At 72.9% G+C, this 41,028-nt stretch carries 38 protein-coding genes, 1 tRNA gene and 1 pseudogene; 13 read left to right on the top strand and 27 right to left on the bottom strand.

Annotated features, from left to right (window positions below; translation table 11 throughout):
• Window positions 1-147: 147 nt before the first annotated feature.
• A pseudogene (locus PV341_RS07235) lies at window positions 148-273 on the top strand (cytochrome P450); the annotation flags it as partial.
• Between the two features lie 43 nt (window positions 274-316).
• Here the strand turns inward: PV341_RS07235 and PV341_RS07230 are convergent.
• Both PV341_RS07230 and PV341_RS07225 read right to left on the bottom strand, forming a co-directional pair.
• On the bottom strand, window positions 317-1,192 hold the full coding sequence (locus PV341_RS07230; RefSeq protein ID WP_500328650.1) for a MurR/RpiR family transcriptional regulator: 876 nt from the start codon (window positions 1,190-1,192) through the stop codon (window positions 317-319).
• Between the two features lie 75 nt (window positions 1,193-1,267).
• The gene (locus PV341_RS07225) at window positions 1,268-2,620 is read right to left on the bottom strand and encodes an acyl-CoA synthetase (protein WP_500328651.1); all 1,353 of its coding nucleotides are present in this window, start codon (window positions 2,618-2,620) and stop codon (window positions 1,268-1,270) included.
• An 85-nt stretch (window positions 2,621-2,705) separates the two neighbouring features.
• Here PV341_RS07225 and PV341_RS07220 point away from each other — a divergent pair, with 85 nt between their 5' ends.
• Window positions 2,706-3,152 carry a hypothetical protein gene (locus tag PV341_RS07220; protein WP_499512204.1) on the top strand — a complete coding sequence of 149 codons (447 nt, stop codon included), beginning with the start codon at window positions 2,706-2,708 and terminating at the stop codon, window positions 3,150-3,152.
• A gap of 187 nt (window positions 3,153-3,339) precedes the next feature.
• Here the strand turns inward: PV341_RS07220 and PV341_RS07215 are convergent, their stop codons facing one another.
• Window positions 3,340-4,161 (bottom strand): inositol monophosphatase family protein, encoded by an 822-nt coding sequence (locus PV341_RS07215; protein ID WP_500328652.1) that lies wholly within the window; start codon window positions 4,159-4,161, stop codon window positions 3,340-3,342.
• A gap of 367 nt (window positions 4,162-4,528) precedes the next feature.
• Window positions 4,529-5,914 (bottom strand): cystathionine beta-synthase, encoded by a 1,386-nt coding sequence (locus tag PV341_RS07210; protein ID WP_500357067.1) that lies wholly within the window; start codon window positions 5,912-5,914, stop codon window positions 4,529-4,531.
• A 201-nt stretch (window positions 5,915-6,115) separates the two neighbouring features.
• Between PV341_RS07210 and PV341_RS07205 the strand changes: the two genes are divergently transcribed.
• Together PV341_RS07205 and PV341_RS07200 are read left to right on the top strand one after the other, a co-directional pair.
• Window positions 6,116-6,952 (top strand): helix-turn-helix transcriptional regulator, encoded by an 837-nt coding sequence (locus PV341_RS07205; RefSeq protein WP_500328653.1) that lies wholly within the window; start codon window positions 6,116-6,118, stop codon window positions 6,950-6,952.
• 116 nt (window positions 6,953-7,068) lie between these two features.
• Window positions 7,069-8,094: an SGNH/GDSL hydrolase family protein gene (locus PV341_RS07200; protein WP_500357065.1), complete on the top strand. Its 1,026-nt coding sequence runs from the start codon at window positions 7,069-7,071 to the stop codon at window positions 8,092-8,094.
• Window positions 8,095-8,861: 767 nt separating this feature from the next.
• Here the strand turns inward: PV341_RS07200 and PV341_RS07195 are convergent.
• Entirely contained in the window at window positions 8,862-9,278 is a 417-nt protein-coding gene (locus PV341_RS07195; RefSeq protein WP_500328654.1) for a VOC family protein, read from the bottom strand.
• Between the two features lie 10 nt (window positions 9,279-9,288).
• Complete coding sequence (locus tag PV341_RS07190) at window positions 9,289-9,708, bottom strand: helix-turn-helix domain-containing protein (protein ID WP_500357063.1); 420 nt, start codon at window positions 9,706-9,708, stop codon at window positions 9,289-9,291.
• A 176-nt stretch (window positions 9,709-9,884) separates the two neighbouring features.
• On the opposite strand from PV341_RS07190, the gene PV341_RS07185 reads away from it, so the two are divergent.
• Window positions 9,885-11,105: an acetyl-CoA C-acetyltransferase gene (locus PV341_RS07185; protein ID WP_499512208.1), complete on the top strand. Its 1,221-nt coding sequence runs from the start codon at window positions 9,885-9,887 to the stop codon at window positions 11,103-11,105.
• 251 nt (window positions 11,106-11,356) lie between these two features.
• Window positions 11,357-12,169 (top strand): hypothetical protein, encoded by an 813-nt coding sequence (locus PV341_RS07180; protein ID WP_500328656.1) that lies wholly within the window; start codon window positions 11,357-11,359, stop codon window positions 12,167-12,169.
• 15 nt (window positions 12,170-12,184) lie between these two features.
• On the opposite strand, the gene PV341_RS07175 is transcribed toward PV341_RS07180, so the two are convergent.
• Window positions 12,185-12,508: a hypothetical protein gene (locus PV341_RS07175; RefSeq protein WP_500328657.1), complete on the bottom strand. Its 324-nt coding sequence runs from the start codon at window positions 12,506-12,508 to the stop codon at window positions 12,185-12,187.
• 106 nt (window positions 12,509-12,614) lie between these two features.
• On the opposite strand from PV341_RS07175, the gene PV341_RS07170 reads away from it, so the two are divergent.
• Window positions 12,615-12,845, top strand: coding sequence for a DUF4287 domain-containing protein (locus PV341_RS07170; protein ID WP_319161564.1), 231 nt, complete (start codon window positions 12,615-12,617; stop codon window positions 12,843-12,845).
• 85 nt (window positions 12,846-12,930) lie between these two features.
• Here PV341_RS07170 and PV341_RS07165 read toward each other — a convergent pair whose 3' ends face one another.
• The 4 genes from PV341_RS07165 to PV341_RS07150 all read right to left on the bottom strand — a co-directional run bounded on the left by PV341_RS07165 (window position 12,931) and on the right by PV341_RS07150 (window position 17,542).
• Window positions 12,931-13,794 carry a Bax inhibitor-1/YccA family protein gene (locus PV341_RS07165; RefSeq protein WP_500328658.1) on the bottom strand — a complete coding sequence of 288 codons (864 nt, stop codon included), beginning with the start codon at window positions 13,792-13,794 and terminating at the stop codon, window positions 12,931-12,933.
• Window positions 13,795-14,014: 220 nt separating this feature from the next.
• Window positions 14,015-15,310: an alkaline phosphatase gene (locus PV341_RS07160; RefSeq protein ID WP_500328659.1), complete on the bottom strand. Its 1,296-nt coding sequence runs from the start codon at window positions 15,308-15,310 to the stop codon at window positions 14,015-14,017.
• 271 nt (window positions 15,311-15,581) lie between these two features.
• The gene (locus tag PV341_RS07155; protein WP_500328660.1) at window positions 15,582-17,093 is read right to left on the bottom strand and encodes a metallophosphoesterase family protein; all 1,512 of its coding nucleotides are present in this window, start codon (window positions 17,091-17,093) and stop codon (window positions 15,582-15,584) included.
• Between the two features lie 53 nt (window positions 17,094-17,146).
• A complete protein-coding gene (locus tag PV341_RS07150; protein WP_500328661.1) occupies window positions 17,147-17,542 on the bottom strand; it encodes a VOC family protein in 396 nt (131 codons plus the stop codon).
• A 116-nt stretch (window positions 17,543-17,658) separates the two neighbouring features.
• Between PV341_RS07150 and PV341_RS07145 the strand changes: the two genes are divergently transcribed.
• Window positions 17,659-18,591 (top strand): LysR family transcriptional regulator, encoded by a 933-nt coding sequence (locus tag PV341_RS07145; protein ID WP_500328662.1) that lies wholly within the window; start codon window positions 17,659-17,661, stop codon window positions 18,589-18,591.
• 31 nt (window positions 18,592-18,622) lie between these two features.
• On the top strand, window positions 18,623-19,489 hold the full coding sequence (locus PV341_RS07140) for an AraC family transcriptional regulator (RefSeq protein ID WP_500328663.1): 867 nt from the start codon (window positions 18,623-18,625) through the stop codon (window positions 19,487-19,489).
• A gap of 37 nt (window positions 19,490-19,526) precedes the next feature.
• Here the strand turns inward: PV341_RS07140 and PV341_RS07135 are convergent.
• Window positions 19,527-19,609: transfer RNA gene (locus PV341_RS07135), tRNA-Leu, on the bottom strand.
• A gap of 363 nt (window positions 19,610-19,972) precedes the next feature.
• Between PV341_RS07135 and PV341_RS07130 the strand changes: the two genes are divergently transcribed.
• Window positions 19,973-20,743, top strand: a complete 771-nt coding sequence (locus PV341_RS07130; protein WP_500328664.1) for an ABC transporter ATP-binding protein — start codon at window positions 19,973-19,975, stop codon at window positions 20,741-20,743.
• Window positions 20,744-20,788: 45 nt separating this feature from the next.
• On the top strand, window positions 20,789-23,290 hold the full coding sequence (locus PV341_RS07125; protein ID WP_500357050.1) for an ABC transporter permease: 2,502 nt from the start codon (window positions 20,789-20,791) through the stop codon (window positions 23,288-23,290).
• A 59-nt stretch (window positions 23,291-23,349) separates the two neighbouring features.
• Here the strand turns inward: PV341_RS07125 and PV341_RS07120 are convergent, their stop codons facing one another.
• From PV341_RS07120 to PV341_RS07050, 15 genes are all read right to left on the bottom strand, one after another.
• The gene (locus tag PV341_RS07120) at window positions 23,350-24,675 is read right to left on the bottom strand and encodes a class I SAM-dependent methyltransferase (RefSeq protein WP_500328666.1); all 1,326 of its coding nucleotides are present in this window, start codon (window positions 24,673-24,675) and stop codon (window positions 23,350-23,352) included.
• Between the two features lie 197 nt (window positions 24,676-24,872).
• Window positions 24,873-26,243 (bottom strand): NAD(P)/FAD-dependent oxidoreductase, encoded by a 1,371-nt coding sequence (locus PV341_RS07115; protein WP_500328667.1) that lies wholly within the window; start codon window positions 26,241-26,243, stop codon window positions 24,873-24,875.
• Between the two features lie 364 nt (window positions 26,244-26,607).
• Window positions 26,608-27,549: a Ppx/GppA phosphatase family protein gene (locus PV341_RS07110; protein WP_500328668.1), complete on the bottom strand. Its 942-nt coding sequence runs from the start codon at window positions 27,547-27,549 to the stop codon at window positions 26,608-26,610.
• Complete coding sequence (locus PV341_RS07105; RefSeq protein WP_500328669.1) at window positions 27,546-28,094, bottom strand: DUF501 domain-containing protein; 549 nt, start codon at window positions 28,092-28,094, stop codon at window positions 27,546-27,548. The genes PV341_RS07110 and PV341_RS07105 overlap by 4 nt, the downstream gene beginning before the upstream one ends.
• A gap of 30 nt (window positions 28,095-28,124) precedes the next feature.
• A complete protein-coding gene (locus tag PV341_RS07100) occupies window positions 28,125-28,628 on the bottom strand; it encodes an FtsB family cell division protein (RefSeq protein WP_500328670.1) in 504 nt (167 codons plus the stop codon).
• Between the two features lie 83 nt (window positions 28,629-28,711).
• Complete coding sequence (gene eno / locus PV341_RS07095; protein ID WP_500328705.1) at window positions 28,712-29,992, bottom strand: phosphopyruvate hydratase; 1,281 nt, start codon at window positions 29,990-29,992, stop codon at window positions 28,712-28,714.
• A gap of 182 nt (window positions 29,993-30,174) precedes the next feature.
• A complete protein-coding gene (locus tag PV341_RS07090; RefSeq protein ID WP_500357048.1) occupies window positions 30,175-31,179 on the bottom strand; it encodes a transglycosylase family protein in 1,005 nt (334 codons plus the stop codon).
• 117 nt (window positions 31,180-31,296) lie between these two features.
• Window positions 31,297-32,562 carry a cytochrome P450 family protein gene (locus PV341_RS07085; protein WP_500328672.1) on the bottom strand — a complete coding sequence of 422 codons (1,266 nt, stop codon included), beginning with the start codon at window positions 32,560-32,562 and terminating at the stop codon, window positions 31,297-31,299.
• Complete coding sequence (locus tag PV341_RS07080; RefSeq protein WP_500357046.1) at window positions 32,555-33,256, bottom strand: endonuclease V; 702 nt, start codon at window positions 33,254-33,256, stop codon at window positions 32,555-32,557. Before PV341_RS07080 ends, PV341_RS07085 begins: the two co-directional genes overlap by 8 nt.
• A gap of 45 nt (window positions 33,257-33,301) precedes the next feature.
• Complete coding sequence (locus PV341_RS07075; RefSeq protein WP_500357044.1) at window positions 33,302-33,820, bottom strand: DUF6479 family protein; 519 nt, start codon at window positions 33,818-33,820, stop codon at window positions 33,302-33,304.
• Window positions 33,821-33,887: 67 nt separating this feature from the next.
• Window positions 33,888-34,883: a nucleoside triphosphate pyrophosphohydrolase gene (locus tag PV341_RS07070; protein ID WP_500357042.1), complete on the bottom strand. Its 996-nt coding sequence runs from the start codon at window positions 34,881-34,883 to the stop codon at window positions 33,888-33,890.
• A 74-nt stretch (window positions 34,884-34,957) separates the two neighbouring features.
• On the bottom strand, window positions 34,958-35,599 hold the full coding sequence (locus PV341_RS07065) for a SurA N-terminal domain-containing protein (protein WP_500357040.1): 642 nt from the start codon (window positions 35,597-35,599) through the stop codon (window positions 34,958-34,960).
• Between the two features lie 130 nt (window positions 35,600-35,729).
• Window positions 35,730-36,647: a GmrSD restriction endonuclease domain-containing protein gene (locus PV341_RS07060; protein WP_500328677.1), complete on the bottom strand. Its 918-nt coding sequence runs from the start codon at window positions 36,645-36,647 to the stop codon at window positions 35,730-35,732.
• A gap of 59 nt (window positions 36,648-36,706) precedes the next feature.
• Window positions 36,707-37,438 (bottom strand): DUF6585 family protein, encoded by a 732-nt coding sequence (locus PV341_RS07055; RefSeq protein WP_500328678.1) that lies wholly within the window; start codon window positions 37,436-37,438, stop codon window positions 36,707-36,709.
• A 77-nt stretch (window positions 37,439-37,515) separates the two neighbouring features.
• A complete protein-coding gene (locus PV341_RS07050; protein WP_500328679.1) occupies window positions 37,516-38,253 on the bottom strand; it encodes a hypothetical protein in 738 nt (245 codons plus the stop codon).
• Window positions 38,254-38,474: 221 nt separating this feature from the next.
• On the opposite strand from PV341_RS07050, the gene PV341_RS07045 reads away from it, so the two are divergent.
• Window positions 38,475-40,484 (top strand): N-6 DNA methylase, encoded by a 2,010-nt coding sequence (locus tag PV341_RS07045; RefSeq protein ID WP_500357038.1) that lies wholly within the window; start codon window positions 38,475-38,477, stop codon window positions 40,482-40,484.
• A 100-nt stretch (window positions 40,485-40,584) separates the two neighbouring features.
• On the top strand, window positions 40,585-41,028 hold a 444-nt coding region (locus PV341_RS07040; RefSeq protein WP_500357036.1), incomplete at its 3' end, for a hypothetical protein.

The raw sequence follows: 41,028 nt of genomic DNA, 5'->3' as shown, positions 1-41,028 counted from the left end.
AGCCCGGTGCTGCGCGGTCCCCGCCATCTGGTCGTGGAGCACGACGGGGTGGGCGCCTGACCCGGCGTCCGACCCGCCGCCCGCCCCCGTGCGTCGGGGCGGCTCACTCCACGAACAGGCCCTGCGCCGCGGCCTTGGCGTCGAACCCTCACCGCGCTGCTGCGCGACCTGGACGGCCTCCGGCCGGCGGAGGACCCGCCGCCGTACCGGCGAAGCCCGGTGCTGCGCGGTCCCCGCCATCTGGTCGTGGAGCACGACGGGGTGGGCGCCTGACCCGGCGTCCGACCCGCCGCCCGCCCCCGTGCGTCGGGGCGCCTCACTCCACGAACAGGCCCTGCGCCGCGGCCTTGGCGTCGAACTCCTCCAGCCGCGCCTGCGCGTCCGGCAGCCCGTCGCACATCGCCTCCAGAAGCACCCGCCCGAGCAGCATCGGCGCGCACGCGGTGTCGAAGGCGAGTCCCGTGCCGACGGCCGCAGGGAGCAGGACGTCGGAGTGGGCGGCGACCGGCGCGAAGGCGCTGTCGGCGACGGTGACGACGGTCAGCCCGGCGGAGCGGGCGTACTCCAGGGCCTCGACCACCTCACGGGGATGCCGGGGCAGCGCGAAGCACAGCAGGGCGCTCGCCCCGGCGCGCACGGCCGCGTCGACGCGGTCGGCGAGCATGCTGCCGCCCTCGTCGAGGAGACGGACGTCGGGGTGCACCTTGGCCGCGAAGTAGCCGAAGCCGCGGGCCTGGGCGGCCGCGGCCCGCAGTCCCAGGACGGGCAGCGGCCGGGACGCGGCGAGCAGGGCGCCCGCGCGGGCGACCGGGGCGGGGTCGGCGAGCAGCGCGGCGAGGTGCCGCAGGTTCTCGATCTCGGCCTGCACGGCCTCCTGGTACTCGTTGTACCGGTCGCCGTCCGGCTGCCCCTGGGGCGCTACGGCGGGGGCGACGTCGCGCAGGTGGCGGCGGAGCGCGGGGTAGCCGTCGAAGCCGAGCGCGACGGCGAAGCGGGTCACGGAGGGCTGGCTGACCCCGGCCAGTTCGGCGACCTCGACGCTGGACAGGAAGGGCGCGTCGGCGGCCCGCCGCACCAGGCAGTGCGCGATGCGGCGCTGGGTGGGCGTGAGCCGGTGCGCCTCGAACAGCTTCATCAGGCGCGCGGACGCGGTGTCGGTCCCGTCGGCTCCGGTGGCGTTCTCGGTGGCCATGACGCCCTCTCCGGTCGGCCATTCATGTGCCGATGACTCTGCATGATTCTATGCAGGAGGGCAAGGCGCCCCGGCTCACACGGGCGGCAGCAGCTTCTTCTGCGGCTTGCCCATCGCGTTGCGCGGCAGTTCGGTCAGGAAGCGGACCTTGCGCGGGCGCTTGTGCACCGACAGGTGACCGGCCACGAAGTCGATCAGCTCGCGCTCGCCCACCCCGTCCGCCACCACGTAGGCCACGATCTCCTGGCCGAGGTCGGTGTGCGGGGCGCCCACCACGGCCGCCTCCCGCACCGCGGGGTGGTCCAGCAGGGCGTTCTCCACCTCGCCCGCGCCGATCCGGTAGCCGCCGGACTTGATCAGGTCGGTGGAGGCCCGGCCGACGATCCGATGCATGCCGTCCGGCTCGATCGCCGCGATGTCCCCGGTGCGGAACCAGCCGTCCTCGGTGTACGAGGCCGCGGTCGCCTCCGGCCGTCCCAGGTAGCCGTCGAAGAGGGTGGGCCCGGTGAGCTGGAGCTCACCGATCTCCGCGCCCGGCTCGGCCGCGATCCGGGTGCGGATCCCCGGCAGCGGCAGCCCGACGGAGCCGGGGCGCCGCTCACCGGCCGCCCGGGTGCTGACCGTGATCAGGGTCTCCGTCATGCCGTAGCGCTCGACCGGCCGCTGCCCGGTCAGCGCCTCCAGTTCGCGGAAGACCGGCGCCGGCAGCGGCGCACTGCCGGAGACCAGCAAGCGGGCGCCGCTCAGCGCCCTGGCGGACTCCGGGTCCCCCGCGACCCGGCCCCAGACGGTCGGCACGCCGAAGTAGAGGCTGCCGCCCGCCGCCGCGTACGCCTGCGGGGTGGGGCGGCCGGTGTGGACCAGACGGCTCCCGGTGCGCAGCGCGCCGAGCACGCCGAGCACGAGGCCGTGCACGTGGAACAGCGGCAGGCCGTGGACGAGGGTGTCCTCCGGCGTCCACTCCCAGGCCCCGGCGAGGGCGTCGAGTCCGGCCGCGACCGCGCGGCGGGGGACCAGCACGCCCTTGGGCGCCCCGGTGGTGCCCGAGGTGTACAGGACGAGGGCCGCCGTGTCCGGGTCCGGCTCGGGGCCGTCCCAGGACCTGCGCTCGGTGACCACGACCGGGGGCGCCTGCACGGCCCCGGAGTCGCGCAGGATGTGGTCGCGCTCGGCCGGTCCCGCGTCGGGCGGCACCGGGACGACCGGGACGCCCGCGAGGAGGCCGCCGACGACCGCCACGACCGTCTCCAGGGACGGCGCCGCGTGCACGGCGACCGCCGGGGCACCCGCGACGCGTGCCGCGAAGGCGCCCGCGGCACCGAGCAGTTCCTCGCGCGAGCTCGGGCGCCCGTCGACGGTGACCGCGTCGGGGCGGTCGGACGGGGCGTGGTGCAGGGCGGTCAGCAGGCGCGGCGCGTGTCCGGTCACCCCACGACCCTACTGGGGCGACCCCCGGGAAGGTTCGGGGGTTTCCCCCAGTGCCACCGGGCCGACCGGTCCGTACGGTGGCGTCATGGACGCCCTTGACCCAGAGCTCAAGAAGGAATTCGCCGCCACCATCCAGGCGCGCAAGGACTTGGGGGAGGAGTACGAGTCGGCCCTCATCGACTCCTTCCTGGAGAAGATGGACCGGCGCATCGACTCCCAGGTCGAGCGGCGGGTACGCCGCGAACTGGCCGAGCACCAGACGGCGTTCGCCCGTGCCGGGCGCCGGGTCGGGCCGGAGGCGCGCGGCCATGGGGGCGGCCGTTTCGGCGCCCGCTACGGCTTCGGGGCGTTCTCCTTGATCATGGCGATCCCGCTGTCCGCCATCGCGGCCGACAAGGGCGACCTGCCCGGGCTCCTCGTCGCCTGGGTCGGCATCGTCGCCGTCAACGCCGCCCATTCGCTGGGGTGGCTGTTCAACGAGCGGGGCAGCGCGCCGCGCCGCGGCAAGGACCCGGACGCCTGGGAGGACTGACGGCCCTGAGGCGGCGGGCGGCCCCCGCGCGGGCCGGAACGCGTCCGCGGCGGGGCGCCGCACGAGTCGGGGACGCATCGCCCGACAGGCGGGTGCCCGACTCCGCGACCGCAGCCGGCGCCGCGCCGGGGAGAAGGCCCTTCGACGGCGGGCCCCGGGGGGGCCGCCGCGCCGCCGCCTTCCCGCGCTACGCCGTGAGCAGTGCCACGACGCGGCGGGCCGCGGTCTCGTCGCGTGCCGCGGCGAAGGGCAGCGGCCCGGCGGCCATGCGGAACGGCAGCCCGTCCGCGCCCAGCACCGTTCCGCCCGCCTCGGCGACCAGCAGGACGCCGGCGGAGTGGTCCCAGGGGTTGTCGTAGGCGTAGGTGGCCGCGTCGAGCCGCCCGAGCGCGACGTCGAGGTAGTCGCAGCCGGCGGAGCCGCTCGCCCAGGGCTTGACGCCGTGCGCGGCCCCCAACTCGTACAGCCTCCGGTGCTGGTCGGCGGTGAGGTGCGCGGGCCGGGCGCCGGCCACCAGGAGCACCTCGTCCGCGTCCTGGGCGCCGCCGGTGCCCAGCCGCAGCGGACGGCCGCCCAGGTGCGCGCCCTCGCCGCGCCGGGCGGTGGCGAGGACCCCGTCGACGGGCCGGTACGTCCAGGAGGCGAGCAGCTCACCGCGCGCGGCCAGGGCGACCTGGGTGACGAACGAGGAGTCGCCGCGGACGAAGTTGGAGGTGCCGTCGACCGGGTCGACGATCCAGACCGGAGCCTCGCCCAGCAGTGCCCCGAGCAGCGCGGGGTCGGCGTGCACGGCCTCCTCGCCGATGACGGCGGAGCCCGGCAGCAGGCGGGTGAGCGTACGGGTGAGGCGTTCCTCGACCCGGCGGTCGGCGACCGTGACGAGGTCCAGCGGGCCCTTCTTCTCGTCGACGTCGCCCTCGGCGAGGCGGCCGAAGCGGGCGAGCGCCTCCTCGTCGGCCACGGTGCGTATGGACTCCTCGACGGCTGCGAACGTCTGTGCGCTGATCACGGCGGCCACTCAACCAGAAGAGCGGCCCGCGCGGGGACGCGGACCGCTCTTCCACAGATTGCGCGGGAACCGCCGCACCCCCGGTCACCCGGGGGGCGGGACGACGGCGGTCCCCGCGAGGGACGTGGGCCGGATCAGGGCCGGGCCACACGTCCTGGGGTCACCATGGAGGTCCGGGAGCCGCTCCGGAGGTCCTTGGCGCCACATCCGTGGTGTCGACCGGGCGACCGGTGTGCCGTCCGCCGACATCCACCAATGTGCCGGACCCGTGTTAAGCGCGTGCTGCGGCCACGTGACGTGGGTGTACCACTTCCGCGAACCCGTGGCGGACCTCCGTGGGACGTCCCGGGGACGTCCCCGGGTGCCGTTACTTGGCCTCCTCGGCGAGGAAGGCGAGCAGGTCCTGGCGGCTGACCACACCTGTCGGCTTGCCCTCGACCAGCACGATCGCCGCGTCGGCGGAGCCCAGCACGGCCATCAGGTCGCCGACCGGCTCGCCGGAGCCCACCTGCGGCAGCGGCGCGCTCATGTGCCGCTCCAGCGGGTCGTCCAGGGTGGCGCGCTTGGTGAACAGCGCGTCGAGCAGTTCCCGCTCCACGACCGAGCCGATGACCTCGGCGGCCATGACGTCGGGGTGCCCGGCGCCCGGCTTCACGATCGGCATCTGCGAGACGCCGTACTCGCGCAGCACCTCGATGGCCTGGCCGACCGTCTCCTCGGGGTGCATGTGCACCAGCTGCGGGATGCCGCCGTCCTTGCGGTCCAGCACGTCGGAGACGCGGGCCTGGCCGGTGCCCTCCTCCAGGAAGCCGTAGTCGGCCATCCACTCGTCGTTGAAGATCTTCGAGAGGTAGCCGCGGCCGGAGTCCGGCAGCAGGACGACCACGACGTCGTCCGGGCCGAGCCGCTCGGCCACGCGCAGCGCCGCGACGACCGCCATGCCGCAGGAGCCGCCGACGAGCAGGCCCTCCTCCTTGGCGAGGCGGCGGGTCATCTGGAAGGAGTCCTTGTCCGAGACCGCGAGGATCTCGTCCGCGACGGTGCGGTCGTAGGCGGTGGGCCAGAAGTCCTCACCGACGCCCTCGACGAGGTACGGCCGGCCGGAGCCGCCGCTGTAGACGGAGCCCTCCGGGTCCGCGCCGATGACCTTCACCCTGCCGTCCGAGGCGTCCTTCAGGTAGCGGCCGGTGCCGGAGATGGTGCCGCCGGTGCCGACGCCCGCCACGAAGTGCGTGATCTTCCCCTCGGTCTGCTCCCACAGCTCCGGGCCGGTGGAGTGGTAGTGCGAGGCCGGGTTGTTGGGGTTGCTGTACTGGTCCGGCTTCCAGGCGTTCGGGGTCTCGCGCACCAGCCGGTCGGAGACGTTGTAGTACGAGTCCGGGTGCTCGGGGTCCACGGCGGTGGGGCAGACCACGACCTCGGCGCCGTAGGCCCGCATGACGTTGATCTTGTCCGCGGAGACCTTGTCGGGGCAGACGAAGATGCAGTGGTAGCCCTTCTGCTGGGCCACGATCGCCAGGCCGACGCCCGTGTTGCCCGAGGTGGGCTCCACGATCGTGCCGCCGGGCTTGAGTTCGCCGCTCTTCTCCGCGGCCTCGATCATCCGCAGCGCGATGCGGTCCTTGACCGAACCGCCGGGGTTGAAGTACTCGACCTTGGCCAGGACGGTCGCCTGGATTCCTGCCGTCACGCTGTTGAGCCTCACCAGCGGGGTGTTGCCGACGAGACTGATCATCGAGTCGTGGAACTGCACCATTGTCTCCGGGTTCTCCGTGATTGTGAGGCCAGGGTAAGCGGTTTTCCGGTGGGGGGTCGCCCACGCCGGCACCGGGCGTCGCACGCTTCACATTGGTGTTACGTACGCCCCGGAAGGTCCGGTTGTAGAGTCACACCGTGGCGCGATCACGACACGTCGCTGTTACGACACCGGGCTTATACAACCGGGGGGTGGGCAATGCCTGACCAGGAACACCCGGACACCACCGAAGCGGGCACGGGCAACGCCGACTACGCCGCCGCCCTCAGCGGCCTGGCCGCCGTGGAGTCCGGCCTCGCCTCCGTGCGGGAACGGCTCACGGCCCTCGCCGCCGTGCGCCCGTCCCGGCCGGCCGAGCCGGTGATGCCGGGCGGGATCGCCGAGGTGATCCACGGCGAGACGGAACAGCAGCACATGATCGAGCAGCTGCAGCGCGAGGCCCGCAAGGAGGTGCTGACCTTCGTGCGGCCGCCGTACGTCGCCGCGGCGGGCAACGTCGTGCAGAAGGAGCGGCTGACCGCCGGGGTCGAGTACCGCTCCCTGTACGAGACGACGGCCCTGGTGTACCCCGGGGCGGCCGACATGCCGGGCTTCGTCGAGCCGGGCGAGCTGGCCCGGGCGGCGCCGACCGTGCCGATGAAGCTGATGATCGTCGACGCCGAGCGGGCGCTGCTGCCGCTGTCCGGCGGCCGCGACCGGTCCGTGGTCTCCTCCGCCGGCCTGCTGCTGCTCCACCCCTCGGTGCTGGTCGACGCGCTGCTGGAGCTCTTCGAGGACCGCTGGCTGCGCGGCACGCCGCTGCGCATGCCCTCGCTCGGCGAGACGGAGGAGGACCCGGAGTTCCCCGGCTCCCCCGAGCTCGACGAGCAGCTGCTCTCGCTGCTGATGTCCGGGCTGCCCGACAAGGCGATCGCCTCCCAGCTGGGGATATCCCTGCGCACGCTGCAGCGCAGGATCCGGTCCCTGATGGAGTCCACCGGAACCGCCAACCGCACCCAGCTCGCCTGGTTCGTCGCGCAGCAGCGACTGACCTGAGTCGGGGCCGCCCAGCGGTTGCGGCGGGCACCGGACGGGGCAACAAATCGTTGTACGGGTCGGGCCACGAGGGTCCGCACACCCGGCGCGGGAGGTGGACGTTGTCCAGGGCAAGGGTGGCGCGGCGGATCGCGACGGCCGCCGCGTACGGAGGTGGCGGCATCGGGCTGCTGGGCGGCGCCGCGGTCGGCCTGGTGCTGACCGAGGCCGCGCTCGCCCGCAGGACCGTGGGCGGCTCCGACGCCGTCCCGCCCCGCGCGGACGGCGTCTACGGCGCCGCCTTCGCGCTGAGCACCGACGAGCGGCCGATCGTGCTGGCCCTCGTGGGCGACTCCACGGCGGCGGGGCAGGGGGTGCACCGGGCGAGCCAGACCCCCGGCGCATTGCTGGCCTCCGGGGTGGCGGCGGTGGCGGAACGGCCGGTACGGCTGGTCAACGTGGCCAATCCCGGCGCACAGTCCGACGACCTGGCCCGCCAGGTCGATCTTCTGCTGGGGCCCACTCTCGGTACCGCGCCCGATCTGTGCGTGATCATGATCGGGGCGAACGACGTGACCCGGCGGATGCCGCTGGCCGTCTCGGTGCGGATGCTGTCCGACGCGGTGCGGCGGCTGCGCGAGGCCGGCTGCGAGGTGATCGTCGGGACCTGCCCCGACCTGGGCACGATCGAGCCGGTCTACCAGCCGCTGCGCTGGATCGCGCGGCGGCTGAGCCGTCAGCTCGCGGCCGCGCAGACCATCGCGGTGGTCGGCCTCGGCGGCCGCACCGTGTCACTGGGCGACCTGCTCGGGCCCGAGTTCGAGTCCCGCCCCCGCGAGATGTTCGGCCCGGACAACTACCACCCGTCGGCCGAGGGTTACGCGACCGCGGCCATGGCGATGCTGCCGACGCTGTGCTCCGCGGTCGGGCTGTGGCCCGAGGAGGACGAGCGCCCCGACGCCCGGCGCGGCGAGGGCTTCCTCCCGGTGGCCCAGGCCGCCGCGGAAGCCGCGGGCGAGGCCGGCACCGAGGTCACCGCGGCCGCCGGCACGGTCTCCGGCCCCCGCGGCCGCTGGGCCCTCCTCAAGCGCCGCCGCCGTCGCCGCCTCCCCGACGCGACGGAACCCGCCGCCACGGCGGCGGCCGAGGCCGCCCAGAACTAGCGCCTCCGGCAGGTTGCGGGCCCTCCGGGCGGCGGTACCCGCCGCCGTCCGCGGGACCGCTGCGCCTGCGGCGGGGGGCTGTCTCCCACCCACCGCCCGAACTCCGGACCACCAGGCCCCGTCGCGGACCGCCGCCGTCCGCAGAAGGCGCAGGGGCCGCCCCCGCGCGGTGCGGCCCTTCGGGCGGTGGGACGCGCCGTGCGGCAACCCGCCACCGCCGTCCGCGGGACCGCTGCGCCTGCGGCGGGGGGCTGTCTCCCACCCACCGCCCGAACTCCGGACCACCAGGCCCCGCCGCGGACCGCCGCCGTGGCTGCGGAAGCCACAGGGGCCGCCCCCGCGCGGTGCGGCCCTTCCGGCCGCGGTACGCGCCGTGCGGCAACCCGCCGCCGGCCGCGGGTCCGCTGCGCCTGCGGCGGGGAGCTGTCTCCCACCCACCGCCCGAACTCCGGACCACCAGGCCCCGCCGCGGACCGCCGCCGTCCGCAGAAGGCGCAGGGGCCGCCCCCGCGCGGTGCGGCCCTTCGGGCGGCGGGACGCGCCGTGCGGCAACCCGCCGCCGCCGGCCGCGGGTCCGCTGCGCCTGCGGCGGGGGCTGTCTCCCATCCACCCGCGAGGGCACCCGTCGCGGATGCCGCCCACCGCTTGCCGCAGGGGGTCGACCCCCGCGCGGTGCGGCCCCCGGGGCGGCGTTGCGCGCCGCACGGCAACCCCGCGCCTTCACCCGCCGCCGTCCGCCCCAACGGCCATGACGCCCGGAACCGGCGTCAGCCGGCCTTACGCTGGTTGAAGCGGAGCAGGTTGCCGGAGGGGTCGCGGAAGGCGCAGTCACGGACGCCGTAGGGCTGGTCCATGGGCTCCTGGAGCACCTCGCCGCCCGCGTCGCGGATGCGCTCGAAGGTGGCGTCGACGTCACCGGTGGCGAAGATGACCCCGCGCAGCATGCCCTTGGCCAGCAGCTCGCTCATGGCCTGCTTGTCCGCGTCGGAGGCGCCCGGGTCCGCCAGGGGCGGTTCGAGCACGATCTCCACGCCGGGCTGGTCGGGCGAGCCGACCGTCACCCAGCGCATGCCCTCGAAGCCGACGTCGTTGCGGACCTCCAGTCCGAGGACGTCGCGGTAGAAGGGCAGCGCCTTGTCGTGGTCGTCGACGGCGATGAAGCACTGTGACAGCGTGATGTCCATGCGGACCACGCTAGGCCCGCGGCGCGGTCTTCGCTTCCCTGTTCCTGACCGGCCTGGTGTACCGCTTCGCGATGCACGCCGGGATCGGCGCGCCCGGCCCGTGGTCGCGCGCGCGGTAGGCGCTCGGGGTCTCGCCCACGAGTTCGGTGAAGCGCGAGCTGAAGGAGCCGAGCGAGGTGCAGCCGACCGCGAAGCAGACCTCCGTGACCGTGAGGTCGCCGCGCCGCAGCAGGGCCTTGGCGCGCTCGATCCGGCGCGTCATGAGGTAGCTGTACGGGGACTCGCCGAACGCGGCCCGGAAGCTGCGCGAGAAGTGGCCGGGGGACATCAGCGCCGCGCGGGCCAGTGCGGGGACGTCGAGGGGCTCCGCGTAGTCACGGTCCATCGCGTCACGGGCGCGCCGCAGCCGTACCAGGTCGTCCGGATTCACCACGTCAGCATCGCACGGGGGGGCGCGTTCGCCACGAGGATGCGCCATCATGGACTAAGCAAGCGCTCAGAAAGAGGTCCGCGTCACAGCCCCCAGGCCGTGACTCCCTCCGCTACGTACAGGTAACTTCCCAGAGAGTCCCAGCCGTACCCCCGCCGCCTCGTCGAGGAGTCGCGATGCCCGAAGCCGTGATCGTCTCTGCCGCCCGCTCCCCCATCGGCCGGGCCGTCAAGGGGTCCCTGAAGGACCTGCGCCCCGACGACCTGACCGCCACGATCATCCAGGCGGCCCTCGCCAAGGTGCCGCAGCTCGACCCGCGCGAGATCGACGACCTGATGCTGGGCTGCGGCCTGCCCGGCGGCGAGCAGGGTCACAACCTGGGCCGGATCGTGGCCGTGCAGATGGGCATGGACCACCTCCCGGGCTGCACGGTCACGCGTTATTGCTCCTCGTCGCTGCAGACGACCCGGATGGCGCTGCACGCCATCAAGGCGGGCGAGGGCGACGTCTTCATCTCCGCCGGCGTCGAGACCGTGTCCCGCTTCGTCAACGGCAGCTCCGACGGCATGCCCGGCACCCACAACCCGCTCTTCGCCGAGGCCGAGGCCCGCACCGCGGCCCGCGCCGCGCAGGGCGGCGGGGAATGGCACGATCCGCGCGAGGACGGGCTGGTCCCTGACGCGTACATCGCGATGGGCCAGACCGCCGAGAACCTGGCGGCCCTCAAGGGCGTCACCCGCGCCGACCAGGACGAGTTCGGCGTCCGCTCGCAGAACCTGGCCGAAGAGGCCATCAAGAACGGCTTCTGGGAGCGCGAGATCACCCCGGTGACGCTGCCCGACGGCACGGTCGTCGCCAAGGACGACGGCCCGCGCGCCGGGGTCACCCTGGAGGCCGTGCAGGGTCTGAAGCCGGTCTTCCGCCCCGACGGCACCGTGACCGCCGGCAACTGCTGCCCGCTGAACGACGGCGCCGCGGCGCTGGTCGTCATGAGCGACACCAAGGCGCGCGAGCTCGGCATCACCCCGCTCGCCCGGGTGGTCTCCACCGGCGTCTCCGGCCTCTCCCCCGAGATCATGGGCCACGGCCCGGTCGAGGCGTCCCGCCAGGCACTGAAGCGTGCCGGGCTGACCATCGACGACATCGACCTGGTCGAGATCAACGAGGCCTTCGCGGCGCAGGTCATCCCCTCCTACCGGGACCTGGGCGTCGACATCGACCGGCTCAACGTCAACGGCGGCGCGATCGCCGTCGGTCACCCCTTCGGCATGACGGGCGCCCGCATCACCACCACGCTGATCAACTCGCTCCAGTGGCACGACAAGCAGTTCGGCCTGGAGACCATGTGCGTCGGCGGCGGCCAGGGCATGGCCATGGTCATCGAGCGCCTGTCGTAACGGGCCCCGCCGGCCCTTCCCGAACCCTCGGACGAACGTTCGAGACACAAGTCGCAATCGAACCGCCCCCTGGATGTGACCTAATCCCGGGGGCGGTCGTTTAGGCAGGTCAGAGGCGTGCCACTGGTACGGGGCGAGACTTTGGACCCTCCCATTTCGTGACGTTCCGCACTGCAGAGGCCATGGATTCCGGTGCAGAGTGGTGGTGTACAGGGGGCCAGGCTCGGGAAAGCACAGTCGGGAGTACGCCAGTGAGCGCCATGTTCCTCGTCCTGCTGGCGGGCGCGGCAACCGCCGTGGCCGCCGGCTCCGCCGCGCTGTTCGCCACACGCGGCGTACGTCGTGACGTCGCGGCCCTGCGCGCGGACCTGGCCGAGGCCCGTGCCGGGCGGGCGGCCGGGGTTCCCGCCGCACGCACCACTCCGGACGCCGAGGCCATCCGCACCGCCGTCGCCGACGCGCTCGCCGACGAGCGGGAGCGCGAACTGGCCGAGGCACGTGCCTTCTGGGCCGCTCAGGAAGCCCCCCTCGGCTACGGGACGGGCGAGTCCGGCGAGGCCCTCGTGGACCCGCAGCTCGACGCCCAGCTCTTCGGCGGCCAGGGGGCCGGCCCGGTTCCGGGCGCCGCCGGCACCGACTACGAGGTGCTGCCGTACGGCCCGTTCCTGCCCCGCCAGGCCGACCTCGCGGGCCTGGAGCCCGGTGGCCCGGCGCCCTTCCGGCACCCCTCCGACCCCGACTTCGGCGTCCCGGCACCGGTCGTGGCCAACCAGGAGCAGACCGCCGAGCGCCTGTCCGAACTCGCGGACCTGCGGATGCCGCTCGCCGACGTCCGTCCCGGCCCGCTCGGCACGCTCGACGTGTACGTCTTCGCCGACGGCACCACGCTCTGCATGACCCCGGGCGACCGGGACACCGCCGACCGCCTCTGCGACGCCCTGGACCAGGGCGAGTCCCCGATACTGCTGGGCGGCTCCGCCGTCGCGGGCGGCTACGCGCTGACCTTCACCTACGGCGAGGAGTCCGTCTACGTGCTCGCCGACCGGGTGGTCGCCTCGCTGTAGCCCGTCCTGCCCGTCCTACAGACCGCACCGCGCGGCCGTGTCCCCGATCCGGGACACGGCCGCGTCGCGTACGTGCGCCAGTTCCGGATGCGGTTCCAGGGCGGCGGCCAGGTCGTGGGCGGCCACGGAGATCTGGTCGCCGATCACGAAGACCCCCTCGTCCGGCACCGGCACCGGTTCCCGCCCGGGGAACTCGATCCGCTGTGCCAGGGCGGCCAGTTCACGGGCGAGTTCCAGGCCCGCCCGGGCCACCTCGCCACGGAGCCGGCTCTGCGGCAGGGAGCGGTAACGCGCCGCCAGGAGTCCGGCGGCGTCGCGGAGCGTCGTACAGTCCAGCACGGCGCGAGCCTACCGGTGCGTACACACAACCGAGTGCGTTGCACTGTTGCCAACGGTCGACGGCTCAGGCACGGTGGGGTGACCGGAACGCATACCGGAGGCGCCGATGTCACAGACCTTCTCGGAAGAGACCCACCGGAACCTGCTCTCCCACATCCCCCACTGCACCGGCCGCGAGATCGGCGAATGGCTTCGCACGGTCGACGACGGGCCCGCTTTCCTCCGCTTCGAGGAGAAAGTCAGCTGGCTCCGCAGCGAGCACGACCTGTCCTACGGACACGCCAAGGCCATCGTCCACGAATACGACCTGAGGCGGGCCGCGCGGAGGTTCGGCTGACGCGCCTCCCCTCCCGCACATGCGAACGGGCCCCGAAAGGCATTGCCTCCGGGGCCCGTTGAATGTCCCTCGCGGGTCAGCGCACTCAGTCGTCGCCGCGCAGGATCGCGATCAGCCGCAGCATCTCCAGGTAGATCCAGACCAGGGAGAGCGTGAGCCCGAAGGCCGCCAGCCAGGACTCCTGGCGCGGAGCGCCGTACTGGATGCCGTCCTCGATCTGCTTGAAGTCCAGCGACAGGAAGAACGCGCCCAGCGCGATCCCGATGATGCCGACCACGATGCCGAGCCCACCGCTGCGCAGGCCGAGGCCGTCACCGCCGCCGATCATCGCGGCGATCAGGTTGACGAACGTCAGGATGACGAAGCCGATGGCGATCGCCATGCCGATGCGGGCGTAGCGGGCGGTGACCCGGATGAGGCGGGTGCGGTACGCCACCAGCATGCCGACGAAGACCGCCATGGTCCCCAGCACGGCCTGCAGCGGGATGCCCGGCCACATGAAGTTGAGGATCTTGCTCCAGATGCCGAGGAAGACACCCTCGAAGACCGCGTAGCCGAGGATCAGCGCGGGCGAGGCCTCACGCTTGAACGACTGGATCAGGCCCAGGACCAGGGCCACGAGCGAGGCGCCGATCGCCAGGCCGTAGCTCTTCTCCGAGACCGGCAGCACGAACCACGCCACGAGCGCGCCGAGCACCACGGTGCCCAGGGTCATGGCGGTGCGCATGACGACGTCGTCCATCGTCATCCGGCCGGTCTGCACGGGGGCGCCCGGCGGGGCCTGGTACGTGGTGTCGTAGGGGTTGCTGCCCGCGTACGGGTTCGTGCCCGCGTAGGGGTTGCCGCCCGTCTGGGGGACGCCCTGCGTCTGCGGCTGACCGCCGAAGCCCGCGTAGCCCTCCCCGCGGGAGAACCCACGCCGCGAGAAGACCGGGTTGCTGCTCCTCATCTGTCACTCCTCCATGGCCGCGCGATACGGCTCCGCACCAAGAGTAATGGTATGGCAAAGCGGGTCGCCTACGCCTCAAGGAGGATCTTTTGCGGCCCGCTCACCATGCCTGCCACCACGCCTTTCCCCGTCCCCGCGGCGCCACACCGCCGGGGGAGGAACGGCGGGTGCCGGGGAGGGGCGGTCCCCTCCCCGGCACCCGCCGGAAGTGGATCCTCGCTCAGCGACGCGTCGCCAGGATCTCGCTCAGCACGTCGTGCACGTAGGTGTTGGCGTGCTTGCCGGTGAAGCGGTTCGCGAGCGGGCCGGCCGCGGTGACGGGGACGTCCACACCGGTGTGACCGGAGGTGGTCCAGTCGATGTAGAACGACTTGTCGCTGCCGCGGATGCTGAACGGACCGTCCTCGGCGGAGATGCCGTCGCCGGACTCGTCGGCGGAGTCGGCCTCCTCCACGGCCAGGCCGCCGGTCTCGTGGTCACCGGTGACGACCAGCAGGGTGTCGGGGTGGGTGGCCACGTAGGCGCGGGCCACCGCGACGGCCTTCTCCAGCTCCTGCATGGACTGCAGGACGCGGGTGCCGTTGTTGGAGTGCGCGAACTCGTCCACGCCCTCCTCCTCGACCATGAGGAAGAAGCCCTTCTTGTTCTTGTCCAGCGTGCTGAGGGCCTTGCTGGTCATGGTGGACAGGCCGACCACCGGGTTGTACACGTCGCCCTGGCCCTCGGGACGCTGCTGGAACATCTCCTCGTTGGCGAAGAGACCGAGGAGCTTGCCGCCCTTGGCGCGGCTGAGCTGGTCCGCGCTGGAGACGTAGGAATAGCCGGCCTTCTTGGCCTTCGTGATCAGGTCACCCTTGGTGCCCTTGCTCGCCTCGGACGTGTCCTCGGCGGGCTTGTCCTGGAAGGCGCCGGGGCTGCCCGCGGGCAGCCACCAGTCCTCGCCACCGCCCAGGATGACGTCGGGCTTGCTGACCTCGATGTACTGGCGCGCGATCTCGTCCTGCGCCGACCGGTTGGCCGTGCTGGAGAAGAAGGCGGCCGGCGACGCGTCGGTGACCTGCGCGGTCGTGACCAGGCCGGTGGCCTTGCCGGCGGCCTTGGCCTGCTGGCCCAGGGTGGCCAGCGGGTTGCCGTCCACGTCGACGCTGATCGCGCCGTTGTAGGTCTTCTCACCGGTCGCCCACGCGGTCGCGGCCGCGGCGGAGTCGGTGACGACGGCCTTCGGGTCGTCCGGCTCGGTGGTCAGCTGACCCGAGTAGGGGAGCTTGTCCATCGCGAGCTGACCGTTCAGACCGGTCAGGTGCAGGCGCGCGGCCTGCCGGGCGGCGGCACCCATGCCGTCGCCGTTGATGAAGATGACGTTCTTCGCAGCCGGGGCCTTGCCCTTGCTTGCGGTCTGCGGGGCCGTGGCCGACGCACCCAGCGTCGGGCTGACCACCATGGTCACGACCGCGGCGGCGGCCGCAGCCGCCACGGGCGCGGCGTACCGCCGGGCCCTGCGTACACCCTCGGACACAACGACCTCCGTTGCTCACTGCTTGCCATTGCTTGGCTGTGAACTTAGGAGCCTTAGGGGGAAGGTTGACTAAGCGCAGATGTCCAGAACGCGACGGAACCTTCAGGTGACGGTAAAAGCCTAGGCCCGGACTTGTCCGTACAGGTGGTCGCGGCAGCCTCACGCGCGGGCCGCCCCGCACGGCCGCATCCGGCGCGTTCTTGCAGATCACCGCCGTCGCAGGGCATCGTGATGCGCGCAGCGGGGAGGGCCGGGGGAACGGGCGCGCCGTTCACATACCGTTCGTCCACGGCAAGGGGACGGTGAAGTCGTCCTCGACCGGCGGGTCCAGTTCGTGCGCCAGCAGGCCGGTGGCGGCGAAGCACCGCACGCGGACGGCGGCCGGGCTGACGTCCAGCCGCAGGAAGCTCTTGAAGAACGGCGGGCTGTACGTCGCCGAGCCCGGGGAGAGCAGACGGGTGAGCACCCGGCGGACGGGCAGGCGCAGCCGGCGCCTGCGGTCCGGCCGGGGCGGAGCACCCAGGACGCCGGCGACGAAGCGGGTCCGCCAGGTCACGCGGGCGCCGGTGGCCCGGGTGGCCGGGATGCCGAGACGCCGGGCGAGGACCGCGGACGCCTCGTCCGGGGTCAGGTCGAACAGGCGGCGCAGGTGGAGCCGGCGGCCGTAGAGCCGGCTGTAGAAGGCGAGGGAGTCGCCGCGCATCGGGTAGCAGCGGAAGCGGTCCTCGGTGACGCCGCCGACCTCCACCCGGGGGATCGTGTGGGTGGCGTGCATGAAGGCGCCCCCGCCGCCGGAGACGACGTATTCGATCCTCCGGCCGTCCACGTCCACCGGGTAGCGCTGGTAGTTGTGGATGTCCCCGCCGATCACGGCGACGAAGTTGTGCTCCGGGTCGCGGACGACCTCGTCGACCGTGCCGCCGCCCTCGATGGCGCAGGGGTGGTGCTCGCCGTCCACGTAGATCGGGGAACCGGTGACGAGGATCTTGGGGCGGGGCCCCAGGGAGACCTGGCGCAGCCACTCGCCCTGCTCCCTGTCGATGTCGCCGAGCAGCCCGGTGTCGATGCCTATGATCCGTATCGGCCCCGAGTCGATCGCCCAGTACGGGCCGGGCTGGGAGGCCGCCTGCGAGGGCGCTGAGCGCATCCGGCGGGCCTCGTCGAGCCGGGCGTCGTCCGGCACGTCGGGCTTCGCCCACAGCAGGCTGCGCCACCAGGCCCGGGTCAACCGGCGGGGGCGCGGCGCGGGCGGCAGGGCGGGGGCGCGGCAGAACACCCGCATGAAGCCGTTGAGCCCGTCGTACCAGTCGTGGTTCCCGGGGATGGCGTAGACGGGGGCGTCGTAGTCCCGGTAGGGCCGGAAGAACTTCGTGTCGTACTCGTTGGCGCTGCCGACGGGGTAGAGGACGTCGCTGCAGATCACGGCGTAGCGCGTGCCGGCGCCCGCCTTGAGCATCCCGGGGACGACGGCGTACTGCGGGTCGTCGCCCTCGCCGGTGTCGCCGAGGAGGAGGAAGGAGAAGGTGTCGGGGTCGTCCCGCTCGATCACCAGGTCCGCGCCGGACGCCCCTCGCTCCAGTTGGCCGTTCACCCAGCGCTGCCGGTCCCGGCCGGTCGGGTCGCCGAACAGCGAGGCGAGCGGGCCGTTGCGGGCCTTCCACAGGGTCACCGGGTCCAGCCACGACAGGTTGACCACCCGGGCCGGCATCAACTCCCGGTAGGCGCCGGGCTGCTGGCTCTCCCAGCCGGCGCCGGACAGGGATTCACGCGAGGAGTCGGACACGGGCGCACTGTAGCAACCGGGCCGGGCGCCGAAGGCGGCGCCCGGAACTGCGCTCAGTCCTGCGCGTCCTGTGGGTACCAGCGCAGTTCGACCGTGTTGCCGTCCGGGTCCTCGACGTAGGTCGACAGGGCGGAGCCGCGCGCGCCGAACCGCCGCACGTTGGCCTCCAGCACCGTGAACACCCCGGACGCGACGACCTCTTCCCAGTCCAGCGGTTCGACGGTGAGGCAGATGTGGTCGACGTTGGACTCGCCGCGGGGCCCGGCGACCAGGTCGATGATGGTCTCCCGGGTGACCCGCACCGACGGGAACGGGGCCTTCCCCGCGCGCCATTCGTCGACGCGCACCGGTTCCAGGCCGAGCGGTCCGGTGTAGAAGGCCAGGGACCGCTCGACGTCGGCGACGTTGAGGACCAGGTGGTCGAAGGCCTTCACGCGCAGCACGGTCATGTCTCCTCCAGGGGTGGTGTGCCGTGGACGTCCTCCACGATCCGCCGGGGGGCCGCCGTCATCAAGGCATGATCGCCGTACGATCGTTGAGCGGAACTCAACGCCGAGGGGGAAGCGTGCTGGAGCGGGTGGAGATCGAGGCCTTCCTCACCCTCGCCGAGGAGCTGCACTTCGGCCGGACCGCCGAGCGCCTGGGCGTCACCACCGGGCGGGTCAGCCAGGTGGTGGGCAAGCTGGAACGCACCATCGGCTGCCCGCTCTTCGAACGGAACAGCCGCAGCGTCCGGATCACCCCGGTCGGCAGGCGGCTCGCGGACGATCTGCTCCCCCTCGTCGCCGGGCTGGAGGAAGCGCTGCGCAGGGCCGCCGACGCCGGCCGCGGCATCACCGGCGCGCTGCGCGTGGCCTTCCTCGGCGAGGGCACGGCGCCCACGCTGCTGAGGGTGGTCCGCCTGTTCTCCGAGCGCCACCCCGACTGCCGGGTGGACGTGCGCGAGGTCCAGCTGGCCACCTCCCGGGCGAGCCTGCTGGACGGTTCCGTCGACGTGCTCCTTGCCTCCTTCCCCTTCGACGGGATGGTCCGCGGACCGGTGCTGCTCAGGGAGCGCCGGGTGCTCGCGGTGGCCGCGGGGCACCCGGCGGCCGGCCGGGAGTCGGTGTCGCTCGAGGTGCTCGCGGACCACCCCGTGGTGCAGTACCCGGAGGTGACCTCGGTGGCGTTCAAGCGGGACCGCACCCCGGAGCGCACCCCGTCGGGCCGTACGGTCCCGAAGGGGCCGGCCGGCGGGTCGTTCTCCGAGATGCTCACCCTGGTGGCGCTGGGCCGGGGCGTCCTCCCCGTCGGGGAGCACGCCCGCCGCTACTACCCCCGGCCGGACCTCGCCTACGTCCCCCTCCACGACGCACCGCCCATCGAGCGCGGCCTGGTGTGGCGGCACGGCAACACCACGGCCCGGGTCCGCGCGTTCGCCCGTGCGGCGGCGGACGTCGCGGCCACCCGACCCGACCGGGCACGGGATGTCGGGTCCGGCGGGGTGCCCGACGCCTAGCGTGGGTCGTGGAAGAGGAAGGGGAACGGGAGTGCTGGAACGTCTCAACCAGGCCCTGGAGCACGTCGAGCGCCATCTCGACGGGCAGGTCGACGTGGCCGCGCTGGCACGCGTCGCGGGCACCTCGGAGTACCACCTGCGCCGGATGTTCTCCGCGCTCGCGGGCATGCCGCTCTCGGAGTACGTACGGCGCCGCCGGCTGACCGTCGCCGGCGCGGAGGTGCTCGCGGGGCCCGCGACGCTGCTGGAGGTCGCGGTGCGCTACGGGTACGGATCGGGCGAGGCCTTCGCCCGGGCGTTCCGCGCCGTGCACGGGGTCGGGCCGGGCGAGGCCCGGCGCACCGGCGCCGCGCTGGTCTCCCAGCCCCGGTTGGCCTTCCGCCTCACCGTCGAAGGGAGCAGCAGCATGCGTTACCGCGTCGTGGACAGGCCGGACTTCAGGGTCGTCGGCCTCAAGGCCCGGGTCCCCCTGGTGCACTCGGGGCCGAACCAGGCGATCGTCGATTTCGTCCGCGGGATCGACCCGCGGCTCGTGGCACGTCTGGAGGAGCTGTCGGACCAGGAACCGCGAGGGGTCGTCGCGGTCTGCGACGAACTGGACCCGAGCCGCGCCGAAGGCACCTTTCTCGACTACCACCAGGGGGTGATCACGTCGGCGGCCGCGCCCGACGGCACCACGGTCCTCCCCGTGCCTGCGGGCACCTGGGCGGTCTTCACCACCTCAGGGCCGGCGCCGCAGGCCATCCAGGAGCTGTGGCGGGACGTGTTCACCCAGTGGTTCCCCTCCAACCCGTACCGCAGCCGCCCCGGCCCCGAGATCCTGCGCGCCCGTCCGTCCGCGGACGGGACCGAGGCGGAGGCCGAACTGTGGCTCCCGGTGGAACGGGAACAGGGCTGAGAACGTGGCGGTGGTGCCACGCCGGTGAGGAAGTGAGTGCCCGGAACCGGATTCGAACCGGTACGCCCGCAAGGGGCAGCGAGGTTTAAGCTCGCCGTGTCTGCATTCCACCATCCGGGCGTGGCGGTACGAGAGCGCAGTACGAGCCTATCCGGCGGGGCGGGTGGAACAGGGCCCAGGATTCGTCATGTTGTCTGATTTTAAGGCTGACTGACGGGCCATCAGATATGTGCCGTCCGGAGGAAAGCACAGGCCCGGGGCGGTCCGGGCGGCGGACCGCACCCGCTGCATATGACGCGAAATCGCTTCCACCCGGGGGCGGGATGTCGGGGTCCCCGTCATCCCCAAGTAGGACGCGAGGGTCCGCGCGTACCTCTCGGGACTGCCTGCAGAACCACGATGTGGACGGATCCCGGCGACGTCTCCCGTCGGGACGATGGAGGGGTCCGATCGACTCCCCCGTCCCGACAGGAGCAGCGTGCCGTGACCACCACCACCGCACACCCCACCGCCACGGCCACGGCCGCCCGCGCCACCGACCTCAGCAAGGTCTACGGGGAGGGCGAGACCCGGGTCGTCGCGCTCGACGCGGTGACGGTCGAGTTCCGAGCCGGCGAGTACACCGCGATCATGGGGCCCTCGGGCTCGGGCAAGTCCACGCTGATGCACTGCATGGCGGGCCTGGACACCGTCTCGTCCGGCTCGGCGCGGATCGGCGACACCGAGCTGTCCTCGCTGAAGGACAAGCAGCTCACCAAGCTCCGCCGGGACAAGATCGGCTTCGTCTTCCAGGCGTTCAACCTGCTGCCGACGCTCACCGCCGCGGAGAACATCACGCTCCCGATGGACATCGCCGGCCGCAGGACCGACAAGCAGTGGCTGGACCGGGTCGTCGAGACGGTCGGACTGTCCGGGCGGCTGTCGCACCGGCCGTCCCAGCTGTCCGGCGGACAGCAGCAGCGGGTCGCCGTCGCCCGGGCACTGGCCAGCCGGCCCGAGATCATCTTCGCCGACGAGCCGACCGGCAACCTCGACTCCCGTTCCGGCGCGGAGATCCTCGGCTTCCTCCGCAACTCCGTGAAGGAGCTCGGCCAGACGGTCGTCATGGTCACCCACGACCCGGTCGCCGCCTCCTACGCCGACCGCGTGGTCTTCCTCGCCGACGGGCGGATCGTCGACGAGCTGCACGGCCCGACCGCGGACACGGTGCTGGAGCGCATGAAGCGCTTCGACGCCAAGGGCCGTACCAGCTGATCCGCGCCGCCGACCACGAGCCACGACCGAGAGACAAGCCCTGACATGTTCCGTACCGCCCTGCGCAATGTGCTGGCGCACAAGGCCAGACTGCTGATGACCGTGCTCGCCGTGATGCTCGGCGTCGCCTTCGTCTCCGGCACCCTGGTGTTCACCGACACCATCGGCAATGCCCTCCGCAAGGCCTCCGCGAGGAGCTACTCCGACGTCTCGGTCGCCGTCACCTACGGGGACGTCGACCATCCGCTCCCCCAGCGGCTGGTGGACGAGATCGGCCGGCTGCCCGGCACCGCGTCCACCACCGCGACCGTCACCGGCTTCACCGCGGTCGCCGGCAAGGACGGCCGGCTGGTCGGCGACGGCTGGTCCACCCGCGGCGGCAACTACGCCGGTGCGGACCGCTATCCGATACGCGAGGGACGCGCCCCGCGGACCTCCTCCGAGATCGCGCTGGACTCCAAGACCGCGGAGCGGACGGGCTACGCCGTCGGCGACACCGTCCGGATGTCCATCGACGGCCCGGTGATGCGGCAGAAGGTGACCGGCGTCTTCTCCACCGACGACGGCAACGTCGCCGCGGGCGGCAGCCTGGTGCTCTTCGACACGGCCACGGCCCAGAAGCTCTTCGGCAAGCCGGGCACGTACGAGGAGATCGACGTCAAGGCGGCGCCGGGCACCGCGCAGGCCACGCTCAGGGCCGAGATCGAAAAGCTGCTGCCGCGCTACGCCAAGGACGCCACCGCGACCACCGGGCAGAAACTGGCCGACGACGAGGCCCGGCAGATCGCCTCCGACCTCAGCACCTTCAACACCACCCTGCTCAGCTTCGCCGGCATCGCGCTCTTCGTCGGCATCTTCATCATCGCCAACACCTTCACCATGCTCGTCGCCCAGCGCACCAAGGAACTCGCGCTGCTGCGCGCGGTCGGCGCCAGCCGCCGGCAGGTGACGCGGTCGGTGCTGGCCGAGGCCCTCGTGGTGGGCGTGGTGGCCGGTGCCACCGGGTTCCTGCTGGGCATCGGCATCGCGGCCGTCATGCGGGCGGTGCTCGGCTCGGCGGGCGCGGAACTGCCCGAGGGCGCCCTGTCCGTACAGCCCGGCACGGCCGGGGCTGCGCTCGCCGTCGGTGTGGGCGTCACCATGCTCGCCGCATGGCTGCCGGCCCGCCGGGCCGCCAAGATCCCGCCGGTCGCGGCGATGAGCAGCGTGCACGCCCCGGCCACCGTCAAGGGCCTGCTCCTGCGCAACACCCTCGGCGCGCTGCTGTCGGCGGCCGGTGTGGTCCTGGTGCTGGCCGGCTCGGGGATGAAGGACAACGGCAACATGGTCCTGGGCGGCGGCGCAGGGCTGCTGCTGATCGGCGTCTTCGTCCTCACGCCGCTGCTGTCCCGGCCGGTGGTCGCCGCGGCCGCGCCGCTGCTGCGGCCCTTCGGGGTCACGGGCAAGCTCGCCCGGCAGAACTCGGTGCGCAACCCGCGGCGCACCGCCGCGACCGCGTCGGCCCTGATGATCGGTCTCACCTTGATCACCGCCCTCACGGTGGTGGCCATCTCGGTCAAGACCACCGTGGACGAAATGGCCGCCGCCCACCTGAAGGCCGACTACCAGATCACGATGGCCACCGGCCGGAACCTCTCGCCCGAGGTGGCCGAGCGGGTCGCCGGCATCGACGGCGTCAGCGACTCCAGCGCGGTGCGCGACGCGCACACCGAACTGGGCGGCGAGGACGAGTGGGTCACCGGCGTCGACGCGCCGCAGATCGGGCGGCTGCTTACCCTGGACTTCACCCACGGCTCCCTGGCCTCGGTGCACGGCGACTCCATGGTCGTGGACTCCGACACCGCCGAGCGGCGCGGCTGGCACACCGGGCAGAGCCTGCCGGTGCGCTACGACGACGGCACCAAGGGGCGGTTGACGATCGGCGGCGTCTACGAGGGCGGCGACCTCATCAACGGCGTGATCATGGACAACGCCACGGTCACCCCGCACACCCCCGAAGCAGGGGACATGCGGGTGCTGGTGAGGATGGCCGGCGGTGCCGAAGAGGCCAACCAGGACGCGCTGGTGAAGGCGCTCGGCGAGAACCCGGTGATCAAGGTCCAGGACAAGGCGGCCATCTCCCGCGAGCTCAGTTCCACGATCGACCTGATGCTGAACATCCTCTACGGGCTGCTCGCGATGGCCGTGCTGGTCGCAGTGCTGGGTGTGATCAACACGCTGGCGATGTCGGTCTTCGAGCGCAAGCACGAGATCGGCATGCTGCGCGCGATCGGCCTGGACCGTACCGCGGTCAAGCGGATGATCCGGCTGGAGTCCCTGGTGATCTCGCTGTTCGGCGCGGTACTGGGCCTCGGGCTCGGGGTGTTCCTCGCCTGGGCCGTCGGCGGGCTGATCAAGCCACAGCTGCCGAGCTACGCGATGACGCTGCCCTGGGACAGGATCGGGGTGTTCCTGGCGATGGCCGCCCTGGTGGGCGTCCTGGCCGCGCTGTGGCCGGCCCGGCGGGCGTCCAGGCTGAACATGCTGGAGGCCATCAAGGCCGAGTAGCGGGACGGCGGGAGGCGCCCGAGGGGCGGAGGCCACGACGGCCTCCGCCCCTCGGCATGTCAGTCCTGCCGGCCCGGGCCCAGCCAGTCGGCCCGGGTGCGGGGCATCCCGGAGCCGCCGTCCTTGGTCGGGCGGACGGCGAGCACCTGGTTGACGCCGATGCGGTTCTGCTCGAAGGAGAGCGCGGAGGCCGCCATGTACAGCCGCCAGACACGGGCGCGGCCGGCTCCGGCGAGGCGGACGGCCTCCGGCCAGTGCGCCTCCAGGTTGGCGACCCACTGCCGCAGGGTCAGGGCGTAGTGCTCGCGGATCGCCTCCACGTCCCGTACCTCGAGTCCGGCCTCCTCCAGCCGCGAGACGGTGGAGCCGAGCGGGGCCAGCTCTCCGTCCGGGAAGACGTACCGGTCGATGAACTCGTCGACGTGGTAGGCCTCTTCGTCGGTCCAGGGGCGGCGGCCGATCTGGTGGTTGAGCAGCCGCCCGCCGGGCCGCAGCAGCCCGTACAGCACCCCGGCGTACTGCCGGTAGCGCTCGCGGCCCACGTGCTCGGCCATGCCGATCGAGGAGATGGCGTCGTACGGCCCGTCGTCGACCGCCCGGTAGTCCTGCACGCGGATGTCGATCCGGTCGGCGAGGCCGGCGTCGGCGACCCGCTTGCGCGCGGAGGAGGCCTGCTCGGTGGAGAGCGTGACGCCGGTGGCGTGGACGCCGTAGTGCTCGACGGCGTGCATCACCATGGAGCCCCAGCCGCAGCCGACGTCCAGCAGCCGCTGCCCGGGCCGCAGTTCCAGCTTGCGGCAGATGAGGTCGAGCTTGGCCCGCTGGGCGTCCTCCAGGGTCGCGTCGGGCCCCTCCCAGTAGGCGCACGAGTAGACCATGGACGGGCCGAGCACCAGCCCGTAGAAGTCGTTGCCGACGTCGTAGTGATGGCTGATCGCCTGCCGGTCGCGGACCGGGCTGTGCAGCACCCCGGAGCGCCGGCGTACCTCCTCCGGCGGCGGGGGCGGCGGCAGTCCGGGTCCGGCGAGGGCGAGGGCCTCCCGGGCCAGCCGGTAGGTCTCGGGGTCGCGCGCGAGACCGAGCAGACGGCGCGGTGACGCCCCGTCGTCCTCGGTGGGGCGATCCCAGACGAGCCCCGAGAGCCGGTCCAGCGCCTCGTACAGGTCGCCCTCGACGTCGAGTTCACCGGCCACCCAGGCGCGGACCAGGCCGAGCTCGCCGGGCTTCCACAGCAGCCGGCGCAACGCCCTGCGGTGCCGCACGACCAGCGTCGGGGCGTCGGGCGGTCCGGTCTCGCTGCCGTCCCACGCGCGGATGCGCAGCGGGAGGGGAACGCCGAGCGCCTGCTCGGCGAGAGCGGTCAGTCGTCCGGCCGCATCGGCCATGGCGGGTACCTCCGTGCCTCCATGAAGACGGGTCCACTGGGCTGGGAAACGGATGCGGGATACACCGACATTCCCGCACTACCGCTTCTTTACCTCTACCCATCTCATGTCCTGTGCCCCGGGGCCAGGGACACGGGCACGGCGAAGGGCGCCCGCCCCACGGATGGCGGACGCCCTTCGGCCGGACCGTTACCTGCTCAGGCCTTGGCCTTGGTGGCCTCGGCGGCGACCGCCGCCGCGGCCGGGACCGGCCTGGCGGCCTCGTAGAACTCCTCGCGCGGGTTCTCGATGGCGCCGAGCGAGACGACCTCGCGCTTGAGGAACATCGCCAGCGTCCAGTCCGCGAGGACCCGGATCTTGCGGTTGAAGGTCGGGACCGCCATGCCGTGGTAGCCACGGTGCATGTACCAGGCCAGGCGGCCCTTGAACTTCAGCTTGAGCTTGCCGAAGCGGATCAGGGCGACACCCTTGTGCAGGCCGAGGCCGGCCACCGCGCCCTTGTTGGCGTGCTTGTACTCCTTCTGCGGGAAGCCCCGCATGCCGGACACCACGTTGTCGCCGAGCACCTTGGCCTGGCGCAGCGCGTGCTGGGCGTTCGGCGGGCACCAGGCGCCGGGGCCGGAGGCCAGGTCGGGGACCTGGGCGTTGTCACCGGCGGACCAGATGTAGTCGGTGCCCTGGACCTGAAGCGTCGGGGCGGTGTCCACGTGGCCGCGCGGGCCGAGCGGGAGGCCGTACCTGGCGAGCGCCGGGTTGGGCTTGACGCCCGCGGTCCACACGATGGTGGAGGCGTCGACCTCCAGGCCGTTGGCGAGCACCACGTGCTTGTCGACGCAGGAGCTCATGGAGGTGCCGAGGTAGACCTCGATGCCACGCTCGCGCAGGTGCTCCAGGCCCCAGGTGCCCAGCTCCGGGCCGACCTCGGGGAGGATCTTGTCGGCGGCGTCGACGAGGATGAAGCGCATGTCCTCGCGCTTGACGTTGGTGTAGTACTTGGCCGCGTCGCGGGCCATGTCCTCGACCTCGCCGATCGTCTCGGCGCCGGCGAAGCCGCCGCCCACGAAGACGAAGGTGAGCGCCTTGCGGCGGACGTCCTCGTCGTTGGTGGAGTCGGCCTTGTCGAGCTGCTCCAGCACGTGGTTGCGCAGGCCGATGGCCTCCTCGACGCCCTTCATGCCGATGCCGTGCTCGGCGAGGCCGGGGATCGGGAAGGTGCGGGAGACGGCGCCGAGCGCGACCACCAGGTAGTCGAAGGGCAGTTCGTAGGTCTCGCCCACGAGCGGCTCGACGACCGCGACCTTGCGGTCCTGGTCGATGGTGGTGACCCGGCCGGTGAGGACCTCCGCCTTGGGGAGCACGCGGCGCAGCGGCACCACGACGTGGCGGGGGGAGATGCTGCCGGCGGCGGCCTCCGGCAGGAACGGCTGGTACGTCATATACGAGCGCGGGTCGACGACGGTCACCGTCGCTTCCGCGTAACGCATCTTCTTGAGGATGCGCCGCGCCGCGTACAGGCCGACGTACCCTCCGCCTACTACGAGGATCCTGGGACGCTCCGTGGTGCTCATGCTTCGAGTATTCACCACGCCCCAGGGGGTACCTCGTGAGCCCCTTCACAAGGTTTGCGGTGCCCTCTGCTACACTGCGCCGCTTCGTGACCAGGGCCACAGCACCCAGGGGGAACCCGGTGGGTGGCGCGGGCGTTGAGCGCCCCGTCCGACCAGCGGCGATCGGCATCCGGGGGCGCCCCGCCACCGTCCCGCAACACCCCCGAAACACGGGCGCCCCAAGGGTTTTGGAGGGCTCGCGGGGTCCCGGCCCCGGAAAGTTGGGCCGTCCGGCGGGAACTTTCATGTGAAGAAATTCACGAACTTTGTGGGGCGGGCGTGTCACGCCCGCCCCGAGAGCCCGCTCAGTTGGAAAAGACCCTGCTCAGGCGATGCTCCAGGCGATCCCGTCGAGGATGTCGTGTTCCGAGACCACGACCTCCCGGGCGCCCGTACGCTCCATGATCCGCAGCAGCACCAGGGCACCCGCGCCGATCACGTCGACCCGTCCCGGGTGCATCACCGGGATCGCGGCGCGTTCGGCGTGCGTGGCGGACAGCAGGCGTGCGCTGATCTCCCGCACCGTCCCGACCGGGACGCGGGAGTGGTGGATGGCGGCCCAGTCGTACTCGGGCAGGTCCAGCGCGATCGCGGCGACCGTGGTGACGGACCCGGCCAGGCCGACGAGGGTGCGGGCCTCGCGCAGCGGGACGGTCCGCTCGGCGAGGTCGAGGGCGGCGTCGATGTCCCGCGTCATGGCGGCGATCTGCCCGGCGGTGGGCGGATCGGTGACCACGCCGTCGCGGACCAGGTGGCGCTCGGTCATCCGCACGCAGCCGACGTCGACCGAACGCGCGGCCGTGACGTGGCGGTCGCCGACGACGAACTCGGTGGAGCCGCCGCCGATGTCCACGACCAGGAAGGGCCGTTCCAGGTCCGTACGTCCGGTCAGTTCCTTGGTGGCGCCGGTGAAGGAGAACTCCGCCTCCTGGTCGCCGGTGATCACCTCGGGCTCCACGCCGAGGATGTCCACCACGCCGCGCACGAAGTCGTCCCGGTTGGAGGCGTCACGGGAGGCGGAGGTGGCCACGAACCGGACCTTGCGCGCCCCCAGTTCCTCGATCACGCCCGCGTACTCGCGGCAGGCCGCGAAGGTGCGCTCCAGGGCCTCGGGGGCGAGCCGGCCGGTGCGGTCCACGTCCTGGCCGAGCCGGACGATGGTCATCCGGCGGTCCAGGTCCTTGATCTCACCGGTCGCGGGGTCCGCGTCCGCGACGAGCAGGCGGATGGAGTTGGTACCGCAGTCGATGGCGGCCACCCGGGTCACCGGTCCTCGCCCTCCTCCTGCCCGGCGGTGCCGCACGGGCTCACGCACGGGCCCTTGCGCCACCACTCGGGCAGCATCGCGATCGTCTCGTCGCCCAGCGGGTTCACCCCGGGGCCGGCCGCGAGGGAGTGGCCCACCAGGACGTGCAGGCACTTCACCCGGTCCGGCATGCCGCCGGCGCTGGGGAAGCCCTGCAGGACCTCGATGGCGTCCCGGCGGGCGATGTAGTCCTCGTGCGCGGCGCGGTAGGCGGCGGCCAGCTCCTCGTCCTGCGCGAGGCGGGCCGTCATCTCCTTCATGACGCCCTCGGCCTCTAGGGTGCCGATCGCCGAGGCGGCGCGCGGGCAGGTCAGGTAGTACAGCGTCGGGAACGGCGTCCCGTCCTCCAGGCGCGGCGCCGTCTCCACCACGTCGGGGTTGCCGCAGGGGCAGCGGTGCGCGATGGCCCGCAGGCCGCGCGGCGGGCGGCCGAGCTGCTCCTTGAAGGCGGCGATGTCCGCCTCGGTGGGCGGGGCGTGCTCGGTCTGCGGCGGGGGCTTTTCCATGCCTGGGCGTGTCTCTCTCAGGGGCTTGCGTCAACGATGTGCTGCGGTGGCGGCGGCGTCCGCGTGGTCGACGCCGTCCCACAGGTTCGCGTACCAGGGGCGGCGGGCCGCGCTGTCGCTGCGGCGGGCGCCGGAGTCCTCGGGAGCCGCGGCCCCGGTGGGCTCCACCACCGTATACGCCGTCTCGCCCGGCAGTACGTAGTGCAGCCGGGCCCGGGCCTGCGCCTTGACGTACTCCGGGTCCTGCCAGCGGGCCTTCTCCTCCCGCAGCTCGTCCACCCGCTTGCGCGCCTGCTCGGCCTGCTTGCGCTGGTCGGCGATCTGCGAGCGCTGCGCCACGTACTGGCGCATGGGGTAGGCGAGGGCGACGACCAGGGCGCAGACGACCAGCGCCAGCAGCGCGGCCCGGCCGGTCAGCCGGTTGCGGCCACGGGGCAGCACCGGCCGCGGGCGGCCGGCCGCGCGATAGACGCGGGCCTGCGCCTGTGCCCCGAGGGCACGGATGCGTGTCGCGGTGGAGAAGCGATCCGGCACGTGCACCTCCGGTGGGGTTCGGGTGGCCCTTGCTGGCGCACGGTGCCGCCCGCCGCGGACGCGGCGGGCGGCACCGGACGGGGTCAGCCCTTGAAGCGGGGGAACGCGGAACGGCCGGCGTACACCGCGGCGTCGTCGAGGATCTCCTCGATGCGCAGCAGCTGGTTGTACTTGGCGACGCGCTCGCTGCGCGCGGGGGCGCCGGTCTTGATCTGGCCGCAGTTGGTGGCGACGGCGAGGTCGGCGATGGTGACGTCCTCGGTCTCGCCGGAGCGGTGCGACATCATGCACTTGTAGCCGTTGCGCTGGGCCAGCTCGACCGCGTCGAGGGTCTCGGTCAGCGAGCCGATCTGGTTGACCTTGACCAGGAGCGCGTTGGCGGTGTCGCTGTCGATGCCGCGCTGCAGACGCTCGGGGTTGGTGACGAACAGGTCGTCGCCGACCAGCTGGACCTTGTCACCGAGCTCCTCGGTGATGGTCTTCCAGCCCTCCCAGTCCTCCTCGTTCAGCGGGTCCTCGATGGAGACCAGCGGGTACGCCGCGACCAGCTCGGCGTAGTACGCGGTCATCTCGGCCGCCGACAGGGACTTGCCCTCGAAGGAGTAGCTGCCGTCCTTGTAGAACTCGGAGGCGGCCACGTCGAGCGCGAGCGCGATGTCCTGGCCGGGCTGGTAGCCGGCCTTCTTGATGGCCTCGACGATCAGGTCGAGGGCGTCGCGGTTGCTCGGCAGGTTCGGCGCGAAGCCGCCCTCGTCGCCGAGGCCGGTGGACAGGCCGCGCTCCTTCAGGACCGCCTTGAGGGTGTGGTAGACCTCGGCGCCCCAGCGCAGGGCCTCGGAGAAGGACTCCGCACCCACGGGCGCGATCATGAACTCCTGGATGTCCACGTTGGAGTCAGCGTGCGAGCCGCCGTTCAGGATGTTCATCATCGGGACCGGCAGCACGTGGGCGTTCGGGCCGCCCAGGTAGCGGAAGAGCGGCAGGTCGGAGGCCTCGGAGGCCGCGTGGGCCACGGCCAGCGAGACACCGAGGATGGCGTTGGCGCCGAGGGAGGACTTGTCCGGGGTGGCGTCCAGGTCGAACATCGCCTGGTCGATCAGCCGCTGCTCGGTCGCGTCGTAGCCGACCAGCTCCGGGCCGATCTGCTCGATGACGGCCAGCACGGCCTTCTCCACGCCCTTGCCCTGGTAACGGCTCTTGTCACCGTCGCGGAGCTCGAGGGCCTCGAACGCACCGGTGGACGCACCGGAGGGGACGGCTGCACGGCCCGTGCTGCCGTCGTCGAGGCCGACCTCGACCTCGACGGTGGGGTTGCCTCGCGAGTCGAGGATTTCCCGGGCTACGACGACGTCGATGGACGGCACGTGGGTCTCCTTCTGGATGTCTCTTCGTTTCGGCATGAGCCTAACCGACCCGAAAAGCCCCGGCCGGGCACGCTCGGGGGATGGACGCGCCCGTGCGCGGAACGGAGGAGAAAGTTCAGCCCGATGTCAGCCGGTGTCCGCCGGGCGGGGGTGGACTCCCGGCCCGGCGGCGCACGGGGGCCTCAGCGGCCGAGGTCCAGGTACGAGCCGGGGCTGATCACGTTCGGGTCGTCGCCGATGACGTCGCGGTTCGCGTCGTACAGGCCGCGCCAGCCGCCGCCGACGTGCTGCTCCACCGCGATCTCGCAGAGCGAGTCGCCCTCCTGCACCAGGTAGCGGCTGCCGGTGGTGGTCTTGGCGCTGGTGCCGCTGTCCCGGCCGGTGTCGGCCTGCTTGGTCTCCGCGCGCGTGTCGGTGGTGAGCGGGACGACGCCCCAGGCGGCCTCCCCCTCCACGAAGTGGGCCGGCAGGCCGGCGGGGTCGCCGCTGCGGGTACCGGTCGAACCCGTGGTGTTCCCGGTGCCGTCGGTGGCGGTGCCGGCCTCCGGCTTGCGGTGCTTGCCGGTGCCCTTGCCCTCGCCCTTGCCCTTGTCGTCGGCGGAGGCGGTCGCGGAGGCGTCGGGGCCCTCGGTCGCGTCGGCGTCCGGGGTGACGGTGGTGTCCTCGTCGGTGCCCGGGGAGGTGGTGCCCGTGCTGTCGTCGCCGGAGGTGGCGCCGTCCCCGTCGGTGTCCTGGTCGCCGGAGCCGGTGGAGTCGCCCGTTCCCTGGCCGTCCTGGTCCTGGCCGCCGTGCAGCAGGCCGTCGAGGGCGTCGGTGAGGCCGGAGGAGTCGGCGCAGCCGGACCACGCGTCCGGGCCGAGCTCAGCGAGCATCTTCTCGGCCACGGATATCTGCTCGTTGCGGCTGGCGAGGTCCGGGCGCTCGGCGTACTGGGCGCCGCCGTACTGCTCCCAGGTCTCCTCGGTGATCTGCAGGCCGCCGAAGAACCCGTTTCCGGTGTTGGAGCTCCACAGACCGCCGCTCTCGCACATGGCGACAGCGTTCCAGGTGCTGTTGGCGTCGGCGGCGCTGGCGCCGCTCGCTGCGAAGAGGGGGAGCGTGAGGCCCGCCCCGGTCGCCGCCACCGCGACCATGGCGGTCGGGGCCTGACGCGGCTTGCGGTGTCGGCCGTTCCCGGACTTCAGCATTGCGGCATCGCCTTTCACATTCGAATACTGCGATGGCGCCCGACGGTAGTGGTCTTGGCCCATGCATCACAAGTCGGTGTCTCACGGATCACGCGAAGATCACGTTCTGACGTCCTGTCAGTCACGTTCCGGTGAGAAGGCGACCGGCAGGGTCCGCAGGCCCCGCATGATCAGGCCGCCGCGCCACCTCAGGTCGGCCGGCTCGGCGGCCAGTCGCAGGTCCGGCAGCCGGGTCAGGAGCGTCGCCAGGGCGGACTGCGCCTCCAGCCGCGCGAGGGGGGCGCCCAGGCAGTAGTGGATGCCGTGGCCGTACCCCAGGTGCTGGTTGTCGCGGCGCGACAGGTCCAGGGTGTCCGGGTCGGCGAAGCGCTCCGGATCGCGGTCGGCTGCCGCCAGGACGACCAGCACCGGATCGCCGGTGGCGACGGACTGCCCGCCGACGGTGAGGGGTTCGGTCGCGAACCGCCAGGTCGCCAGCTCCACCGGCCCGTCGTAGCGCAGCAGTTCCTCGACGGCGGTGGCGAGCGGCTCGCGCTCGCCACGGGCGAGGGAGTCCTGGAGCCGCCGCCGCTGCTCGGGGTGGCGCAGCAGGGTGTAGGTGCCGTTGCCGATGAGGTTGACGGTCGTCTCGAAGCCCGCGAAGAGCAGGATGAAGGCCATCGCGGCGGCCTCGTTCTCGGTGAGGTGCTCACCGTGGTCGCTCGCCCGGATCAGTCCGGAGATCAGGTCGTCGCCGAGCTCCGAGCGCTTGCGGTGGATCAGTTCCAGCAGGTAGGCCCGCATCTTCTTCACCGAGCGGGCCACTCCCCCGCGCGGCCCGCCGCCGTGCCGGATCATCATGCCCGCCCAGTCGCGGAAGTCGTCCTGGTCCTCGGCGGGGACGCCCAGCAGGTCGCAGATCGCGTAGATCGGCAGCGGGAACGCGAACTCATGGATGAGATCCGCCTCGCCCTTGGCGGCGAAACCGTCGATCAGGCGGTCGGTCAGCTCCTGCACCCGCGGCGCGAACTCCGCCACCCGGCGCGGGGTGAAGGCCTTGGAGACCAGCCGCCGCAGCCGGGTGTGGTCGGGCGGATCGATGTTGAGCAGGTGCGTCATCAGGTCGGCGCTGCGCTCGCCCGGGATGCCCACCTTGCCCTTGGCGTGGGCGCGTTCGGAGTGGTGGACGGGGTTCTTGCTGAGCCGTGCGTCGGCGAGCGCCTGCTTGGCGTCCGCGTACCGGGTGACCAGCCAGGCCTCCACCCCGCTGGGCAGGGTCGTGCGGTGCACCGGGGAGTGCTCGCGCAGCCACGCGTACGCGGGGTACGGATCGGTCGCGAACTGCCAGGTGAACAGCTCGGGGGCGGCCGGGATGCCGGGGTCGGGGGTCACGCTCTCATGCACCCCATGACGTTAGCCGGTCGCGGCTGAGCCGGTCGGCGAGCCTGGTCGTCTCCGGGAGGCGGTAGGAGGGGGCCAGGGCGAGCACATGACGGCAGGCGGTGTCCAGGTCGACGCCGTGGCCGGTCGAGACGTAGACCGGCTTCACCCCGGCCTGGGTCCGCAGCACCCGGCCCACCGTCTCCCCCGCCTCCACCAGCGGTGCGGTCGATCCCCGGGCGTCGCCGAGCGCGGCGGGGTCCCAGGTGCCGACGAAGGGCGTCTTCGCCACCCCCGCCGCCGGCAGGCCGGTGACCACGCCCAAGTGGCAGGCGAGCCCGAAGCGCCGCGGGTGCGCCAGCCCCTGGCCGTCGCAGAGCAGCAGGTCGGGCGTGACGGAGAGCTTCTCCAGCGCGTCGATCAGCACGGGCAGCTCGCGGAAGGCGAAGAGCCCGGGGACGTACGGGAACGTGGCCCGGGCGGTCGCCGTGACCTGCTCGACGGGGGCCAGCGTCGCGGTGTCGAGCACGACGACGGCGGCGGCGACGGTGTCGCCCTCGACACCGTGACCGCCGCCGTAGGCGACGTCCAGTCCGGCCACGTACCGCGGTCGCTGCGGGCCGGGCCCGCGGTGGTCCGCCAGCGGTCGGAGCCGGTCCTGCAGGGCCCGGGCCGCCGCCTCGTCGCGCGGCCACGCGTGCCCTACGTCGATGCGCATGGCCGCCAGCCTAGAGCGGCCGCGGCCGGGCCCGGTGCCCGCGGCTCAGTGCTCCTCCTTGCCGCCTTCCTCCTGTCCCGGCCCGGAACGGGTCGGTGCGCCCCTGGGAGCGCCGCCCGGGGACCCGCCCGCGGTGCCCGCGGGACTGCGGGTGCCGCCTTCGGGGCTGCGGGTGCCCGCGGGGCCGCGGGTGGCGCCCTCGGGGCCGGGCACGCCGTGGGAGCCCCAGTTGCCGAAGCCCTTCAGGGAGTGCGGGAGGCGCCGGACGCCGTCCTGCGGCCATTCGTCCGGCTCCCGCCATTCGGTGAGCGTGTGCCGCTCACCGTCCTGGTGGCCGGGGCCGTGGTCGGCCGGGGTCTCCCGGCCGTACTCCTGGCGGGTGTGCCACGCCCCGCCACGGGGCTGCGGTTTCTGCTCGGGGGGCGGTTCCTTGCCCCGGGCCCACATCCCGATCGACACCGCGCCGACGAGGATCCCGACCAGGAAAATGCCCACTACCAGCGGCGCGATGCCGACGATGTAGTCGTGCGGCACGGCCAGCTGGATCTGTTCCAGTGCTCGCATCATATGACCCATTTACCCGCTCTGTCCCAACTCACTCGGGACGGCGGGGATGACCCGGAACGGAGGGTCAGCCCTGCTTCTCGGCCTCCGCCTTCTCGGCCTCCAGGATCGCGTCCCGGTAGCGGCGCGCGGCGGCGCGCAGGGCGGACTCAGGGTCGATGCCGGCCCCCTGGGCGGCGAGCGCGAGCGCCAGCAGGCGCTCACCGGTGTCGGCGGCGTCCTGGCCGGGTGCGGCCACGGACAGGCCCGCCTGGCGGGCCCGGGAGCCGAGCTTGGCGGCGAGCGCGAGCGCGGGCTGGCCGAGGGGGATGCCCTCGGTGACCGAGCCGCGCCGCTTCTCCTCCGCCTTCGTGCGCAGCCAGTGCTCGCGGACGTCCTCCGGCGTCTCGGCGACCTCGTCGCCGAAGACGTGCGGGTGCCGGTGGATCAGCTTCTCCACGATGGTGGCGGCGACGTCGTCGATCGAGAACGGCTCCTCCGGGTCGTCCTGGGCGATCCGCGCGTGGAAGACGACCTGCAGCAGCACGTCGCCGAGTTCCTCGCGCAGGGCCTCCCGGTCGCCCTCCTCGGCGGCCTCGGCGAGCTCGTAGACCTCCTCGATGCCGTACTTCACCAGTTCCTGCGTGGTACGGACGCTGCTCCAGGGGCACTCGCGGCGGATCCGGTCCATCACCTGCACCAGGTCGAGCAGCCGCGCACCCGGCAGGTCGTAGGACCCGGGCAGCAGCTCCAGGTCCGGCATGCGGACCCGGCCGGAGCCGCCGAGCCGGGCGAGCTCGTCGGTGACGCCGCGGTCGCCCTCGCCGCCGGCCAGGTAGACCACGGTGCGGCCGCCCTCGGTGAGGTCGACCAGCTCCCGCCCGGTGGGCGCGGACGCCTCGACGGCGACCCCGGCCTCGCGCAGGTACGGCAGCTGCGGGTGCCCGGGGTCGGGGCAGAGGACCAGGTCGGCGGCGCGCAGCAGCTCCCAGGCGGGCCAGGAGAGCAGGCCGGGGGCGACCCGGTGGGTGGTGGTCAGCAGTACCAGGCGGCCCGGACGGGCGGAGTCATCGGAGTGGTCCACCCGACGAAACTACCTCGCCGCGCAACGGCGCCGGGGCCGGGTCCGAGGTCGGACCCGGCCCCGGTTCCGGTGCATCAGGCCTGGGCGGCGCGGCGGCTCACCTCGGTCAGCCACGGGTCCTTGGTGGCGTCCAGGTCGAGCTTGTCGGAGTTCCACTTCCCGTAGCGCGGGTTGACGTCGATGTTCAGCTTCTTCGACGTGTCGCGCAGCACCTTGATCAGCGCCGTCTGGCCCTCGGGGGTCTGCACGTCGGCGCCGTAGTGGGCGGCGACCTTCTGCATCAGCAGGTCGGTACGGATGCTGTCGTCGATGTCGGCGGGCACCATCGCGTAGGTCTGCAGCAGCTGGGCCTCCAGCGCCGCCTTGCCGCCCGCCTGCTTCTCGGTGTTCCCGCGGGCTTCCTGGAGCTCGTTGCGGGTGACGGAGACGCCCACGTCCTGCGCCGCCTTCTCGATCACCTCGTTCTGCACCAGCCGGTGCACGACGTTGCGCTGGAGGTCGCTGCTGGCCTCGATGAGCTGGGCGGCCTGCGGGGTCTTCTCCTGCGCGGCGCGCACCGCGGCGACCTTCGCCTGGACCGTCTCCACGGTGATCTGCCGGCCGTCCACGACGGCCGCGGCACCTGCGTGCGGCGTGCCGCAGGAGGTCAGCAGTGGCGCTGCGAGCAGCACGGCTGCGGCGGCGGTGGCGGAGAGAGCAGTCCTGCGGCGGAGCATTTTTGCCTCCCGGCAAGGGATCGAGCGACGGTGCACGACCTGGCAGTGATGCAGTGATCGAGGATATTGAGCAGGGCACCGGGATATCCAGCGATCCGCACAACACACTGCACAAACGATCCGCGGTACCTCAGGTGTCGCAGGCGACCCCGTCGCCGTCGCGGTCCAGCGCCCGGGAGTAGCCGGGGTCGCCGCGGTGCAGCGGGGCCGCACCGGCGTCGCGGGCCGCGGCGCAATTCGCGTACGAAGCACCCGGGGAGGGGGCGGTGCCCTCCTTCCCGTCGCCCGAACCGGAGCCGTCGCTGTCGCCGCTGCCGCCGTTCCCGCCGGCGGACGTCACCGGCCTGCCGGCGTCCGGCAGGGGCTCGTCGGGGCAGGTGCCGAGCACCTTCTCCATGGCGGCCTTCTCGGCCCCGGTGACCCACAGCCCGTACTTCTTCTTCACCGCCACCTGGCGGGCCACGTACGGGCAGCGGAAGGCCTTGTCCGGCGGCAGCCAGGTCGCGGCGTCGCCGTCGCCCTTGCCGCGGTTGGTCGGGCCGTCGACGGCGAGGAGGTTCAGCGGGTCGTTGGCGATCTGCTTGCGCTTGTCGCGGGACCAGTACTTGGCGCCCTTCTGCCAGGCGTCGCTGAGCGCCACGACGTGGTCGATGTCGACCGTGCTGCGCCCGCGCGTGAAGTCGATCCGCTTCCCGGTGTAGGGGTCGTCGAGGGTGCCCGAGGCGACGACGCAGTCCCCGCCCCGGTCGGCGCGGAAGGAGGTGCCGGTGAGGTCCCGGCGGAGTATGTCGTCGCGGGTGTCACAGCCGTTGTGGTCGGTGTCCGCCCAGGCCGCGCCGAACTCGTCCCGCGCGTAGCCCGTCTTGGGCGCCCGGCCCTTCACCGCCAGGTCGCCGACCGCCTTGAGCGCGCTGCCCTTCGGGGCCCCGTCGCTCCCGGCCCCGCTGCCCGTGCCGCTGCCGAGGCCCTCGCCCGTGCACCCGGCCAGACCCACGCCGAGCAGCACGGCGACGGCTGCCGCTGCCGATCCCGCCCTGGTTGTCAGCACCTTGGCACTCTAGGGGGTGGGAGGTGGGGCCGGGCAGGGGGCGTACGACGCCCGGACGGTCAGTGCGCGACGGAGGTTCGGCGCAGCTCGTCCACAAGGGAGAGGAAGAGGAGGAAGTTCGGGATGTCCTTGACCTTCTTGGACGACCAGGACAGGGACTTGCCGGCCTTCTTCAGCACGAGCACGCCGTCGGTGACCCGGACGCCCTCGATCTCCTGCCAGGTGACGGCCCCGCGCCGGGGCGTCGCGACGCCGGAGCGGTTGACCGAGATGTCCCCGAAGGTCAGCGTCCGCCCCTCCGCCAGCATCCGCAGCATTCCCGGCAGCTGGAAGGCGGCGACCTCCTGCTGGATGAACGGCCCCCACCGCTCCGGCTCCGCGTAGAAGTTGAGGATCTTCCGGACCGTGCCGTCCGGCTTGTGCAGCGTGTAGCGGTAACCGGTGGCGACGTGGATGCCGTTGACGTAGGACTCGGTGATCTCCTGCAGCACCGTCATCGAGTCCCAGCGGAAGGCGGCGGGGACGCCGGCGTGGTCGATCTCGACCAGCCCGGACTCGAAGAAGTGGAGGCGCCGGGCGGCGGCCTTGCGGGAGAAGTTGGGGGTGCGCAGGGCATGGTGGAGGAACCAGAGGCCGGGCAGCACGAAGCAGGCCAGCCCCACGAGGATCATGAACACGAAGTTGCACGTCATCAGGAAGCCGTGCCGTTTCGGCATGATCGTGAGGCGGTGCCGTCCGAGCCCCTCGGCCGCGGCGAGGGCGGCGATGTCGTCGGGTATGCGGTCTTCCATGGTGCGTTCCGCCGTTCTCGGGAAGGGGACGGCCCTGGCGCGGCGCGCGCCAGGGCCCGGGGATCGTAGCCGGTGGCTCAGCCGGCGAGCTTGTCGATGTCGACGGTGTCCTTGGCCGCCGGGGCGGTGATCGCGGCCGTCTCGTCGAAGTCGGAGAAGACCATCGTGCCGGGCTCCTTGCCGCCCTTGACGACCAGCTTCAGCAGGTACGGCTTGCCTTCGGTGGCCACGTAGGCGGTGGTGGTCTCGGCCCCGTCCTTGCTGGTGATCGGCACGGCGGGCCTGCCCGCCACGGTGGTGGGCTCGCCCTTCTTCCCCCCCAGCTCGCCGTCCGAGTCCTTCTCCACCTCGACGAGGAACTCGTTCAGGTCGCAGGCCTCGACGAGGTCCTTGTTGTCCGGCGTGTCGGCCTTGGTCTTCATCCACCGGCCGGCCAGGAGGTCCTTCATCGCGGCGCCGTCGGAGCCCTGGCTCTTCCAGAAGGCGTCGTCGCCCTTCATGTAGAGCGAGGGGCCCGCCTTGACGAGCTGGACGGTGCCACCCTCGGCGGTGACCTCACCCTTGCAGTCGCCGGTCCTGCTCATCGTCATGCGGAACTTCATCCGCTCGCCGTCGGAGATGCCGTCGAGGTCGACGGTCATCGCCGGGGCGGACTTCATGGCGGCCACGGCCTTCTTCTCGATGGTGGTGGCCGGCTGGTCGGCGAGGCCGGTGGCGGCCGGTTCCGCCGTGCCGCCGAGCGGGCCGCAGGCGGCCATGGTGAGGGCGGCGGTGACGCAGCCGAGCGCCGTGAGCGCTCCGCGAGTGGTGGCCATGAGGATCGTCCCCCCTGGTGGACAGCGTGTGGATGACGGTTGCGGGCCGGCGGAATGCCCGGGGACTCCGTGAACCGATGGGTCAATGACAGCACGAGCTGTGAACCGAGTCAACATGCAATCTCGATTCACGTGAGTTCACGCGTGAAGGGTCGGATCTTTCGTTCACCGCTATGCTCGGGGCCACAGCCGCACCCCGCCGCGGGAAGGGAGCCAGCCAGGTGCCGGAGAACGCAAGCGAGGTGACCGCCGCCGGGATCGCGCGGCTGGCCGGGGTGGGGCGGGCGGCCGTCAGCAACTGGCGCCGCAGGCACGCCGACTTCCCCAAGCCCGTGGGGGGCACCGACACCAGCCCGGCCTTCGCGCTGCCGGAGGTCGAGAGCTGGCTCCGTGCCCAGGGCAAACTCGCCGAGGTCCCGCTGCGTGAACGGGTCTGGCAGCGGGCCGAGTCCCATCCCTCGGGCACCGCGGCCGCGCTCCGGCAGGCCGGCGCCGTCTGTCTGCTGGTCCGTGAACACCCCGCCGACGGGCCCCGGATGGAGGGCGCCGAGGCCGAGGACGCCGTACGGGACCTCTTCGAGCGGCACTTCGGCGGGCGGTTCGCCCTGGGCACCCCCGTCGACGCCGAACTGCTGCGCGGCGCCGCCGAGCTCGCCGCGGGAATGGGCCCGCGCCAGGCCTACGAGTTCCTGCTCGGACGCCACCTGGACGCCAACCCCCGGCAGTACACGCTGACCCCGGCCGCGCCCGCCGAGCTGATGGCCGCGCTCGCCGGCCCCGCCCGTACCGTGCTCGACCCCGCCTGCGGCACCGGGACCCTGCTGCGTGCCGTCGAGGCCCCGCACGAGGTGTACGGCCAGGAGGCCGACCCGGACCTGGCCGCGCTGGCGGCGCTGCGGCTGGCCCTGCACGCCGACCCCGCCGCCGTGGTGCGGGTCGCCGGCGGCGACAGCCTGCGCGCCGACGCCTTCCCCGGGCTCGCCGCCGACGCGGTGCTGTGCCACCCGCCGTTCAACGAGCGCAACTGGGGCCACGAGGACCTCGCCTACGACCCCCGCTGGGAGTACGGCTTCCCTGCCCGCACCGAGTCCGAACTCGCCTGGGTGCAGCACTGCCTGGCCCGGGTCCGGGAGGGCGGGACCGTCGTGCTGCTCATGCCGCCCGCCGCCGCCTCGCGCCGCTCCGGCCGCCGGATCCGGGCCGACCTGCTGCGGCGCGGCGCCCTGCGCGCGGTGGTCGCGCTCCCGGCCGGCGCCGCGCCCCCGTACGGCATCCCGCTCCACCTGTGGGTGCTGCGCAGGCCGGGCGCCGGCGCGGCGGCCTCCCCGCACCTGCTGCTGGTCGACACCGCGGGGTCGCAGGACGCGGCCCCCGGCGGCGAGAAGGTGCCCTGGCAGTCGGTGCGCGCCACCGTGCTGGACGCCTGGCACTCCTTCGACCGGCACGGCACCACGGAGGAGCGGCCCGGTGTGAGCCGCGCCCTGAAGGTCATCGACCTGCTCGACGACGACGTGGACCTGGCCCCCGCCCGCCACCTGCCGCCGCCCGCCGCGGGCGGCGGGGCGGCCGAACTCGCCGGGGTGCGCGACCGGTTGGCCGCCACCTTGCTGCGCACCGCCGAGCTCACCCCCGCCCCCGCCGGGGCGGCCGAGCCCTCCCGCTGGCCGCTCACCACGGTCGGCGAACTGGCCCGTGCCGGGGCGCTGGTGCTGCGCGCGGGCGGCACCGGGAGCGCCCGCCCCGGTGGCGGTCCCGCCGTGCTCACCGAGCACGACGTCCTCGGCGGTGGCGCGCCGAGCGGCAGCCTGCCCGAGGGGCCACCCGGGGAGGAGCCGGTCCTCACGCAGGAGGGCGACGTGGTCGTCCCGGTGCTCGGCCGGGGTTCGGCCGCCCGCGTCGTCGACGCCGCCACCGCCGGGGCGGCCCTCGGCCGCAACCTCCACCTGCTGCGCCCCGACCCGGCCGCCCTGGACCCCTGGTTCCTCGCCGGCTTCCTGCGCGGCACCGCCAACAACCGCCAGGCCAGCAGCTACGCCTCCACCGCGACGCGGCTGGACGTCCGCCGGCTCCAGGTGCCGCGGCTGCCGCCGGCCGACCAGCGCCGGTACGGTGAACGCTTCCGCACCCTGGCCGCCTTCGAGGAGACCCTGCGGCTGGCGGGACAGCTGGGTGAGCAGTTGGTGCAGGGGCTCTACGACGGGCTGACCGACGGCACGGTGCGTCCCGAATAGTTACGGGATCGGGTGACAGCCCGTCGGCGACGGCGGATACTCTCGCGATACCACCCGCAGCTGTCCTCCGCACTGATGTCCAGGGAGTACGAGAGCAGTGATGAACGGCCCCGGCCCGGTCCCGCCGTACCCACCCGCTCAGTCCAAGGCCACGGCGATCACGCTCCGTGCCATCTTCCTCACGATCACCGCGATCAGCTGCGGCTTCCTGTCCGGCCTCCCGCTGCTGCACCTGGCCATCCAGCGGCGCCGGACCATGGACTGGGTGTTCTTCTGGATCTGCACCGCGGTGAGCATCGCCTCCTTCGCGACCGTCGGCACGCTGCCGGAGGAGAGCCCCTGGACCGACGTGGCGATGCTCACCGCCATCGCCCTCGTCCCCCTGGTCGGCGTCCACTACCTGGTGGCCGACCTGGCGCTGCACCGGGCGGCCGCGGTGCCCGGCTACCCGTCGTACGCCACGACCGTGCCGTACGCCCCGCCGCACCAGCAGGCGCCGCCGCAGCCGCCGGTGGACTACAACCCCTACCGCACGACCCCGCCC

Source organism: Streptomyces sp. PA03-1a (assembly GCF_033792805.1).
In the GTDB taxonomy this organism is placed as follows: Bacteria; Actinomycetota; Actinomycetes; order Streptomycetales; family Streptomycetaceae; genus Actinacidiphila.
Note: the sequence above shows the minus strand (reverse complement) of the source record. Positions and strands in the feature narration are given on the sequence as shown.

What these genes read in the sequence shown, in the direction of transcription:
- PV341_RS07205 (WP_500328653.1), top strand. Translation starts at nt 6,116, where the DNA reads ATGCCTGACCAGGAACACCCGGACACCACCGAAGCGGGCACGGGCAAC.
- PV341_RS07090 (WP_500357048.1), bottom strand. Translation starts at nt 31,179, where the DNA reads ATGCTGAAGTCCGGGAACGGCCGACACCGCAAGCCGCGTCAGGCCCCG.
- PV341_RS07125 (WP_500357050.1), top strand. Translation starts at nt 20,789, where the DNA reads ATGTTCCGTACCGCCCTGCGCAATGTGCTGGCGCACAAGGCCAGACTG.
- PV341_RS07080 (WP_500357046.1), bottom strand. Translation starts at nt 33,256, where the DNA reads ATGCGCATCGACGTAGGGCACGCGTGGCCGCGCGACGAGGCGGCGGCC.
- PV341_RS07230 (WP_500328650.1), bottom strand. Translation starts at nt 1,192, where the DNA reads ATGGCCACCGAGAACGCCACCGGAGCCGACGGGACCGACACCGCGTCC.
- PV341_RS07165 (WP_500328658.1), bottom strand. Translation starts at nt 13,794, where the DNA reads ATGAGGAGCAGCAACCCGGTCTTCTCGCGGCGTGGGTTCTCCCGCGGG.
- PV341_RS07075 (WP_500357044.1), bottom strand. Translation starts at nt 33,820, where the DNA reads ATGCGAGCACTGGAACAGATCCAGCTGGCCGTGCCGCACGACTACATC.
- PV341_RS07115 (WP_500328667.1), bottom strand. Translation starts at nt 26,243, where the DNA reads ATGAGCACCACGGAGCGTCCCAGGATCCTCGTAGTAGGCGGAGGGTAC.
- PV341_RS07185 (WP_499512208.1), top strand. Translation starts at nt 9,885, where the DNA reads ATGCCCGAAGCCGTGATCGTCTCTGCCGCCCGCTCCCCCATCGGCCGG.
- PV341_RS07120 (WP_500328666.1), bottom strand. Translation starts at nt 24,675, where the DNA reads ATGGCCGATGCGGCCGGACGACTGACCGCTCTCGCCGAGCAGGCGCTC.
- PV341_RS07220 (WP_499512204.1), top strand. Translation starts at nt 2,706, where the DNA reads ATGGACGCCCTTGACCCAGAGCTCAAGAAGGAATTCGCCGCCACCATC.
- PV341_RS07050 (WP_500328679.1), bottom strand. Translation starts at nt 38,253, where the DNA reads ATGGCCACCACTCGCGGAGCGCTCACGGCGCTCGGCTGCGTCACCGCC.
- PV341_RS07195 (WP_500328654.1), bottom strand. Translation starts at nt 9,278, where the DNA reads ATGGACATCACGCTGTCACAGTGCTTCATCGCCGTCGACGACCACGAC.
- PV341_RS07170 (WP_319161564.1), top strand. Translation starts at nt 12,615, where the DNA reads ATGTCACAGACCTTCTCGGAAGAGACCCACCGGAACCTGCTCTCCCAC.
- PV341_RS07065 (WP_500357040.1), bottom strand. Translation starts at nt 35,599, where the DNA reads ATGCTCCGCCGCAGGACTGCTCTCTCCGCCACCGCCGCCGCAGCCGTG.
- PV341_RS07150 (WP_500328661.1), bottom strand. Translation starts at nt 17,542, where the DNA reads ATGACCGTGCTGCGCGTGAAGGCCTTCGACCACCTGGTCCTCAACGTC.
- PV341_RS07055 (WP_500328678.1), bottom strand. Translation starts at nt 37,438, where the DNA reads ATGGAAGACCGCATACCCGACGACATCGCCGCCCTCGCCGCGGCCGAG.
- PV341_RS07105 (WP_500328669.1), bottom strand. Translation starts at nt 28,094, where the DNA reads ATGGAAAAGCCCCCGCCGCAGACCGAGCACGCCCCGCCCACCGAGGCG.